This is a genomic window from Streptomyces lacaronensis, assembly GCF_047337785.1.
In the GTDB taxonomy this organism is placed as follows: Bacteria; Actinomycetota; Actinomycetes; order Streptomycetales; family Streptomycetaceae; genus Streptomyces; species Streptomyces lycopersici.
The window spans coordinates 3,872,534-3,929,074 of record NZ_JBLHDK010000003.1; the positions used below are offsets into that span (position 1 = coordinate 3,872,534).

Annotated in this window: 52 protein-coding genes, 1 pseudogene and 1 riboswitch (2 of these 54 only partly in view); of the genes and pseudogenes, 15 read left to right on the forward strand and 38 right to left on the reverse strand. The window is 71.5% G+C overall.

Going from position 1 to position 56,541, the window contains the following annotated elements; genetic code table 11:
* Window positions 1-1,980: the 5' portion of a type IV secretory system conjugative DNA transfer family protein gene (locus ACMTAK_RS16240; protein ID WP_413806898.1), read on the reverse strand. 189 nt of this gene lie to the left of the window's left edge; 1,980 of the gene's 2,169 nt are visible here — the first part of the coding sequence; the start codon lies at window positions 1,978-1,980; its stop codon lies off the left edge, out of view.
* A gap of 249 nt (window positions 1,981-2,229) precedes the next feature.
* Here ACMTAK_RS16240 and gabT point away from each other — a divergent pair, with 249 nt between their 5' ends.
* A complete protein-coding gene (gabT, locus tag ACMTAK_RS16245; protein WP_413806899.1) occupies window positions 2,230-3,579 on the forward strand; it encodes a 4-aminobutyrate--2-oxoglutarate transaminase in 1,350 nt (449 codons plus the stop codon).
* A gap of 387 nt (window positions 3,580-3,966) precedes the next feature.
* On the forward strand, window positions 3,967-4,632 hold the full coding sequence (locus ACMTAK_RS16250; RefSeq protein ID WP_413806900.1) for a phosphatase PAP2 family protein: 666 nt from the start codon (window positions 3,967-3,969) through the stop codon (window positions 4,630-4,632).
* Between the two features lie 21 nt (window positions 4,633-4,653).
* Here ACMTAK_RS16250 and ACMTAK_RS16255 read toward each other — a convergent pair whose 3' ends face one another.
* The 7 genes from ACMTAK_RS16255 to ACMTAK_RS16285 all read right to left on the reverse strand — a co-directional run bounded on the left by ACMTAK_RS16255 (window position 4,654) and on the right by ACMTAK_RS16285 (window position 12,527).
* Entirely contained in the window at window positions 4,654-6,102 is a 1,449-nt protein-coding gene (locus ACMTAK_RS16255) for an NAD(P)/FAD-dependent oxidoreductase (protein ID WP_413806901.1), read from the reverse strand.
* A 5-nt stretch (window positions 6,103-6,107) separates the two neighbouring features.
* On the reverse strand, window positions 6,108-6,905 hold the full coding sequence (locus ACMTAK_RS16260) for an ABC transporter permease (RefSeq protein ID WP_413806902.1): 798 nt from the start codon (window positions 6,903-6,905) through the stop codon (window positions 6,108-6,110).
* Window positions 6,902-7,855: an ABC transporter permease gene (locus ACMTAK_RS16265; protein WP_413806903.1), complete on the reverse strand. Its 954-nt coding sequence runs from the start codon at window positions 7,853-7,855 to the stop codon at window positions 6,902-6,904. Before ACMTAK_RS16265 ends, ACMTAK_RS16260 begins: the two co-directional genes overlap by 4 nt.
* On the reverse strand, window positions 7,852-9,003 hold the full coding sequence (locus ACMTAK_RS16270; RefSeq protein ID WP_413806904.1) for an ABC transporter ATP-binding protein: 1,152 nt from the start codon (window positions 9,001-9,003) through the stop codon (window positions 7,852-7,854). The genes ACMTAK_RS16265 and ACMTAK_RS16270 overlap by 4 nt, the downstream gene beginning before the upstream one ends.
* Window positions 9,004-9,024: 21 nt before the next feature.
* On the reverse strand, window positions 9,025-10,272 hold the full coding sequence (locus tag ACMTAK_RS16275; RefSeq protein ID WP_413806905.1) for a polyamine ABC transporter substrate-binding protein: 1,248 nt from the start codon (window positions 10,270-10,272) through the stop codon (window positions 9,025-9,027).
* Window positions 10,273-10,339: 67 nt separating this feature from the next.
* Window positions 10,340-11,860, reverse strand: coding sequence for a gamma-aminobutyraldehyde dehydrogenase (locus ACMTAK_RS16280; protein WP_413806906.1), 1,521 nt, complete (start codon window positions 11,858-11,860; stop codon window positions 10,340-10,342).
* 229 nt (window positions 11,861-12,089) lie between these two features.
* On the reverse strand, window positions 12,090-12,527 hold the full coding sequence (locus tag ACMTAK_RS16285) for a DUF4190 domain-containing protein (protein ID WP_413806907.1): 438 nt from the start codon (window positions 12,525-12,527) through the stop codon (window positions 12,090-12,092).
* A gap of 115 nt (window positions 12,528-12,642) precedes the next feature.
* Here ACMTAK_RS16285 and ACMTAK_RS16290 point away from each other — a divergent pair, with 115 nt between their 5' ends.
* Window positions 12,643-13,299 (forward strand): NADAR family protein, encoded by a 657-nt coding sequence (locus ACMTAK_RS16290; protein WP_413806908.1) that lies wholly within the window; start codon window positions 12,643-12,645, stop codon window positions 13,297-13,299.
* Here the strand turns inward: ACMTAK_RS16290 and ACMTAK_RS16295 are convergent.
* Entirely contained in the window at window positions 13,239-14,312 is a 1,074-nt protein-coding gene (locus ACMTAK_RS16295) for a DUF4190 domain-containing protein (RefSeq protein ID WP_413806909.1), read from the reverse strand. The genes ACMTAK_RS16290 and ACMTAK_RS16295 overlap by 61 nt on opposite strands.
* Before the next feature lie 111 nt (window positions 14,313-14,423).
* Here ACMTAK_RS16295 and ACMTAK_RS16300 point away from each other — a divergent pair, with 111 nt between their 5' ends.
* Complete coding sequence (locus tag ACMTAK_RS16300) at window positions 14,424-15,446, forward strand: adenosine deaminase (protein ID WP_413806910.1); 1,023 nt, start codon at window positions 14,424-14,426, stop codon at window positions 15,444-15,446.
* Window positions 15,443-16,150 (forward strand): glycerophosphodiester phosphodiesterase, encoded by a 708-nt coding sequence (locus ACMTAK_RS16305; protein WP_413806911.1) that lies wholly within the window; start codon window positions 15,443-15,445, stop codon window positions 16,148-16,150. Before ACMTAK_RS16300 ends, ACMTAK_RS16305 begins: the two co-directional genes overlap by 4 nt.
* A gap of 109 nt (window positions 16,151-16,259) precedes the next feature.
* Here the strand turns inward: ACMTAK_RS16305 and ACMTAK_RS16310 are convergent, their stop codons facing one another.
* Complete coding sequence (locus tag ACMTAK_RS16310) at window positions 16,260-17,711, reverse strand: gamma-aminobutyraldehyde dehydrogenase (protein WP_413806912.1); 1,452 nt, start codon at window positions 17,709-17,711, stop codon at window positions 16,260-16,262.
* Window positions 17,712-17,889: 178 nt separating this feature from the next.
* Between ACMTAK_RS16310 and ACMTAK_RS16315 the strand changes: the two genes are divergently transcribed.
* Window positions 17,890-18,363 carry an Lrp/AsnC family transcriptional regulator gene (locus ACMTAK_RS16315; protein ID WP_020868121.1) on the forward strand — a complete coding sequence of 158 codons (474 nt, stop codon included), beginning with the start codon at window positions 17,890-17,892 and terminating at the stop codon, window positions 18,361-18,363.
* Window positions 18,364-18,365: 2 nt separating this feature from the next.
* Window positions 18,366-19,727, forward strand: coding sequence for an aspartate aminotransferase family protein (locus ACMTAK_RS16320; RefSeq protein WP_413806913.1), 1,362 nt, complete (start codon window positions 18,366-18,368; stop codon window positions 19,725-19,727).
* 48 nt (window positions 19,728-19,775) lie between these two features.
* On the opposite strand, the gene ACMTAK_RS16325 is transcribed toward ACMTAK_RS16320, so the two are convergent.
* A complete protein-coding gene (locus tag ACMTAK_RS16325) occupies window positions 19,776-21,443 on the reverse strand; it encodes a PucR family transcriptional regulator (RefSeq protein WP_413806914.1) in 1,668 nt (555 codons plus the stop codon).
* Between the two features lie 240 nt (window positions 21,444-21,683).
* Between ACMTAK_RS16325 and ACMTAK_RS16330 the strand changes: the two genes are divergently transcribed.
* The 5 genes from ACMTAK_RS16330 (at window position 21,684) to ACMTAK_RS16350 (ending at window position 28,224) form a co-directional block, all read left to right on the forward strand.
* Window positions 21,684-23,159: a sodium:solute symporter family protein gene (locus ACMTAK_RS16330; RefSeq protein ID WP_413806915.1), complete on the forward strand. Its 1,476-nt coding sequence runs from the start codon at window positions 21,684-21,686 to the stop codon at window positions 23,157-23,159.
* 53 nt (window positions 23,160-23,212) lie between these two features.
* Complete coding sequence (locus ACMTAK_RS16335) at window positions 23,213-24,889, forward strand: thiamine pyrophosphate-binding protein (protein WP_413806916.1); 1,677 nt, start codon at window positions 23,213-23,215, stop codon at window positions 24,887-24,889.
* A 168-nt stretch (window positions 24,890-25,057) separates the two neighbouring features.
* Window positions 25,058-25,783, forward strand: a complete 726-nt coding sequence (locus ACMTAK_RS16340; protein WP_413806917.1) for an ABC transporter ATP-binding protein — start codon at window positions 25,058-25,060, stop codon at window positions 25,781-25,783.
* The gene (locus ACMTAK_RS16345) at window positions 25,765-27,021 is read left to right on the forward strand and encodes a hypothetical protein (protein WP_413806918.1); all 1,257 of its coding nucleotides are present in this window, start codon (window positions 25,765-25,767) and stop codon (window positions 27,019-27,021) included. The genes ACMTAK_RS16340 and ACMTAK_RS16345 overlap by 19 nt, the downstream gene beginning before the upstream one ends.
* A gap of 105 nt (window positions 27,022-27,126) precedes the next feature.
* Window positions 27,127-28,224, forward strand: coding sequence for an LOG family protein (locus ACMTAK_RS16350; RefSeq protein ID WP_413806919.1), 1,098 nt, complete (start codon window positions 27,127-27,129; stop codon window positions 28,222-28,224).
* A gap of 63 nt (window positions 28,225-28,287) precedes the next feature.
* On the opposite strand, the gene ACMTAK_RS16355 is transcribed toward ACMTAK_RS16350, so the two are convergent.
* The 9 genes from ACMTAK_RS16355 to rpsB form a co-directional block, all read right to left on the reverse strand.
* A complete protein-coding gene (locus ACMTAK_RS16355) occupies window positions 28,288-29,325 on the reverse strand; it encodes an ABC transporter ATP-binding protein (RefSeq protein WP_413806920.1) in 1,038 nt (345 codons plus the stop codon).
* Window positions 29,326-30,939, reverse strand: coding sequence for an ABC transporter permease (locus tag ACMTAK_RS16360; RefSeq protein ID WP_413812909.1), 1,614 nt, complete (start codon window positions 30,937-30,939; stop codon window positions 29,326-29,328).
* A gap of 95 nt (window positions 30,940-31,034) precedes the next feature.
* On the reverse strand, window positions 31,035-32,108 hold the full coding sequence (locus ACMTAK_RS16365; RefSeq protein WP_413806921.1) for a thiamine ABC transporter substrate-binding protein: 1,074 nt from the start codon (window positions 32,106-32,108) through the stop codon (window positions 31,035-31,037).
* Window positions 32,104-32,208: riboswitch (TPP riboswitch) on the reverse strand. It overlaps the preceding gene by 5 nt.
* A 73-nt stretch (window positions 32,209-32,281) precedes the next feature.
* Complete coding sequence (rlmN, locus tag ACMTAK_RS16370; protein ID WP_413806922.1) at window positions 32,282-33,388, reverse strand: dual-specificity RNA methyltransferase RlmN; 1,107 nt, start codon at window positions 33,386-33,388, stop codon at window positions 32,282-32,284.
* Window positions 33,389-33,460: 72 nt separating this feature from the next.
* On the reverse strand, window positions 33,461-34,630 hold the full coding sequence (locus ACMTAK_RS16375; RefSeq protein WP_262703918.1) for a phosphatidate cytidylyltransferase: 1,170 nt from the start codon (window positions 34,628-34,630) through the stop codon (window positions 33,461-33,463).
* Window positions 34,630-35,187 (reverse strand): ribosome recycling factor, encoded by a 558-nt coding sequence (gene frr, locus ACMTAK_RS16380; protein WP_413806923.1) that lies wholly within the window; start codon window positions 35,185-35,187, stop codon window positions 34,630-34,632. The genes ACMTAK_RS16375 and frr overlap by 1 nt, the downstream gene beginning before the upstream one ends.
* A gap of 104 nt (window positions 35,188-35,291) precedes the next feature.
* On the reverse strand, window positions 35,292-36,074 hold the full coding sequence (pyrH, locus tag ACMTAK_RS16385) for a UMP kinase (RefSeq protein ID WP_020868133.1): 783 nt from the start codon (window positions 36,072-36,074) through the stop codon (window positions 35,292-35,294).
* A gap of 155 nt (window positions 36,075-36,229) precedes the next feature.
* A complete protein-coding gene (tsf, locus tag ACMTAK_RS16390) occupies window positions 36,230-37,066 on the reverse strand; it encodes a translation elongation factor Ts (RefSeq protein WP_210946321.1) in 837 nt (278 codons plus the stop codon).
* Between the two features lie 110 nt (window positions 37,067-37,176).
* On the reverse strand, window positions 37,177-38,139 hold the full coding sequence (rpsB, locus tag ACMTAK_RS16395; RefSeq protein ID WP_413806924.1) for a 30S ribosomal protein S2: 963 nt from the start codon (window positions 38,137-38,139) through the stop codon (window positions 37,177-37,179).
* A 313-nt stretch (window positions 38,140-38,452) separates the two neighbouring features.
* Here rpsB and ACMTAK_RS16400 point away from each other — a divergent pair.
* Window positions 38,453-39,016 (forward strand): annotated as a pseudogene (locus ACMTAK_RS16400) (peptidoglycan DD-metalloendopeptidase family protein); the annotation flags it as partial.
* Window positions 39,017-39,340: 324 nt separating this feature from the next.
* Here ACMTAK_RS16400 and ACMTAK_RS16405 read toward each other — a convergent pair.
* The 18 genes from ACMTAK_RS16405 to proS form a co-directional block, all read right to left on the reverse strand.
* Window positions 39,341-39,880, reverse strand: coding sequence for a TetR/AcrR family transcriptional regulator (locus ACMTAK_RS16405; protein ID WP_413812910.1), 540 nt, complete (start codon window positions 39,878-39,880; stop codon window positions 39,341-39,343).
* A 93-nt stretch (window positions 39,881-39,973) separates the two neighbouring features.
* On the reverse strand, window positions 39,974-40,807 hold the full coding sequence (gene whiG / locus ACMTAK_RS16410) for an RNA polymerase sigma factor WhiG (RefSeq protein WP_413806925.1): 834 nt from the start codon (window positions 40,805-40,807) through the stop codon (window positions 39,974-39,976).
* A gap of 129 nt (window positions 40,808-40,936) precedes the next feature.
* A complete protein-coding gene (dprA, locus tag ACMTAK_RS16415) occupies window positions 40,937-42,346 on the reverse strand; it encodes a DNA-processing protein DprA (protein WP_413806926.1) in 1,410 nt (469 codons plus the stop codon).
* Window positions 42,346-43,959, reverse strand: a complete 1,614-nt coding sequence (locus ACMTAK_RS16420) for a YifB family Mg chelatase-like AAA ATPase (RefSeq protein WP_413806927.1) — start codon at window positions 43,957-43,959, stop codon at window positions 42,346-42,348. The genes dprA and ACMTAK_RS16420 overlap by 1 nt, the downstream gene beginning before the upstream one ends.
* Window positions 43,959-44,318, reverse strand: coding sequence for a YraN family protein (locus tag ACMTAK_RS16425; protein ID WP_413806928.1), 360 nt, complete (start codon window positions 44,316-44,318; stop codon window positions 43,959-43,961). The genes ACMTAK_RS16420 and ACMTAK_RS16425 overlap by 1 nt, the downstream gene beginning before the upstream one ends.
* A 156-nt stretch (window positions 44,319-44,474) precedes the next feature.
* Entirely contained in the window at window positions 44,475-44,783 is a 309-nt protein-coding gene (locus ACMTAK_RS16430) for a DUF2469 domain-containing protein (protein ID WP_009714730.1), read from the reverse strand.
* Between the two features lie 39 nt (window positions 44,784-44,822).
* Entirely contained in the window at window positions 44,823-45,356 is a 534-nt protein-coding gene (locus ACMTAK_RS16435; protein WP_413806929.1) for an NUDIX hydrolase, read from the reverse strand.
* A complete protein-coding gene (gene lepB / locus ACMTAK_RS16440) occupies window positions 45,349-46,119 on the reverse strand; it encodes a signal peptidase I (protein WP_413806930.1) in 771 nt (256 codons plus the stop codon). Before lepB (ACMTAK_RS16440) ends, ACMTAK_RS16435 begins: the two co-directional genes overlap by 8 nt.
* 96 nt (window positions 46,120-46,215) lie before the next feature.
* Window positions 46,216-47,016 carry a signal peptidase I gene (gene lepB, locus ACMTAK_RS16445; protein ID WP_413806931.1) on the reverse strand — a complete coding sequence of 267 codons (801 nt, stop codon included), beginning with the start codon at window positions 47,014-47,016 and terminating at the stop codon, window positions 46,216-46,218.
* 82 nt (window positions 47,017-47,098) lie between these two features.
* The gene (gene lepB / locus ACMTAK_RS16450; protein WP_413806932.1) at window positions 47,099-48,292 is read right to left on the reverse strand and encodes a signal peptidase I; all 1,194 of its coding nucleotides are present in this window, start codon (window positions 48,290-48,292) and stop codon (window positions 47,099-47,101) included.
* On the reverse strand, window positions 48,285-49,136 hold the full coding sequence (gene lepB / locus ACMTAK_RS16455; RefSeq protein WP_413806933.1) for a signal peptidase I: 852 nt from the start codon (window positions 49,134-49,136) through the stop codon (window positions 48,285-48,287). The genes lepB (ACMTAK_RS16450) and lepB (ACMTAK_RS16455) overlap by 8 nt, the downstream gene beginning before the upstream one ends.
* Window positions 49,137-49,219: 83 nt before the next feature.
* The gene (rplS, locus tag ACMTAK_RS16460) at window positions 49,220-49,570 is read right to left on the reverse strand and encodes a 50S ribosomal protein L19 (RefSeq protein WP_020868146.1); all 351 of its coding nucleotides are present in this window, start codon (window positions 49,568-49,570) and stop codon (window positions 49,220-49,222) included.
* 132 nt (window positions 49,571-49,702) lie between these two features.
* A complete protein-coding gene (gene trmD, locus ACMTAK_RS16465; RefSeq protein ID WP_413806934.1) occupies window positions 49,703-50,569 on the reverse strand; it encodes a tRNA (guanosine(37)-N1)-methyltransferase TrmD in 867 nt (288 codons plus the stop codon).
* Window positions 50,566-51,207: a ribosome maturation factor RimM gene (gene rimM / locus ACMTAK_RS16470; protein ID WP_413806935.1), complete on the reverse strand. Its 642-nt coding sequence runs from the start codon at window positions 51,205-51,207 to the stop codon at window positions 50,566-50,568. The genes trmD and rimM overlap by 4 nt, the downstream gene beginning before the upstream one ends.
* 81 nt (window positions 51,208-51,288) lie before the next feature.
* Window positions 51,289-51,528: an RNA-binding protein gene (locus tag ACMTAK_RS16475; protein ID WP_020868149.1), complete on the reverse strand. Its 240-nt coding sequence runs from the start codon at window positions 51,526-51,528 to the stop codon at window positions 51,289-51,291.
* 2 nt (window positions 51,529-51,530) lie between these two features.
* Window positions 51,531-51,974, reverse strand: coding sequence for a 30S ribosomal protein S16 (gene rpsP / locus ACMTAK_RS16480; RefSeq protein WP_037948612.1), 444 nt, complete (start codon window positions 51,972-51,974; stop codon window positions 51,531-51,533).
* Between the two features lie 155 nt (window positions 51,975-52,129).
* On the reverse strand, window positions 52,130-52,723 hold the full coding sequence (locus tag ACMTAK_RS16485) for a hypothetical protein (protein WP_020868151.1): 594 nt from the start codon (window positions 52,721-52,723) through the stop codon (window positions 52,130-52,132).
* Window positions 52,724-52,916: 193 nt separating this feature from the next.
* The gene (proS, locus tag ACMTAK_RS16490) at window positions 52,917-54,332 is read right to left on the reverse strand and encodes a proline--tRNA ligase (protein WP_413806936.1); all 1,416 of its coding nucleotides are present in this window, start codon (window positions 54,330-54,332) and stop codon (window positions 52,917-52,919) included.
* A gap of 430 nt (window positions 54,333-54,762) precedes the next feature.
* Between proS and ACMTAK_RS16495 the strand changes: the two genes are divergently transcribed.
* Entirely contained in the window at window positions 54,763-56,202 is a 1,440-nt protein-coding gene (locus ACMTAK_RS16495) for an NF041680 family putative transposase (protein WP_413812772.1), read from the forward strand.
* Window positions 56,203-56,250: 48 nt separating this feature from the next.
* Window positions 56,251-56,541 carry the beginning of a methyltransferase domain-containing protein gene (locus tag ACMTAK_RS16500; protein WP_413806937.1) on the forward strand. Its footprint extends 612 nt past the window's final position, so 291 of the gene's 903 nt are visible here — the first part of the coding sequence; its start codon is at window positions 56,251-56,253; its stop codon lies beyond the right edge, outside the window.

Genomic DNA, 56,541 nt, shown 5'->3' on the forward strand with positions numbered 1-56,541 from the left:
CAGCACCTTCGTGAGCGGCTCCTCGGCGATGATCTGCCGGTCGGTGACGTCGCGGGTCTCGACCCACTCCGTCCCCCACACCTCGGCGAACCGCGCCCCGTCCCAGGTCGTCACCCCGGCACAGGCCATCCGGCAGCCGACCGCGCCGAGCAGCGCGCTGCGCAGCGACTCGGGCACGTCGTCGAGGGTGCGGAGGGTGAGCACGGCGCCCGCGTGGGCGGAGCGGAGCCGCTGGATACCGCGCAAGGCCTCGGGCGTGATGGTGTGCGAGGCGTCGTCCAGGACCAGGCAGGCGAACAGCGAACGGTCGGCCCGGCCCACGGCGCACTCGGTGAACTGCGCCAGGACCAGCCGCGCGAGCATCCGCGACGCCTCCGCATGGCCCCGCTCGGGCAGGTCGATACGGACCCGGAGGGGGTGTTCGAGGGCGCGGAGCGAGAACGGGCGGCGGTCGCCCGTGGTGTCGAAGAAATCGGCGAACGCGGGCCGGTCGAGCAGCGCGATCCGGTCCGCGAGCAGCGCGCCCACGTCCCCGGGCGCGCCCGACTGCCGGACCCGCGCCTCCAGCTCACGGGCCTGCGCCCGCTCCCCCGCCTCGTCCAGCGCCTCACGCAGCGCGTTGACGGCCGCCTTGGAACCGTCCAGCAGCTCCCGCAGATCCGGGACGGACGGGAAGCGGCCGTGGGCCGCGCGGTAGGGGCCGAGCAGCTGGGCCAGCGCGGTGGCGGCGCGCCGGCTGTCCCCGCCGGGCAGCGAGGCCGCCATGTCGCCGATCAGGGCCTCGGCGAGGATGCCCGCGGCCTCGTCGGGGTCGGTGGTGCCGCCGTAGAGGTCGAGGTCGTAGCCGGAGTCGGGCCGGCCGATCTTCACCACGACGTCGAACGCCTCATCCGCCCCGAGCCCGGCCCCCGCCGCCCCGACCACCACGACGGCGACCTGCCCGGCGAGCGCCTGCAGACACAGCGACTCCACGACGGGCCGCACCACCCGCCCCGTCTTCCCCGAACCGGGCGGCCCGACGGCCAGCAGCGAGGTGCCGAGCACGTCGGGATCGAGGGCGAGCCCGACGCCGCGGTGCTGGTAAGGATTGCGGGGATCCTCGGCGGCGGTGCCGAGACGGACCTGATGGGCGAGGAGATCATGCCGCGCCGTCCGGACGGGCAGATCCCGCGCCCCGGACGGATGGCCGTACGAGGCGGCGCCATGGCGCAGCACGGTGTCGGTGAACGAGGCGAGCGAATTCCTCCCCGCCCGCACGGACTGCCAGGCGCGCTCGATCCGGGCGTGGTCGACGTCATTCATCGCCCCCGCCCGCGCGTCCGCCGCCAGCCGGTCAGCCGCACTGTGCCCCCCTGCGGCCCGCACATGCGGCCACTCCACCGGATCCCCCTCCGGCCGCCCCGCGGCTGCCGCCTCAGGAGCGGGCTCATCCCAGGCCCGCCGGAAGAGGGGCGCGACGTAACGGCGCCAGACCTCGGGCCAGTGGCCGACACGGCCGAAGATCACGGCGAGGACCCCTGCGAAGATGACTTGGTAGATACGCCAAGCCCAGACAAACGCCATCTTGTCGCCGCCTTCGACCCAGGACTCCGGGGTCAGCAAGTACAGCGGCCAGAGGTAGAAGCTGCCGAAGTACTCGTAATAGATCAGTGACCAGACCAGCCAGCCGCACAACCCCGAGATAAGGGCCCCGCCGAGCAGCCGCTGTCCCGGAATCCGATCCGGCTCCTCCGGAGCCTTCGGCTTGTGCTCGTACGTCCACACCCCCGGCGCCGCCTCGGACCGCGGAGCGCGCAACCAGGCGACGAAGGACGGGCGGGCCGCGGGTGCGGGGACCGGAGGCCCTCCGGGGGCCGCCGGGGGCGCGGTCGGCGGCATCGGCGGCGGGGCGGCGGGAAAGGAGGGCGGGGATTGCGGGGGCGGGGGTGGGGGCGGGTTGTGGCGTGTGCTGCGTGGGTCGAACGTGCCCTCGGTGTCCATGTGCTGCCCCTTGCCCCCTGACCGGCTGTTCCTCGGCTTTCGCGCCATCGCTCAATCTAGTGTTCCCGCGCGGGGAGTTCAGCGACCCGGGCGGGCCCGTCTCACTCGCGGGATCCGTAAGGCCGCTGTCGGGCTATGGCCGTCGCGGACAAGGAAACACGCGCAGTGCTCCCGAACGGAACATGCCTCATCCCTCGCCACACCCATAGCCTGCGACTAAAACCCCTGTTCTTTCCCCTGGAGCCCGTCATGACCGAACTGTCCGGAGGCCCGGCCCTCCCCCAGGAGCGTCGCGTCGTCACCGCCATTCCCGGCCCGAAGTCGCAGGAGCTGCTCGCCCGCAAGAACGCGGCGGTCGCCGGTGGGGTGGGGAGTGTGCTGCCGGTCTTCACCGTGCGCGCGGGCGGCGGTGTGATCGAGGACGTGGACGGCAACTCGCTGATCGACTTCGGTTCCGGTATCGCCGTGACCTCCGTCGGCTCCTCCGCGGATGCCGTCGTGCGCCGGGCGTCCGCGCAGCTGGCGGACTTCACGCACACCTGTTTCATGGTCACGCCGTACGAGGGCTATGTGGAGGTCTGCGAGGAGCTCGCCCGGCTCACGCCCGGCGACCACGCCAAGAAGTCGGCGCTGTTCAACTCGGGCGCCGAGGCGGTGGAGAACGCGGTGAAGATCGCCCGTTCGTACACCAAGCGCCAGGCAATCGTCGTCTTCGACCACGGCTACCACGGCCGGACCAACCTCACCATGGCGCTCACCGCCAAGAACATGCCGTACAAGCACGGCTTCGGCCCCTTCGCGCCGGAGGTCTACCGCGTTCCGCTCGCCTACCCGTACCGCTGGCTGACCGGCCCGGAGAACTGCGCCGAGGAGGCCGCGGCCCAGGCCATCGACATGATCAGCAAGCAGGTCGGGGCGGAGAACGTGGCCGCGATCATCATCGAGCCGATCCTCGGCGAGGGCGGCTTCATCGAGCCCGCCAAGGGCTTCCTGCCCAGGATCGCGGAGTTCGCCAAGTCCAACGGCATCGTCTTCGTCGCGGACGAGATCCAGTCCGGCTTCTGCCGCACCGGCCAGTGGTTCGCCTGTGAGGACGAGGGCATCGTCCCGGACCTGATCACCACCGCCAAGGGCATCGCGGGCGGTCTGCCGCTGGCCGCCGTCACGGGCCGCGCGGAGATCATGGACGCGGCGCACTCCGGTGGTCTCGGCGGCACCTACGGCGGAAACCCGGTGGCGTGCGCGGCGGCGCTCGGCGCGATCGAGACGATGCGCGAGCTGGACCTCAATGCCAGGGCCAGGCGGATCGAGGAGGTCATGAAGGGCCGCCTCTCCGCGATGCGGGAGAAGTACGACATCATCGGCGACCTCCGCGGCCGCGGCGCCATGATCGCCATCGAACTCGTGAAGTCCGGCACCAAGGACCCCAACCCCGAGGCCACGGCCGCCGTCGCCAAGGCGTGCCACTCGGCCGGGCTGCTGGTGCTGACCTGCGGTACCTACGGCAATGTGCTGCGTTTCCTGCCGCCGCTGGTGATCGGCGAGGACCTTCTGAACGAGGGTCTCGACATCCTCGAGAGCGCCTTCGCCGAGCTGTGACTGTGAGTGGTCGATGGGTGGCGTGAAGAAGATGTGCGGGGCCGATGACAGGTGGGTGATCGGTCTGTCGGGCGGGGCTTCGCTGCCGTACGGTCATTGCAGATGAGAGAAACACCCCGCTCGCAGGGGACTGCGGGCGATGCCGAGCCGGTGCTTCCCCAGCCCCGACCCGGCTGTGCCCTCGCGCACACCACTGGAGCCTCCGGCTCCGGATCTCCTCACCGGTCGGACGGCCGCCCGCCCCAAACCCCCCGGGGCGCGCGGCACACCGATCGCCACGGCGGCCCCGGAACCACCCCCCCTGTTCCGGGGCCGCCGACTGTTCACTCCCCTTCCGCGCCACGGGCGCCGTTTTCCGCGCTCCTCACGCCCCTCGCACTGCTCGCCTTGCTCGCGCTGTGCACCTGGCAGATCGCCGCCCACGGCCCCCTGCGCACCGACGACGAACGGCTCGGCCGCACGATCGCCGGCTCGCCGCTCCCCTCCCCCGTCGCCGAGTTCCTCGCCGACCTCGGCAATACGGCGGTGGCGGTCCCCGTCCTCGCCGTCGCCCTCGGCTGGGCGGCGTGGTGCGCCCGGCGCGCGGAAGAACCGCGCTGGTGGCTGCCGCCGCTGGCCGCCGCGGTGGCGATGGCGGCGGTTCCGGCGCTGGTGGTTCCCTTCAAGGCGCTGATCGACCGCCCCGGCCCGCCCGGGCCGCTGGCGGACGAGACCGGATTCTTTCCCTCCGGCCATGCCGCGACGGCCGCCGTCGCCTACGGCGCGGCGGCGCTGCTGCTCCACCCTCTCCTGCGCCCGCGGCTCCGGCGGCCCCTCCTGGTGGCCGTCGCCGTGCTGAACCTCGCCGTGGCCGCCGGGCTGGTCCGGCGCGGCTACCACTGGCCGCTGGACACCACCGCGAGCTGGTGTCTGTCCGGTCTACTGCTGTGGACGGTGCTCAGGGTCAGCCGTTTGAGCCACAACGGCCAGTCCAGCCCCGTCGGCCAGCGGAAAGCAGCGTCCGGCCCCCACAAACCGCAGCCACCCCGGACCGCGCCGAACGACCCGGGGTGACCACGGCGCGGGGTTCCCCCCTCAGCTGTCGAACCCCAGCCCCACCTTGTCCATCGCCTTCAGCCACAGATTGCGGCGCCCACCCTTCCCGTCGGCCCGGGTCATGGACCACTGCGTGATCCCGATGCCCGCCCACCGCACCGGTTCCGGCGGGAAGGGCAGGGGCTTGCTGCGGACCATCTCCAGACGGGTGCGTTCGGTGCGCTCACCGGCGAGCAGGTCGAGCATCACCTCGGCGCCGAACCTGGTCGCCCCGACGCCAAGGCCCGTATAGCCGAGCGCGTACGCCACCCTCCCCCCGTGCGCGCTGCCGAAGAACGCGGAGAAGCGCGAGCAGGTGTCGATGGCGCCGCCCCAGGCGTGGCTGAAGCGCACGCCCTCCAGCTGCGGGAAGCAGCGGAAGAAGTGCTGGGCGAGGGTGCGGTAGGTGGCGGGGTGGTGGTCGTATTCGGCGCGCACCCGGCCGCCGTAGCGGTAGATAACGTCGTACCCGCCCCACAGGATGCGCTGGTCGGCGGTGAGCCGGAAGTAGTGGAAGTGGTTGGCGGTGTCGCTGAGTCCCTGCCTGCCCCGCCAGCCGATCGCGTCGAGCTGCGCCCGGTCAAGCGGCTCGGTCATCAGCGCGTGATCGTAGACGGGGGTGATGTACGGGCGGACGCGGCGTACCAGTGCGGGGAAGGCGTTGGTGGCGAGCGCCACCTGGCGGGCGCGCACCCGGCCGTAGGGGGTGCGGACGGCCATCGCCGCCCCGGTGCTCGCCGGCCGTTCGGCCGGGGTGTGTTCGTAGATCCGTACGCCCAGTTCGGCGCAGGCCCGCGCCAGGCCCCAGGCGAGCTTGGCGGGGTGCAGCATGGCCACGCCGCGGCGGTCCCACAGCCCGGCCAGGAAGGTGGGCGAGTCGACCTCGGCGCGCACCGCGTCGCGGTCGAGGAACTCCTGCTCGCCGACGCCGAGTTCGGCCGCCAGCCGGGCGGCCTCGCGCAACTCCGCCACCTGGTACGGCTCGGTGGCCACATCGATCTCGCCGGTGCGCTCGAAGTCGCAGTCGATGCCGTAGCGCTCGACGGCGGACTCGATGGCGTCGAGGTTGTGGTGGCCGAGCCGTTCGAGTTCGCGCAGCTCATCGGGCCAGCGGGCGGCGCCGTTGCCGAGGCCGTGGGTGAGGGAGGCGGCGCAGAAGCCGCCGTTGCGCCCCGAGGCGGCCCAGCCGATCTCCTCGCCCTCGACCAGGACCACCTCGCGGTCGGGGTCGCGCTCCTTGGCGATCAGGGCGGTCCACAGTCCGCTGTAGCCGCCGCCGACGACGAGCAGATCGCACTGCTCCTCCCCGACGAGGGCGGGGCGGGGGCCGGGCCTGCCGGGGTCGTCCAGCCAGTACGGCCGGTAGGCGGCCCCGGCCAGGGCCTTCCAGGCGGACGGGGTGGGGGCACCCTCGCCCCCGGACGAGCGGGTCATGGCGTCCGTGGCCATGGTTCTCAGCTCCTCTTGCGGCGGGCGCCGGCCAGTTGGCCGACGAGAACGCACAACACCGCGACCGCGAACATCGCCGTTCCGATCACATTGATCTGCACGGGCGTGCCGCGCTGTGCGGATCCCCAGACGAACATGGGGAAGGTCACGGTCGAGCCGGCGTTGAAGTTGGTGATGATGAAGTCGTCGAAGGAGAGCGCGAAGGACAGCAGCGCGCCCGCGACGATCCCGGGCGCGGCGATCGGCAGGGTGACGCGCAGGAAGGTCTGCGCCGGGGAGGCGTAGAGATCCTGGGCAGCCTGCTCCAGCCGGGGGTCCATGGACATCACCCGCGCCTTGACGGCCGTCACCACGAAGCTCAGGCAGAACATGATGTGGGCGATGAGGATCGTCCAGAAACCGAAGTCCACGCCCATGTTGAGGAAGAGGGTGGCCAGCGAGGCGGCCATCACGACCTCGGGCATCGCCATGGGCAGGAAGATCAGGCTGTTGACCGCGGAGCGGGCCCGGAAGCGGTAGCGGGCCAGCGCGAAGGAGATCATCGTGCCGAGGACGGTCGCGCCGATCGTGGCCCATACCGCGATCTTCAGGCTGAGCGAGAGCGAGCCGCACAGGTCGGCGACGCCGCACGGATCGGTCCAGGCGTCGGTGGAGAACCGCTGCCATTCGTAGTTGAACCGGCCGTTGGGCTTGTTGAAGGAGAAGACCAGGACGACGACGTTGGGCAGGATCAGATACGCGAGGGTGCCGAGCCCCGCGATGATCACCAGGTTCCGCCGTATCCAGCGCGTCAGGGCCGTCACACCAGATCCTCCGTCCCGGACTTGCGGATGTAGACGGTGACCATCGTGAGGATGGCCGCCATGAGGATGAAGGACAGTGCCGCCGCCGTCGGATAGTCCAGCACCCGCAGGAACTGCGACTGGATGACGTTGCCGATCATCTTCTGGTCGGTGGAGCCCAGCAGTTCGGCGTTGATGTAGTCGCCGGCGGCGGGGATGAAGGTGAGCAGCGTGCCCGCGACGACGCCCGGCATGGACAGCGGGAAGGTCACCTTCCGGAAGATGGTGACGGGTCGGGCGTAGAGATCTCCGGCGGCCTCGTGCAGCCGGGGGTCGATGCGCTCCAGGGAGGTGTAGAGCGGAAGGATCATGAAGGGCAGGAAGTTGTACGTCAGCCCGCAGACCACCGCGAGCGGCGTGGCCAGCACCCGCTGCCCCTCGGTGATCCCCAGATAGCTGGTGACGTCCAGCATGTGCAGCGAGTTGAGCGCGCCCACCACCGGGCCGCTGTCGGCCAGGATGGTCTTCCAGGCGAGGGTGCGGATCAGGAAGCTGGTGAAGAACGGCGCGATGACCAGGATCATCACCAGGTTGCGCCAGCGGCCCGCCCGGAAGGCGATGAGGTACGCGAGCGGATAGCCGAGCAGCAGGCACAGCACGGTGGCGGTGGCGGCGTAGAGCACCGAGCGCAGGAAGTGGGGGTAGTACTCGGTGAGCGCGTCCCAGTAGGTCTGGAAGTGCCAGGTGACCTTGAAGCCCTCTTCGAGGGAGCCGGTCTGCACGGAGGTCGACGCCTGGTAGACCAGCGGCGCGGCGAAGAAGATCAGCAGCCAGAGGATGCCGGGGAGCAGCAGCCAGTAGGGCACCAGCCGCTTGCGGACGGCGGAGTTGACCAGGGGCGGCTTCCGTACGGGCTCGGGTACGGGCCCGGCGGCGTCCGGCGGGGCGTCGGGAGTCGCCGTCGCGCTCATGGGGCCTCCTCGTCCAGCTCCGTACCGGCGTCGATGTCCTGGGCCGCGTCGAGGCCGAAGGTGTGGGCGGGGTTCCAGTGCAGGACGACCTCGGCGCCGGGGACGAGCCGGGCGTCGCGCTCGATGTTCTGCTCGTAGACGGTGATCTCGGGGCAGTCCGGGGTGTTGATGAGGTACTGGGTGGAGACGCCGATGAAGCTGGAGTCGACGATCCGCCCGGTCATCCGGTTGCGCCCCTCGGGGACGGTCCCGGCGTCCTCGGAATGGGCCAGGGTGATCTTCTCGGGACGCACCCCCACCAGCAGTTTCCCACCCGTGCGGACGGGGGCGCTACATCGGTCGGCGGGCAGGGCGAGCTTGCCGCCGGCGGCGGTGAGCACGAGGTCGCCGCCGCTCTTGTCGGTGATCTCGGCCTCGATGAGGTTGGAGGTGCCGAGGAAGTTGGCGACGAAGGTGGTGCCGGGGTTCTCGTAGAGCTCGGCGGGGGCGCCGCGCTGCTCGACCCGGCCGCCGTTCATCACCGCGACCGTGTCGGCCATGGTCATGGCCTCCTCCTGGTCGTGGGTGACATGGACGAAGGTGATGCCGACCTCGGTCTGGATGCGCTTGAGCTCCAGTTGCATCTGACGGCGCAGCTTGAGGTCCAGCGCGCCCAGCGGCTCGTCGAGCAGCAGCACCCTGGGGTGGTTGATCAGGGCGCGGGCGACGGCGACGCGCTGCTGCTGGCCGCCGGAGAGCTGCTGCGGTTTGCGGCGGGCGAAGTCACCGAGCTGGACCAGCTCCAGCATCTCCTCGACCTGCTTCTTCACCGATTTGACCCCGCGCCGGCGCAGTCCGAAGGCGACGTTCTCGAAGATGTCGAGGTGCGGGAAGAGGGCGTAGCTCTGGAAGACGGTGTTGACGGGCCGCTTGTGGGGCGGGAGGACGGTGATGTCCTCGCCGGCCAGCTGGACGGTCCCGGTGGTGGGGTCCTCCAGGCCCGCGATCATGCGCAGAGTGGTGGTCTTGCCGCAGCCGGAGGCGCCGAGCAGGGCGAAGAAGGAGCCGGCGGGTACGTGCAGATCGAGCGGGTGGACGGCGGTGAAGGACCCGTAGGTCTTGCTGATCCGGTCGAGCCGGACGTCGCCGCCGGAGGTGGGCTGGGTCATGGCGGTGCGCTTCCTCGCTTGTCAGGCGCCGGTGAGCTTGGCGAACTTGTCCTCGAATGCCGCCTCTTCCTTGCTGGAGAGCGAGCGGAAGGAGTGGGACTTGGCGGCCATCTCCTCGTCCGGGAGGATCAGCGGATTGTCCGCCAGCGCCTTGTCGATCTTCGCGAGCTCCTCGCGCACCCCGTCGACCGGGCAGACGTAGTTGATGTACGCGGCGATCTTCGCGGCGACCTTGGGCTCGTAGAAGTAGTCGATGAGCCGTTCGGCGTTCCTCTTGTGGCGCGCCTTGTTGGGGACCAGGAGGTTGTCCGTGGCCGTCATATAGCCGGCGTCGGGAATGGCGAACTCGATCTCGGGGTTGTCCGACTGGAGCTGGATCAGGTCCCCAGCCCAGGCCATACAGGCGGCGATGTCGCCCTTGGTGAGGTCGCCGGTGTAGTCGTTGCCGGTGAAGCGGCGGACCTGGCCCCGGTCGGACGCCTTCTGGAGGCGGGCGATCGCGGCGTCGTAGTCGTCGGCGGTGACCGTCTCGGGGTCCTTGCCCATGTCCAGGAGGGTCAGCCCGACGGTGTCGCGCATCTCGGTCAGCAGCCCGACCCGGCCCTTGAGCTCGGGGTCCTCCAGCAACTGCGAGACCGAGGTGACCTTACGGCCGCCGGTGGCCTTCTTGTTGTACGCGATGACGGCGGGGATACCGGTCCACGGGTAGGAGTGGGCGCGGCCCGGGTCCCAGTCCGGGGTGCGAAAGGGTTTCGCCAGGTTGGTGTACGCATGGGGCAGTTGGGCGGGGTCCAGCGGCTGTATCCAGCCGAGCCGGATCATCCGGGCGGCCAGCCAGTCGGTGACGCAGATGAGGTCGCGGCCGGTGTCCTGACCCGCCGCGAGCTGCGGCTTGATCTTGCCGAAGAACTCGACGTTGTCGTTGATGTCCTCGGTGTACTTGACCTTGATGCCGGTACGGCGCCGGAACGCGTCCAGGGTCGGATGGCGGCCGCCCTTGCCGACGTCCATGTACTCGGTCCAGTTGGAGAAGGCGAGCCGCTTCTCCTCGGCCGAGTGGTCATCCGAGGCGTTGTCCACCTCGGTGCGCCCCGCGGGCGGGATACCGCAGCCACCGAGTGCCCCGAGCCCGCCGACGGCGATCGCGCCGGCGCCTCCCGCACGCAGCAGGGAGCGGCGGGTGAGCGCCATCCGGCCACTGGTCATGGAGCGCCGCATCGCGGCGATCTGTGGTGGTGACAGGCTCTCGGGCTCGTGCCGTGCTTCCATAAGCTGTGCCTTTCGAGGGTGTCGGCCGGTGGCGGCCGGCCGAGGCCACGCGGAGGTGGCCGCACATTCAGGTCTGTCGGTCACCGAAGACCGTGCGGTGCCAGTCCTTGCGGACCACCGCGGTGTTGTCGAACATCACATGCTTGACCTGCGTGTACTCCTCGAAGGAGTACGCCGACATGTCCTTGCCGAAGCCGGATGCCCGCACCCCGCCGTGCGGCATCTCGCTGATGATCGGGATGTGGTCGTTGATCCAGACGCAGCCGGCCCGGATCTCGCGGGAGGCGCGACCCGTACGGTAGACATCGCGGCTCCAGGCGGAGGCGGCGAGACCGTAAGGGGTGTCGTTGGCGAGCGCGATGCCCTCGTCGTCGCTGTCGAAGGGGAGGACGACCAGGACCGGGCCGAAGATCTCGGACTGGACGACCTCGCTGTCCTGGGGCGCCCCGGTGATGAGCGTGGGCCGGTAGTAGGCGCCCTTGGCGAGGTCGCCGCCCGGGGCCTCGCCGCCGGTGACGACGGTGGCGTAGCCGCGGGCCCGCTCCACGAAGCCCGCCACGCGGTCGCGCTGGGCGTGGGAGATCAGCGGGCCGAGGTCGGTGTGCGGATCGAAGGGATCGCCGAGCCTTACGGTCGCCATGAGATCGGCGACGGCGGCGACGAACGCGTCGTACAGCGGGCGCTGCACATAGGCCCGGGTGGCCGCGGTGCAGTCCTGTCCGGTGTTGATCAGCGCACCCGCGACGGCGCCGTGGGCGGCGGCCTCCAGGTCCGCGTCGTCGAAAACGACGAAGGGCGCCTTGCCGCCGAGTTCGAGATGGATCCGCTTGACGGTGGCCGTGGCGAGCTCCGCGACCCGCTTGCCGACCGCCGTGGAGCCGGTGAAGGAGGTCATCGCCACGCCGGGGTGGGAGACCAGGCGCTCGCCCGCCTCGCGGCCGGTGCCGCTCACCACGTTGACGACACCGTCCGGGAGGCCCGCCTCCGTGGCCGCCTGGGCGAACATCAGCGAGGTCAGGGGCGTCAGTTCGGCGGGCTTCAGCACGATGGTGTTGCCCGCGGCGATGGCCGGGAGGACCTTCCACGCCGCCATCTGGAGGGGGTAGTTCCAGGGGGCGATGGAGCCGATGACGCCAATGGGCTCGCGGCGGATGTACGAGGTGTGGTCGCCGCTGTACTCGCCGGCGGCCTTGCCCTCCAGGTGGCGGGCGGCGCCCGCGAAGAAGGCGGTGTTGTCGATGGAGCCGGGCACATCGAACTCGGTGCTGAGCTTGATGGGCTTACCGCACTGCAGCGACTCGGCGTGGGCGAGGTCGTCCGCCCGCTCGGTGAGCGCCGCGGCGAAGCGGTGCATCGCGTCGGACCGCTCGCCGGGGGTGGCGCCCGCCCACTCGGGGAAGGCGGCCTCGGCGGCGGCCACGGCGGCGTCGACATCGGCCATACCGGCGAGCCGGTAGCTGAACACCTGCTCGCCGGTGGCCGGGTCGACGACCGCGTGCGTGCCCTCGGAGCCGCCCTCGCGCGGACGGCCCGCGATGTACTGGGCACCGTCGGCGAATCGCTCCGTCACGTCGAACCGCTGATCCATCGCGCTCTCCTCCGCCGATCCGCCCATAGGGGCACGGCGTAGCTACAACCGGAATTGATGGCCGATCCTGACAGAGGAGCAGCGCTTCAACAAGGGATTCCGTTGTTGCTTTTTGGTTTCGCGACGGATTCAGTGATCAGAGTGGGCTCGGCGTCACCGTTTCCGAGCCGGACCCCGGTCCGGACCGACGGATTGAGCAGCCGGTCCGGACGGCCGGTCCGGGCGCCGTCTAGAAGACGGAGTCGATGGCGGCGTCCAGCGCGGCGAGGTAGATCGCCGGGAGCACCATGCCGATGATGCCGCAGACCAGACCGGCGGTGGCCGAGCCCCCGTTGTTCGCCTCGCCGCGGCCGACCTTCCCCTTGCCGATGGCGCCGAAGATGATCGCCAGGATGCCGAGGATGACCGCGAAGACCCACAGGAAGTAGGTGATCCCGCAGACCAGACCGACGATGCCGCAGACCAGCGCGGCCGTGCCCATGCCATTGCTCAGCTGCGTCGGCATCCCGGCCGCCCCCGGATAGAGGGGCGGCGCGGCGGGGTAGCCGGCCCCGGGGTACTGCGGCTGCTGCCCGGCCGGGGGCTGCGCCGGCGGCGGGGGCGCGGCGTAGGGATTGGCCTGTGGGTCGTACGGCCCCTGCTGTGGGCCGGGTGTGTTGCTGGACATCGTCGGTCTCCCCTCCTGGTTAACGTCCGGCAATGTTATGGGCAGGACTCATCCCTGGACAGGCCAATTGCGCAGGTCGGCGGGGCTGTCGGTGGCGGATGCGAGAATCCTGGGCATGAAGACGAACGGGGTGGGGGATTCGGTTTCGGCGGAGGGGAGTCCACCGGTTTCGGCGGACGGGGGCCCTCGGTCGGTCGAGGAGCTGGTCGAACGGGCGGCGCGCGGTGAGCGGCTGAAGTACGTCTGGTTCTGGGGGCATCGGCCCAGGCCGGACGGAAGCGTGGGCTCCGGGTGCTTCAGCCAGTGGTGGCCGTCGCCGTTCACCGTGGCCGGGGTCACCTACGCGACGGCCGAGCACTGGATGATGGCGGGCAAGGCGCGGCTGTTCGGCGACGCGGAGGCCGAGCGCTCGGCGCTCGCCGCCTCCCATCCCAAGCAGGCCAAGGACGCGGGCCGCGCGGTGCGCGGCTTCGACGAGGAGACCTGGCGGCGTCATCGCTTCGGGCTCGTGGTCGAGGGCAGTGTGCACAAGTTCGGCCACCACCCCGAGCTGCGCGACTATCTGCTGGGCACCGGGTCGCGGGTGCTGGTGGAGGCCAGCCCGGTGGACCGGGTGTGGGGCATCGGGCTGGCGGCGGACGACGAGCGGGCGGCGGACCCGGCCCGCTGGCGCGGGCTCAATCTGCTGGGGTTCGCGCTGATGGAGGCGCGTCAGCGGCTGATGTCGGCGAGCGGGGGCGGGAGCACCGCGGGGGCCGAGACGCTGGCATAGCCCGGGTCGTCATCGCTGCCCGAGTCGTCGTCCTCGGCGGCTATGTAGACGAAGATCATGACCACGCTCGCCACCACGGCGCTCACCCCGAGGATCACTCCGGCCAGCGCGGAGCCGCCGTTGGTCGCCTCGCCGCTGGCCGCCCTGGAGCGGCCGAGGACCCCGAAGATGATCGCGAGCACACCGAGGACGATACCGAGCACGATGCTCGCGAAGAGCACCAGGCCGATGATGCCGAGGACCAGGGCGGCCGTGCCATGGCCGTTGTTCGGCACATACGGCCCGCCCGGCCAGCCCTGGCCGTACGCCCCTCCGGGGTGGGCGGCGGTGCCGGGATAGCCGGTGCCGGGGTAACCCGTGCCGGGCTGGGCGGTGCCGGGGTAACCCGTGCCCGGGTAGGCGTAGCCGGGATGGCCCTGGCCCGGTGCCCCGCCGTAAGGGGACTGCTCGTACGGCGCCTGCTGCGCGTACCCGGGCTGGGCGTACCCGTTCTGGGCATACCCGTTCGGCTGGGCGTACCCGCTCTGGGCGTACCCGTTCGGCGCGTAGCCCGCGGGGCCGTACGGTCCGGCCGGGTAGGCGCTGGGCGTGCCCGGGCCGGTCGGCGCGGGTGGCGGCGGGGGCACCGCGCCCGGCGGGAGCACCTGGCCCCGTGGCCGCGCGGCGCTCGGCGGGGGCGGCGGAGGGGGCGGGGGCGTCGGGCCCGGCATGGCGGGATGTGAGGTGAGGGTCGGCTGCTCGGCCACCTTGGGCCGGGGAGCGGGGGCCGCCGGGGACCGGGGCGCGGATATGTCCTGTTCGCCCCCGCCCACCGCGCCGTCCGCCGCCTTGTCCGCCATGCCCGCACCGCCCGCGCCGCTGTCCGCCGCGCCTGTCTCCCCAGCGGCCTTGTCCATCGCGACCCGCCGCGCCGGTGGAGCCCAGGGGTCGCGGTCGAGCGGCTCGGGCTGCCTCGGCAGTCCGGGTCGCCGCTGCTCATCCGGCGGCTCGGACGGGTCGTGCTGGTCGGCCATGGAGCTCCCCACAAAGACGTCCGCCCATGCTACGGCCTGTGGCGAGCCCGTCGGCGCCACACAATACGATGACCGGAACCCGCCGTCGGCGGGCGTCTCCCGGAGGTTTTGTTGACCGATCTGACCACCTTCATTGCCGGGCTGCCCAAGGCGGAGCTCCATGTGCACCACGTGGGATCCGCCTCGCCGCGCATCGTGGCCGAGCTGGCCGCCCGCCACCCCGACTCCAAGGTGCCCACCGATCCCGAGGCCCTCGCGGAGTACTTCGTCTTCCGGGACTTCGCGCACTTCGTCGAGATCTATCTCTCCGTGGTGGACCTGATCCGCGACGCCGAGGACGTCCGGCTGCTGACCTACGAGATCGCCCGCGACATGGCCCGGCAGCACATCCGCTACGCCGAGCTGACCGTCACGCCCTACAGCTCGACCCGGCGCGGCATCCCGGACACCGCCTTCGTCGAGGCGATCGAGGACGCCCGTAAGGCCGCCGAGTCGGACTTCGGCACGGTGCTGCGCTGGTGCTTCGACATCCCCGGCGAGGCCGGTCTCGAGGCCGCGGAGGAGACCACCCGGATCGCCTGTGAGCTGAACCCCGAGGGGCTGGTCGGCTTCGGTCTCGGCGGTCCGGAGATAGGGGTGCCGCGCCCCCAGTTCAAGCCGTACTTCGACCGGGCCATCGCCGCCGGACTGCGCAGTGTGCCGCACGCGGGCGAGACCACCGGGCCGCAGACGATCTGGGACGCCCTCATCGAGCTGCGGGCGGAGCGCATCGGCCACGGCACCAGCGCCGTCCAGGACCCGAAGCTGCTCGCCCATCTCGCGGAGCACCGCATTCCGCTGGAGGTCTGCCCGACCTCCAACATCGCCACCCGCGCCGTCGCCACGCTCGGTGAGCACCCCCTGAAGCAGATGGTCGAGGCCGGGGTGTTTGTCACGATCAACAGCGACGACCCGCCGATGTTCGGCACCGACCTCAACACCGAGTACCAGGTCGCGGCCCATCTGCTCGATCTGGACGCGGCGGGCGTCGCCGCCCTCGCCAAGAACGCGGTCGAGGCGTCCTTCCTGGACGCCGAGGGCAAGGCGCGGCTCTCGGCGGAGATCGACGCCTACACGGTGGTCGCGGGCCGATGAGCCCGGCGGGGGCGGGATGCGTCCCGGTCGGCCACCGCGGCGACCCGTATGTGTGCCGTGAGAACACCCTGCCCTCGATCCGCTCCGCGGTGCGCGCGGGGGCGGGCGCGGTCGAGATCGACGTACGGCTGACCCGGGACGGTGTGCCGGTGTTGCTCCACGACGCCACGCTGAAGCGGCTGTGGGGCGAGGACCGGCCGCTGTCCGGGCTGACCGCCGAGGAGGTGCGGCAGCTGACCGGCGGGGGCGTGCCGACCCTGCGCGAGGCCCTCGCCCGCGCCGGTTCCACCCGGCTGCTGATCGACCTGCCGGACGCGTCGGCCGCGCCCGCCGCCGTCGCCCAGGTACGGGAGAGCGGGGCGGCCGACCGGGTGTACTACTGCGGCGCCCTGGCGGCCCTGCACGCCGTGCGCCGCGCGGACCCGGATGCCGAGATCGCGCTGACCTGGACCACGCTGGCCCCACCGCGTCCGGCGCTGCTGGCCGCGCTGCGCCCCCGGTGGCTCAACTACCGCTTCGGGCTGGTCTCCCGGGAACTGGTCGCCCGCCACCACGCCGACGGGCTGCTGGTCTCCGCCTGGACCGCCGACACCCGGCGGTCGATGTCCCGGCTGCTGCGGGCGGGCGTCGACGCGATCACCACCAACCGCGTCGCCGCGCTGGCGGCCCTGGTCCGGATGTCCCCCCTTGGCCATGACAGATGACCCTGCCATGACCAAGTGACGAGCCGGGCGCGGAAATCGGCCCGCCCCGCACGGAAACCACCCGCCCGGGGCGGACATCGGCCCGCCCCGCACGGGAGTCGGCCCCGCATCAGCCCAGGGACGTCATGACGTGCTTGATGCGGGTGTAGTCCTCGAAGCCGTACGCGGACAGATCCTTGCCGTAGCCGGACTTCTTGAAGCCGCCGTGCGGCATCTCGGCGACCAGCGGGATGTGGGTGTTGATCCAGACGCAGCCGAAGTCCAGGGCCTTGGACATCCGCATCGCGCGGGCGTGGTCCTTGGTCCACACCGACGAGGCCAGCGCGTACTCCACACCGTTGGCGTAGGAGATGGCCTGCTCCTCGTCCGAGAAGGTCTGCACGGTGATGACCGGGCCGAAGACCTCGTTCTGGACGATCTCGTCGTCCTGCTTGAGGCCGGAGACCACGGTGGGCGCGTAGAAGAAGCCCTTGTCGCCGACCCGGTGGCCGCCCGCCTCGACCTTGGCGTGCGCGGGGAGCCGGTCGATGAAGCCGGTGACCTGGGCCAGCTGGTTGGCGTTGTTCAACGGGCCGTACAGCACGTCCTCGTCGTCCGGCGCGCCGGTCTTGGTCTCGGCGGCGGCCTTGGCGAGCGCGCTCACGAACTCGTCGTGGATCGACTCGTGGACCAGCACCCGGGTGGCGGCCGTACAGTCCTGGCCCGCGTTGAAGAAGCCCGCGACCGAGATGTCCTCGACCGCCTTGGGGATGTCGGTGTCCTCGAAGACCACGACCGGGGCCTTGCCGCCGAGCTCCAGGTGTACCCGCTTGATGTCCTTGGAAGCGCTCTCGGCGACCTGCTTGCCTGCCCGCACCGAGCCGGTGATGGACGCCATGGCGGGCACGGAGTGCTCGACCATCAGCCGTCCGGTCTCGCGGTCGCCGCAGATCACGTTGAACACGCCCTGCGGATGACCCAGTTCCGCCAGCACCCCGCCGATGATCTCGGCGAACAGCACGGTGGAGGCGGGCGTGGTGTCCGAGGGCTTGATGACGACCGTGTTGCCCGCCGCCAGCGCCGGGGCGAACTTCCAAACGGCCATCATCATCGGGTAGTTCCACGGTGCGACCTGGGCGCACACCCCGACCGGCTCACGCCGGATGATCGAGGTGAGCCCCTCCATGTACTCACCGGCCGAGCGGCCCTCCAGCATCCGGGCCGCGCCCGCGAAGAAGCGGATCTGGTCGATCATCGGCGGGATCTCCTCGTCCCGCGTGAGACCGATCGGCTTGCCGGTGTTCTCGGACTCGGTGGCGATCAGCTCCTCCGTCCGCGCCTCGAAGGCGTCGGCGATCTTGAGCAGGGCCTTCTGCCGCTCGCCGGGCACCAGGTCGCGCCAGGCCGGGAAGGCGGCCTCGGCGGCGGCCATCGCCGCGTCCACGTCCGCGGCGCCCGACAGCGGCGCGGTGGCGTAGGGCTCGCCCGTGGCCGGGTTGACCACCTCCGTGGTCCGCCCGTCCGCGGCGTCCCGGAACTCTCCGTCGATGTAGTTGCGCAGACGACGCAGTTCGGTGGTCACGTGCCACCCCTCCTGTCAGCTGTCCGATTGGTGAGACACCCACAGTAGTCGCCGGTGCTGCGTTTTCAACATACCCGCCACGCCAGAACAACGGAATCAGTGTTTTCGAGGCCCCTTGACGACGAAATTCATCGAAGCAGGGTTGCGACACGGGCGAGGCTCGTGCACAGTGAGGGTCGTGGCCACACCTGACAAGAACGGCACGCCGACCCTCGACTCCGTATCCCTGGCGATCATCGAGCAGCTCCAGGAGGACGGTCGCCGGCCGTACGCCGCCATCGGAAAGGCCGTCGGGCTCTCCGAGGCCGCCGTACGGCAGCGTGTGCAGAAGCTGCTCGACCAGGGCGTGATGCAGATCGTCGCTGTTACCGATCCTCTCACCGTGGGGTTTCGGCGGCAGGCGATGGTCGGCATCAACGTCGAGGGCGATCTCGACCCGGTCGCGGACGCGCTGACCGCCATGGACGAGGTCGAGTACGTGGTCGTCACCGCGGGCTCCTTCGATCTCCTGATCGAGATCGTCTGCGAGGACGACGACCATCTCCTCGAAATGATCAACAAGCGGATCCGCACGCTGCCCGGTGTGCGCTCCACCGAGAGCTTCGTCTACCTCAAGCTCCGGAAGCAGACCTATACCTGGGGAACGAGATAGCAATGAGCGCCGACCTCTCCAAGACGGCGTACGACCACCTGTGGATGCACTTCACCCGCATGTCGTCGTACGAGAACTCCCCCGTGCCGACGATCGTGCGCGGTGAGGGCACGTACATCTACGACGACAAGGGCAAGCGGTACATCGACGGCCTGGCCGGCCTGTTCGTGGTCAACGCGGGCCACGGCCGGGTCGAGCTGGCGGAGACGGCCTACAAGCAGGCCCAGGAACTCGCCTTCTTCCCGGTGTGGAGCTACGCCCACCCCAAGGCCGTCGAGCTCGCCGAGCGGATCGCGGGCTACGCGCCCGGCGACCTGAACAAGGTCTTCTTCACCACCGGCGGCGGCGAGGCCGTCGAGACCGCGTGGAAGCTGGCCAAGCAGTACTTCAAGCTGACCGGCAAGCCCACCAAGCACAAGGTCATATCCCGGGCGGTGGCCTACCACGGCACCCCGCAGGGCGCCCTGTCGATCACCGGTCTGCCGGGGCTCAAGGCCCCCTTCGAACCGCTGGTCCCCGGCGCCCACAAGGTCCCCAACACCAACATCTACCGCGCCCCGATCTTCGGCGACGACCCCGAGGCGTTCGGCCGCTGGGCCGCCGACCAGATCGAGCAGCAGATCCTCTTCGAGGGCGCGGACACCGTGGCCGCGGTCTTCCTGGAGCCGGTGCAGAACGCGGGCGGCTGCTTCCCGCCGCCGCCCGGGTACTTCCAGCGGGTCCGCGAGATCTGCGACCGCCATGACGTGCTGCTCGTCTCGGACGAGGTCATCTGCGCCTTCGGGCGGCTGGGCACGATGTTCGCCTGCGACAAGTTCGGCTACGTCCCGGACATGATCACCTGCGCCAAGGGGATGACCTCCGGCTACTCCCCGATCGGCGCGTGCGTCGTCTCCGACCGGCTCGCCGAGCCCTTCTACGAGGGCGACAACACCTTCCTGCACGGCTACACCTTCGGCGGCCATCCGGTCTCGTCCGCCGTGGCCCTGGCCAACTTCGACATCTTCGAGCGCGAGGGCCTCAACCAGCATGTGCTGGACAACGAGACCGCGTTCCGCTCCACGCTGGAGCGGCTGCACGATCTGCCGATCGTCGGCGATGTCCGGGGGAATGGTTTCTTCTACGGCATCGAGCTGGTGAAGGACAAGGCCACCAAGGAGTCCTTCGACGAGGAGGAGACCGAGCGGGTCCTCTACGGCTTCCTCTCCAAGGCGCTGTTCGAGAACGGGCTGTACTGCCGCGCCGACGACCGCGGCGACCCGGTCGTCCAGCTGGCCCCGCCGCTGATCGCCGACCAGGCGGTGTTCGACGAGATCGAGCAGGTGCTGCGAACGGTGCTGACGGAGGCGTGGACCAAGCTCTGAGGCTGACGTCAGCAGCTCAGCCGCCGTCTGAGCTCGAGGCCTCGTGTTTCACGCCCACTTGAGGGCGAACCACAGCTCCATACGGACGTCCGCGTCGCCCAGGTCCACATCCAGCAGGGCCCCGGCGCGGGCGATCCGCTGACGGACCGTATTGCGGTGGACCTCCAGCGCCACCGCCGTACGGTCCCAGCTGCCGTGCAGCGACAGCCACACCCGCAGCGTCTCCAGCAGCGCCGGTGCGCCCTCGAGCGGCGCGAGCAGGGCCTGGCCGTGCGCTCCCGCCTCGGCCGGGTCCACCAGCGAGCCGACCCCGCCCGCGCGGGCCGGGCCGTCCCGCACCAGCGGCACCCGTTCGGCCACCGCCCGCCGCAGCGCGCGGGCGGCGTCGGCGCCGCCACGCGTCAGGTCCCCGGCCGGTACCGGCGCCCCGACACCCAGGGTCCAGCCGGGCTGGGGCCGTACCTCCCCCTCGCCCGGGACGAGGGCGCTCAGCGCGTCCCCGTCGAGGTCGACCAGCGGGGTCCCGAGCCCGGCCGCGAGCGCCGCCGTGGCCAGCAGCCCGTCGTCCCGGCCACGGCCACGCCGCCGCCCGTGCACCACGGTCCACAGCCCGCCGTCCTCCGGAGGCTCAGGGGACGTCCCCGGCTGCCCGGACTGTGCGGGCTGCCCCGGCTGCCCCAACTGCCCCGACTCTCCCGGCTGCCCCGGCTGCCCCGGCTGCCCCGGCTGCCCCGGCTGCCCCGGCTGCCCCGGCTGTCCCGGCTGTCCCGGCGAGGGACTCAGCAGCCCCGCCACCCGCGCCGGTTCGGCGCCGAGCATCAGCCGCACCAGCGCCGATGTGCGCTCGGCCTCGGCCCCGACCACCCGGCGCGCCGTCAGCAGCGACAGCAGCACCACGGCCACCCCCACGATCGCCCCGTCCGCCCCGTCCCGCCGGGGTGCGCAGACGCCGAGCGCGAGCCGGTCCTCCGGCCCCGCCGGGCCGCCCAGCCCGTACGCGGTCAGCAGCAGTTCCTCACCGGCCGCGCCGGTCGCCCTGCCCGCCGCCGAGGACGGGCCCGAGCGCAGCCGCGCCGCGAGCGCGCCGAGCGCCTTACGGGCCTCGCGCGGCGGCCGCGGCCCGGCGGCCGCCAGCTCCGCGCCGTCCGGGGCGTCCGGACCGGCCGGGCCGTAGAGCACCGTCCAGGCCCCGAGGTGCTGGCCGAGCTGGCGCAGCACGGCCGGTACGGGGTGCGGGCGCGCCGCGGCCGTCGCCAGCGACTGCTGCGCCTCGGTGAGGCTGCGCAGCTCATGGTGGCGGCGCTCGGCCATCGCGTCCCATACGGCGCTCGCCACGGCCGTGAAGGTCGTCTGCCGGGGCACCTCCACCAGCGGCAGCCCGTGCCGGTCGCACGCCTCGGCCAGCGCGCGGGGCACCGTGTCGTGCACCGGCGCGATGCCGAAGCCGAGCGCCGCCGCGCCCGCCTGGACCGTACGGGCCACATAGCGGTCCCAGTAGGTGCCCGCGCCCGCCGCCTCCGGGCAGTGCACCCCCGCGCTGAGCAGCAGCTCTCCGCCCAGCAGATACGGGACGGGATCCTCCATCTCGCTGGTGTGGACGAAGTAGACGGGCGTGTCCGTCTCGCGCCCGCCCGCGACCTGCCGCAGCCCCAGGGCGGGGTGGCGAAGGAGGGTGGAGAGCGGGACGGGGGCCGTCGGGGGGACGCGGTCGTTCATCACGGCGGACCTCGCGAGGGGATGGTTCGTACATCCCGGGGATCGGGAGTGGAGGAAACGTACACTTCCCGGACGCTTCGGCGACACCTAGGGTCTCCGTCACTCCCCACATTCCCCACACCTCCCCGGGGCTCGATCCCCGCGGATCGCCGGGACCTCCCGATCCCATGCGTCCCCGCCCGCCCGACGTCCCGACCTCCCGAACGCCAGCCGACCCCCGCCGGACCGAGGAGCACCCCCATGACCGCTGTCGACTACACCGTGATCGTCGTCTATCTCGCGGGCATGCTCGCGCTCGGCTGGTGGGGGATGCGCCGCACCAGCTCCACCAGTGACTTCCTGGTCGCGGGGCGGCGGCTGGGGCCGCTGATGTACTCCGGGACGATGGCCGCGATCGTGCTCGGCGGCGCGTCCACCATCGGCGGCGTCGGGCTCGGCTATCAGTACGGGCTCTCGGGGGCCTGGATGGTCATCGCCATCGGTCTCGGGCTGCTGGCGCTGTCGGTCTTCTTCTCGGCGCGCATCGCCCGGCTCAAGGTCTACACGGTCAGCCAGATGCTGGACCTGCGCTACGGCGGCTCCTCCGGGCTGATCTCGGGCATCGTGATGTGGGCCTACACCCTGATGCTGGCGGTCACCTCGACCATCGCCTACGCCACCATCTTCGACGTGATCTTCGGGCTGGACCGGGTCGTCGCCATCGTGCTCGGCGGGGCGATCGTGGTCTGTTACTCGACGCTCGGCGGCATGTGGTCGATCACCCTCACCGACATGGTGCAGTTCGTCGTCAAGACGGTGGGCGTGCTGCTCCTGCTGCTGCCGATCGCGGTGGTGAAGGCGGGCGGCTTCGACGCGATGAAGGCCGAACTCCCCCACGGCTACTTCTCCCCCATGGGCATCGGCGGCCAGACCGTCTTCACCTATGTGCTGATCTACTCCTTCGGCATGCTGATCGGCCAGGACATCTGGCAGCGGGTCTTCACCGCCCGCGATGACCGGGTCGCCCGCCTCGGCGGCACCGCGGCCGGTACGTACTGCCTGGCCTACGCGGTCGCGGGCGCGATCATCGGTACGGCGGCCAGGGTGCTGTACCCCAAGCTGGGCGCCCCGGACGACGCGTTCGCGACCATCGTCAAGGACGCCCTCCCGGTGGGCGTGAAGGGGCTGGTGCTGGCCGCCGCGCTGTCCGCGGTGATGTCCACCTCCTCGGGCGCGCTGATCGCCTGCGCGACGGTGGCCAACAACGACATCTGGGCCCGGCTGCGCGGCCGTACGCTCCGTACGGCCGGTGCCTCCCATGACGAGATCGGCGGCAACCGCGTCTTCATCCTCATCATGGGCGTCGCCGTGATCGGCATCTCCGTGGCGCTCAACGATGTCGTGGAGGCGCTGACCGTCGCCTACAACATGCTGGTCGGCGGGTTGCTGATGCCGATCCTGGGCGGGCTGCTGTGGAAGCGCGGCACGGGCGCGGGCGCACTGGCCTCGGTCGGTGTCGGCGGCCTCACGGTCATCGCGCTGATGGGGTGGAAGGGCATCCTCGCCAACGAACCCATCTACTTCGGGCTGCTGGCCTCGCTGGTGGCGTATGTGGCGGTCAGCCTCGCCACCAAGCCGACGGACGCGGCGATCCTGGACGTCTGGCGGCGACGGCTGGCCGGTGAGCCCGCCGCCCCCGTCTCGGAGACCACCAGTCCGGCCACCGCAGGCGCCTGACACGGCGTCACGCTCGCTCTCTTCGATACACATCGTCAGAAAGGCACCAACCCATGCCCACCGCACAGCGCGCGCGTCACGGCGGCGATCTCGTCGTGGAGTCCCTCACCGCGCTCGGGGCGAGCACCGTGTTCGGGCTTCCCGGACAGCACGCTCTGGGGGCGTTCGACGCGCTGCGGCGGTCCCGGCTCACCTATGTGGGGCTGCGGGTGGAGAACAACGCCGGGTTCGCCGCCGACGCCTTCGCGCGTGTCACCGGCACGGTGGCGCCGCTGCTGGTGTCCACCGGGCCGGGGGCGCTGATGACGCTCGCCGCGCTGCAGGAGTCGGCGGCGGCGTCCGCGCCGGTCCTCGCCATCGGCAGCCAGGTGCCGACAGCGGGGCTGGGCGGCGGGCGCAAGGGCTATCTGCATGAACTCGTGGACCAGAAGGCGTCGTTCCGCGACGTGGTGAAGTCCGTCCACACCGTCCGTACCGCCTCCCAGATCCCCTCTGCGGTCGCCGCCGCCTGGGCGTCCGCGCTGGAGGCCCCCGCCGGGCCGGTGTGGCTGGAGATCCCGCAGGACGTGCTGCTCGCACCGGTCTCCGTGCCGCCGGTGACCTCGCTGCGGGCCGAGCCCCGGCCGCTGCCGCCCCGGCCCGAGCTGACGGCGGAGGCGGCGAGGCTGCTGAACGCCGCCGAGCGTCCGGTGATCCTCGCCGGGGGCGGGGTGGTGCGCGCCGGGGCGCGGCAGGAGCTGCGGGCACTGGCCGAGGCGCTGGACGCTCCCGTGGCGACGACCTTCGGCGGCAAGGGAGCGTTTCCATGGGGTCATCCGCTCTCGCTCCAGTCCTGGCTGGAGGACGCGCACACCACCGAGTTCCTGGAGGACGCCGACGTCCTGCTGGTCGTCGGCTCCGGACTCGGCGAACTCTCCTCCAACTACCACACGTTCAGCCCGCGAGGCCGTCTCGTACAGATCGAGGCCGACCTCGGCAAGCTGGAGTCCAACCATCCGGCGCTCGGCATCCACGCCGACGCCCGCGAGGCACTGGCCGCCCTCACCGAGGCCGTGACGCCCCGCCCGCCGGGCACGGCGGCCAAGGCCGCGGCCGGGCTGCTCACCCGGGTGCGGGAGCGGATCGACGCACAGGGCCTGGAGCTGGAGCGGCGGGTGCTGGACGCGGTGCGGGACGCGCTGCCCGATGACTCCCCCAGCTTCTGGGACATGACGATCCTCGCCTACTGGGCCTGGTCCGCCTTCGATCCCCGTGCGGGCGCCCTGCACTCGGCGCAGGGCGCGGGCGGCCTCGGCTACGGCTTCCCGGCCGCCCTCGGGGCCGCCGCCGCGGACCGCGGACGGCCGGTGCTGGCCGTGTCGGGCGACGGCGGCGCCATGTACTCGATCGCCGAACTCGCGACCGCCCATCAGTACCAACTCCCCATCACCTGGCTGATCGTGGACGACGGCGGCTACGGCATCCTGCGCGAGTACATGACGGACACATTCGGCGAGGCGACCGCCACCGAACTGTCCCGCCCGGACTTCGTCGCGCTGACCGAGTCCTTCGGCGTCCCGGCGGTCCGTACCACACCCGAGCGGCTGCGCGCGGACCTCGCCGACGCCCTCGCGGCCCCCGGGCCGTCGGTCGTGGTACTGCCCGCGCTGCTGCGGATGTTCGCGCCCACCCACCTCGACCGGCTCACCGACGGCGGTCCCGATGGCGGCCCCGGTCCCGATCAGGGCTGATCGGAGCCCGACCCGATCAGGGCTGATCGGAGGAAATGGGGGCCACCCGCGCCGAGCCTGGGCCCGGGCCCCCACCGGAGTCCTTACCGTGCCAGTGACCCATTGGCTCCGCGCTCGTTCCCCCAACCGGGGGAACGAGACGGTCGCAGGTAAGGCGAGGTGCTCGGGATGGTGGCTCCGCCGGACGACGACATGCTCGCGGCACACACCGTGTCGTACGCCTACGGCGGCTCGCCCGCCCTCATCGGGGTCTCCCTCGGCGCCCGGAAGGGCGAGATCGTCGCCGTCACCGGTCCGCGCGGCTGTGGCAAGACCACTCTCCTCGCCTGTCTGGCGGGCCAACTCGTCCCGGACAGCGGGGAGGTGTGGTTCAAGGGCGTGCCCGTGCACAGCCTCCCTCCACTCGGCCTCGAACGGCTGCGGCGCGAGCACTTCGGCTGGATCGGCACCGAACCCCAGCTCGTCCCCGAGCTCACCGCCTGGGAGAACGCGGCGCTCGCCCTGATGCTGCGCGGCACCGGGCGGCGCGCCGCGAAGAGCGCCGCGTGCGAGTGGCTGGACCGGCTCGACATCGGCGAGTTCGCCCGGGCGCGGCCCGCCGCACTGCTGCAGTCGCAGCGCCAGCGGGTCGCGCTCGCCCGCGCGCTGGCCGCCGGACCCGGTGTGCTCTTCGCCGACGAGCCCACCGCCCCGCTGCACCAGGCCGACCGCGCCCAGATGCTGCGCACCCTCACCTCGGCGGCCCGCTCCCACGGCATCACCGTGGTCCTCGCGACGCACGACCAGGAGGTGGCCACCCTCGCCGACCACACCGTCGCCCTGCTCGACGGGCGCCGGATGGGCTCGGACCCCTCCGAGGCGGAAGGCAGGGCCGCATGCTCAGCCTCCGCCTAGCCCGCGGCGCCCGCCCGTCGGTACTGCTGCGGCGGTCGCTGGTCACCGTCGCGGCGGCGGGCGCGAGCTTTCTGCTGCTGAGCGCCCTCGGGTTCGCCTCGGGCCATCCGGACGACTCGCGGGGAGCGGTGGGGCGGCTGCTGTGGTGCCTCGTACCGCTGGCCGCGACCGTCCAGCTGGCCATCGCCGTAGGCCGCGCCGACCCCAGCACCGGCCCTGGCCCCGGTTTCGCGGCGGCCGGAGTCGGCCCGGCCCGGGCGGCGCTGCTCGCGGCGGTCTCGATGGCGGCCGCCTGCGCGCTCGGCGGGGCGCTGGCACTGCTGGTCTTCCTGCATCTGCGCGGCGATCTCGGGGACTCCTGGCTGGACTGGGCCGGAAGCGGGACGGCCGGCCGGCAGTTGGGCGGCGGCTGGCCGTTGCCCTTGGCCGGTACGGTCACGCTGCTCGCCGTCGTCCCCGCGGTGGTGGGCGCGGCGTGTGCGGCAGAGCTGTGGCCCCGGCAGCCGAGGGCGGTGCACCAGCCGGTCCGCGGGCCACGGGGCGCCCGCCGCCCGGCGGCCCCGGCCCGGCCCACCGTTGTGACGGGGCCGGTCGCGCCCCGGCCCCACCAGGCCACCTCCGGACTTCCCTGGGGCATCGCCCTGACCGCGGCCGGACTCGCCCTGCAGGCGTACGCGAGCGGTGACGCACCCCCGCTCCCCGACGCCCTGCTCGCCGTGCCGGGCCGGCTCGGCGGCAACCCGCCCGGTGTGGTGGGCGGCTGGGCGCTGGCGGCGCTCGGGCTGGTGCTGGCCGGGCCCGGCCTCACCCATCTGTGCGGCAGGCTGCTGGCCGTCGGCCGGCCTGGCGTGCTGCGGCTGCTGGCCGGACGGATGCTCCAGCAGGAGGCCGGGCTGATCGGACGCCCGGTCGGCGCGCTGTGTGCTCTGGCCGCCGCCGGATTCACCGTCCTCGAACTGTATGGAAGGGCCTCCGGGCCGTCCGGCGCCCATGCCTTCGGCCCGCTCACCGGCCTGGGCGCGGCCCTGGTCACGCTGTGCGCCGCGGCCACGACCCTGACCGCGGTCGTGGAAGCGAGGAGCGCGCGCGAGCGCACGACGGCCGCCCTGGTCCGCCTCGGCGCCCCGGCCCGGCTGCTCCGCGGGGCGGCCGCGCTGCGCGCGTCGGCACTGCTGGCGCTCCTGGTGCCGCTGGTGTGGGTGGTGGCGCATCTCACGGCGATGCCGTTCCACCGCTGAAAATCCCGGGTGTCGGTGTTCATGTCTGGATTGTGCGGCGAAGCGGCCCGGTCACGATTGCCCCAATCCACAGCCCCCTGCCTCCGGTGTGATTAGCATGTCGGCGTGCAGGAACCAGACCGGGAAATAGAGTCCATCGAGGAGTTCGACCAGGTCGTCGCCCGCGGCACCCTGGCCGGGTTCCGGGTCCAGTCCGTGGACCTGACAGGCCGTACGGCCGCGCTCCTCTCCACCGACACCAGCGAGGCCGTCTTCCTCGGCTGCCCGATGGAGACCGAGGCGGCGGCCAAGGTCCGGGCCGGGGGCGCGCTGGTGTTCCCGCCGGTGCCGGATCTGCCGTTCGACCCGTACCGCGGCACCCTCTACTCCCCCGCGGAGCTCTTCGAGGGCCTCGCCGAACACGGTTACGTGCGGACGCCGGACGCGCTCGCCTACGCCTGGTTCCAGCGGACCAAGACCGACGGCGACATCTTCGCCTCGATGCTGCGCTCCATCCACGACGACGCGGTCTCCGACGCGCTCGACGAATTCCTCGTCGGGACGCGGGTGGTGGGCGTCATGGGCGGTCACGCGCTGGAGCGCGGCTCCGACGGATTCGCGGGCGCCGCACGGCTCGGCCGTGCCCTGGCGCGGACCGGCCTCACGGTCGCGACGGGCGGCGGGCCGGGCGCGATGGAGGCCGCGAACCTCGGCGCCTACGCGGCCCCGCACGAGGACGCGGTGCTGGACGAGGCGCTCGAACTGCTCGGCAAGACGCCCTCCTTCCGGCCGTCCATCGGGGCCTGGGCCGAGGCCGCCTTCGCGGTGCGCGAGCGCTGGCCGGACGGCGGGGCGTCGGTCGGCATCCCCACCTGGTTCTACGGGCATGAGCCGCCGAACGCGTTCGCCTCGCACATCGCCAAGTACTTCGCCAACGCCACCCGTGAGGACGGCCTGCTGGCGCGCTCGACCGCGGGCGTGGTCTTCCTGCCCGGCGCCGCCGGGACCGTCCAGGAGATCTTCGACAACGCGACGCCGAACTACTACGAGTCGCGCGGTGAGCCGACCCCGATGGTGCTGGTGGACCGGGACCACTGGACCCGGCGGCTGCCGACCTGGCCGCTGCTCGAAGCGCTCGCGGAGGGACGGTCCATGAAGGCCCGTATCGCCCTGGTGGACTCGGTGGACGAGGCACCCGCGGCGCTGCTGTCGATGCTGGCCTGAGCGGCGGCGAGGAAGCGCTGAGTACCAGGGGAGGCGTACCAGCGGAGGCAAGGGGCCCCGGCGTCAGGGCTCGGGGTCCAGGAGCACCACGTCGCCCGGATCGATGACCGCCCCGACCCGGGCCCCCGCCTCCGGGGCGTCCCGCAGGGCGCAGGACGCCTCCAGACGCGGCGCGGCCGGGTCCGACAGCCGCAGGATGAGCGCCACATGGTCACCGCGGAAGGTGCGCGCCGCCACGGTGCACGCCAGCCCCTCCCCGGGGTCCGTCAGCCGCACCCCGGCGGGGCGGACCAGCAGCCTGCCGGGGCCCGGCCGGGAACCGGGCGGCACGGGCAGCTTGCCCCATACGGTGTCGGCGACGTCGCGGTGCACGATCGCCTCGACCACATTGTCGAAGCCGAGAAACCGGGCGACGAACTCGGTGGCGGGCCGCTGCCACACCTCCAGCGGGGTGCCCGTCTGGGCGATCCGGCCGTTCTCCATCACCACCACCCGGTCCGCGAGCGCGAACGCCTCCCCCTGGTCGTGGGTGACCGCGAGAACGGTGGTGCCCAGCCGTTCGAAGAGCTCGCGCAGCTCCACCACCAGCCGCTCCCGCAGCCCCCGGTCGAGCTGACCCAGCGGCTCGTCCAGCATCAGCAGCTTGGGCCGCGGGGCAAGCGCGCGGGCGAGCGCCACCCGCTGCTGCTCACCGCCGGAGAGCGAGTCGACGGGGCGGCGCTGGGCGCCCGGCAGCCCCACCAGCTCCAGCAGTTCGGCGACCCGGCGATCCGCCTCCGCACGGCCCACCTTGCGCATCCGCAGCCCGAAGGCGACATTGCCGCCCACGTCCCGCTGCGGGAACAGCTGGTGGTCCTGGAACATCAACCCCACGCCGCGCCGGTGCGTAGGCACCCCGCTCTGGTCGCGTCCGGCGAGCCACACCCGGCCGGTGTCGGGTCGCCGCAGCCCGGCCACCACGCGCAGCATGGTGGACTTGCCGCTTCCGCTCGGCCCCAGCACACAGACCGTCTCGTGCTCGGCGACCTCCAGGTCCACGGCGTCCAGCGCGTCGCGCCGGCCGAACCTCACGGTCACCTCGTCCAGTCGCAGCAGCGTCATTCAGAACTCTCCGGAACGGTCGGTGCGGATGCGCTCGAGCGCCAGCAGCGATCCGGCGCAGACCAGCATCAGGATCGTGCTCAGGGCCATCGCCTGCCCGTAGGTGAGCTGTCCGGCCCGGCCCAGGAAGCGGGCGATGGCCACCGGGAGGGTCGGATGGTCGGGGCGCGCGATGAAGACGGTCGCCCCGAACTCGCCCAGGGAGACGGCGAACGCGAAGCCCGCCGCGACCGCCACGGCCCGTCCGACCAGCGGCATGTCCACCTCCCGCCAGACCCGCCACGGGGACGCCCCGAGCACGGCCGCCGCCTCCCGGAGCCGGTGGTCCACCGCCCGCAGCACCGGCAGCATGGTCCGTACGACGAAGGGCACGCCCACCAGGGCCTGGGCGAGCGGCACCAGGACCCAGGAGGCGCGCAGATCCAGCGGGGGCTCGTCCAGGGCGATCAGGAAGCCGAACCCCACGGTGACGGCCGAGGTGCCCAGCGGCAGCATCAGCAGCGCGTCGAAGCCCCGCACCAGCCTGCCCGCCTTACGGGTGAGCGCCGCGGCGGCGAGACCGCCCACGACGAGGGCGAAGACGGTGGCGACCGCCGCGTACCACAGGGAGTTCCCGACGGCCTCCATGGGAGCCACGAAGAAGGTGCCCCCGCTGTCCGCGGCCGACCGCAGCGCCTCGTAGTAGGTGAACCCGTAGCCGTCCGGTCCGTTCAGCGAGCGCTCCACCAGCACCGCGAGCGGTGTCACGATCAGCAGCGCGACCACCGCCAGCACGCCCCACAGCAGCGCCCACTGGGCCGGGCCCTTCGGGCGGCGCGCGGTGCGGCCCGGGTCGACGAGCCGCAGGGCGCTCTCGCGGCGCCTCACTGTCCACGCGTGCAGGGCCAATACGGCCGCCACCGCGGCGAACTGGAGGAGGGTCAGCACCGCGGCCGAGGGGAGGTCGAGCAGTTGCGCGGTCTCCCGGTAGATCGCCACCTCCAGGGTGGCGTAGCGGGGGCCGCCGAGGATCTGGATCACACCGAAGGAGGTGAAGGTGAACAGGAACACCATCAGCGCGGCCGCGGCCACGGCCGGGGCCAGGGCGGGCAGCGTCACCCGGCGCCAGGCCGACAGCCGGCTCGCGCCGAGTACTCGCGCGGCCTCCTCCTGGCGCGGGTCGAGCTGGGCCCACAGCCCGCCCACGGTCCTGACGACGACCGCGTAGTTGAAGAAGACGTGGGCCAGGAGGATCGCCCAGACGGAGGTGTCCAGCCGCACCCCCCACAGCTCGTCCAGCAGCCCGCCCCGGCCGAGCAGGGCCAGGACGGCCGATCCGGCGACGACGGTCGGCAGGACGAACGGCACGGTCACCACGGCCCGCAGCAGCCCCTTGCCGGGGAAGTCGAAGCGGGCGAAGACATACGCGCCGGGCAGCGCCACCGCGAGCGTGAGGGCGGTCGACGCGACCGCCTGCCAACAGGTGAACCACAGGACGTCCAGCGTCGCCGGATCGGTCACCACCTCGGCGATCCGGCCGAACCGCCACCGACCGCCGACACGCAGCCCCCGGGTGACGATGGCGGCCACGGGATAGGCGAAGAAGACCGCGAAGAAAGCGAGCGGCACCGCCATCAGGGCGAGCCGGAGGGCGATCGCGCGACGGCCGCCGCCCTCGCCCCTATCGGCCTTACGGTGGTCATTGGCCTTCTTACGGTTCTCGCGGGGCTCTACAGGACCAGCGAGGACCATGTCTTGACCCACGGCTCACGATTCTTGGCGATCTTCTGCGGCGCCAGGGTGGCCGAGTCGGCGATCCTGACCCCGTATCGGGTGAACAGCTCCGGCAGCTTGGCGTCCTCGCGCGCCGGGTTGACGTACATGTTCAGCGGGACGTCCTCCTGGAACCGCTTGCTCAGCAGGAAGTCCAGCAGCGCCTTGCCGCCCTTGGTGTTGCCCGCGCCGTTCAGCAGTCCGGCGAACTCCACCTGCCGGAAGCAGGTGCCCGTCGCCACCCCGGTGGGGGCCTTCGCGGGCTTGCTCTTGGCGTCGGCCACCTCGGCGGGCGGGCTGGAGGCGTAGGAGACGACGAGCGGCCGGTCGCCCTTGCCGCCGCCCGCCGAGCCGGAGAACCGGTCGTAATACGCCTGCTCCCAGCCGTCGACGACCTCGACGCCGTTGGCCCGCAGCTTCTTCCAGTAGCCCTTCCAGCCGTCGTCGCCGTACTTCGCGGCCGTGGCGAGGAGGAAGCCGAGACCGGGGGACGAGGTGGCCGCGTTCTCAGTGACCAGGAGGTTCTTGTAAGCGGGCTTGGTCAGATCGTCCAGCGTCCGGGGCGGCGTCAGCTTCTTGTCGGCGAAGTACTTCCGGTCGTAGTTGACGCAGATGTCGCCGAAGTCGACGGGGGTGACGCGGTGCTCGGCCCGGTCGAGCTGAAGGGCCGCCGGGACCTTGTCGAGGCCCTTCGCCGGGTAGGGGGTGAACAGGTCGTTGTCGAGCGCACGGGAGAGGAGCGTGTTGTCGACACCGAAGAACACATCGCCCTGGGGATGGCCCTTGGACAGGATCGCCTGGTTGACGGCGGCTCCGGCGTCGCCCCCGGCCTGCACGCGCACCTTGTAGCCGGTCTCCTTGGTGAACTCCTTGAGGACCGCCTTGGAGGCCGCGAACGAGTCATGCGTGACCAGGGTGACCGTCTTGGAGTCCGAGCCGCTCTTGGTGTCCTCGCCGCAGCCGACGAGCGCGCCCAGGGCCAGTGAGGCGAAGAGGGCGGCCGAGATGGCACGCCGAAGCTGACTGTTCATGGTGATGCTGACTCCCTACGCCGGTATGACCCGGATCAGGTCCGAGGGTCTGCGGCCGTGCCGCACTCTCAGCGCTCTGAGCGCTCCCCTGTCGGAATGTTCACTTGTACGGATGTTCGCTTCTATGACGATCGCATGATGCAACGATGCCCAGGCACCGTATCAGCCGGTGCTCAGCGCTCCGAAGCGGCCAGCTGCCCGCAGGCCCCGTCGATCTCCTGGCCCCGGGTGTCCCGGACGGTCACCGGCACCCCGTGGGCCTCCAGGGCCGCCACGAACGCCTTCTCGTCCTCGGGCCGCGACGCCGTCCACTTGGAACCGGGCGTCGGATTGAGCGGGATGAGGTTCACATGCACCCGGTGGCTCTTGAGCAGCCGGCCGAGCAGATCGGCGCGCCAGGCCTGGTCGTTGATGTCCTTGATCAGCGCGTACTCGATGGAGATCCGGCGGCCGGACTTCTCCGCGTACTGCCATGCGGCGTCCAGGACCTCGCGCACCTTCCAGCGGGTGTTGACCGGCACGAGGGTGTCGCGCAGCTCGTCGTCGGGCGCGTGCAGCGACACCGCGAGCCGGCACTTGAAGCCCTCGTCCGCGAACCGCAGCATCGCCGGGACGAGGCCGACGGTGGAGACGGTGATACCGCGCTGCGACAGACCGAGCCCGTCGGGCTCGGGGTCGGTGAGTCGGCGGATGGCGCCGACGACACGGTTGTAGTTGGCCAGCGGCTCGCCCATGCCCATGAAGACGATGTTGGACAGCCGGGCCGGGCCACCGGGGATCTCCCCGTCCCGGAGGGCCCGCATCCCGTCGACGATCTGGTGCACGATCTCGGCGGTGGACAGATTCCGGTCCAGCCCCGCCTGCCCGGTGGCGCAGAACGGGCAGTTCATCCCGCAGCCCGCCTGTGAGCTGATGCACATGGTGACCCGGTCCGGGTAGCGCATCAGGACGGACTCCACGAGCGTGCCGTCGAACAGCCGCCACAGCGTCTTGCGCGTGGTGTCGTCGTCACAGCTGATGTGCCGCACCACGCTCATCAGATCCGGCAGCAGCCCGGCGGCCAGCTTCTCGCGCGCGGCGGCCGGGATGTCGGTCCACTGAGCGGGGTCGTCGGCATAGCGCGCGAAGTAGTGACGCGACACCTGACCTGCCCGGAAGGGCTTTTCCCCGAGGGCGGCGACGGCCTCCCGGCGCTCGGCGGGCGTGAGGTCGGCAAGATGCCGCGGGGGCTTCTTGGCCCCACGCGGCGCGACGAAGGTGAGTTCTCCGGGCTTAGGCATGGTTCACCCAGTGTCGCAGACATACGAACGGCCCCGCGCCGGGAGTGGCGCGGGGCCCGTGGGCGGGCGTGGTCAGCCGCCACCCACGAAGATCACCAGCAGCAGCCACACCACCGGCGCGGTGGGCAGCAGCGAGTCGAGCCGGTCCATGATCCCGCCATGGCCGGGCAGCAGCTTGCCCATGTCCTTGATGCCGAGGTCGCGCTTGATCATGGACTCGCCGAGGTCGCCGAGGGTCGCGCTGACCGCGGCGGCGAGGCCGAGCAGCAGGCCCTGCCACCAGACGCCGTCGTCGATGAGGTACTGCATGCACAGGGCGCCCGCGACCATCGCGAAGGCCACCGCGCCCAGCAGCCCCTCGCGGGTCTTGCCGGGGCTGATGCGCGGGGCCAGCGGATGCTTGCCGAAACGCCAGCCCACCGCGTACGCCCCCGTGTCGCTGACCACGGTCAGCAGCAGGAAGGTCAGGACCCGCCACGGGCCGTCGTCGGTGTCGAGCATCAGCGCCACGAAAGTGGCCAGAAACGGCACGTAGAAGGCGGCGAAAACGCCTGCGGTGACATCCCTGAGGTAGTTGTCGGGCGGCTCGGTCATCCGCCAGACCAGCACCGCGAGCGCAGTGAGGGCGACCGCCACCACCGCGCCCTGGGCACCGCGCACATAGCCGGCGACGACCATGGCGACCCCGCCGACGGCGAGCGGCACCAGGGGGACCCGGATGTCCTTGCGCTCGGCCAGCCGCGAGGTCAGCTCCCAGAGCCCGACCACCACCGCGACCGCCACCACGCCGACGAACACGGGCTTGTAGATGAAGAGCGAGGCCAAGATGATCACACCGAGGCCGATGCCCACCCCTATCGCGGCGCGCAGGTTCCGGCCCGCGCTCTTCTTGCCCTGCCCGGTGCCGGGCGCGCCGTCGGCGGAGGCCGGGTCGGGCGCGGGCTCGGGGGGCGTCGGCCGGCGCCCGGCGGGCTGCCGGGGGCCGGGCTGCGGCTCCCGCTCGTCGCGGAAGAGGGGGCCGCTCAGCCGAGCGGCCCCCCGGTCACGGTCGGCGGCCTCGCCGGAGTCGCCGCCTGCGTGGGGCACGGTGGGCATGGGGCGAGTTTGCGCCGCCTCACCCACCTCGTGCGCGGGACCCGCCGAAGAAGTGGGCACCTCCCAGCCGTAGCCGGGGGAGGTGCCCTGACGGCCCGGTCCCCGGAGTCCGGCGCTTGGTGGGGCCCCCCAGGAAGAGTCGTTCATCAGACCTCGAGCAGCTCGGCTTCCTTGTGCTTGAGCAGCTCATCCACCTGCGCGACATACTTCGCCGTGGTGTCGTCGAGCTCCTTCTCCGCGCGGCGCCCCTCGTCCTCGCCGACCTCGCCGTCCTTGATCAGCTTGTCGATGGACTCCTTGGCCTTGCGGCGGACGCTGCGGATCGAGATCTTCGCGTCCTCGCCCTTGGCCTTGGCGACCTTGATGAACTCCTTACGGCGCTGCTCGGTGAGCTCGGGGAACACCACACGGATGATGTTGCCGTCATTGCTCGGGTTGACGCCCAGATCGGAGTCCCGGATCGCCTGCTCGATGTTGCGGAGCGCGGTCTTGTCGAACGGCGTGACCACGGCCATCCGCGGCTCCGGCACCGAGAACGACGCCAGCTGATTGATCGGCGTCAGCGCACCGTAGTAGTCCGCCACGATCTTGTTGAACATCGCCGGGTGCGCACGCCCGGTGCGGATCGCGGCGAAGTCCTCCTTGGCGACCACAACGGCCTTCTCCATCTTCTCCTCGGCCTCGAGGAGGATCTCTTCGATCACCACTTGCTCCTGGTGTTATCAGTAAGCAGAGCCTCGCCCCTGCGTGCGTCTTCTCCTGCACGGTGTCCGACCGGCAGGCCGTTGTCCATCCCCCGTTCGAGCCGTCAGGCCCGGGAGCCCTGGTCGCTCACCAGCGTGCCGATCTTCTCACCCTTCACCGCACGCGCGATGTTTCCTTCGGCCAGGAGCTCGAAGACGAGGATGGGCAGCTTGTTGTCCCGGCAGAGCGTGATCGCGGTGGCATCTGCGACCTTGAGATCCCGGGTGATCACCTCGCCGTACTCCAGGGCGTCGAACTTCACCGCGTCGGGGTTGCGGGCGGGGTCGGAGTCATAGACCCCGTCCACGCCGTTCTTGCCCATGAGCAGGGCCTGCGCGTCGATCTCCAGCGCTCGCTGGGCCGCGGTGGTGTCCGTGGAGAAGTACGGCATACCCATACCCGCGCCGAAGATGACCACACGCCCCTTCTCCAGATGGCGCACCGCACGCAGCGGAATGTACGGCTCCGCGACCTGGCCCATGGTGATGGCGGTCTGGACGCGGGAGTCGATGCCCTCCTTTTCCAGGAAGTCCTGGAGGGCGAGACAGTTCATGACGGTTCCGAGCATGCCCATGTAGTCCGAGCGGGCCCGGTCCATACCGCGCTGCTGCAGTTCCGCACCGCGGAAGAAGTTTCCGCCGCCGATGACGATGGCGATTTCGGCACCGTCCCTGACCACGGCGGCGACCTCGCGGGCGATGGCGTGCACGACATCGGGGTCGACACCGAGTCCCCCGCCTCCGGCGAACGCCTCGCCGGACAGCTTCAGCAGGAAGCGACCGTGTGGGGCCGCGCCGTGCGCCTTCTTGTCATCGGCGGCCTGTTTGGCGTCCGCGCCGTGATTCATTGGAGATCTCCTCGTGCACATACGAAGGAGGCCACTGCCGGACGGGTCCTGTTACGACCTCTGCGGCAATGGCCTCCTCGTCACATCTGCGGCCGACCGGTCGACGGTTGGCTGCCTACGACCCTATCGGGGTCGCCGGTCATTCGCTGCTCGGCTCAGACGCCGACGCGGAAACGGGCGAAGCGCTTGAGCGAGACACCGGCCTCGTCCAGGATCTTCTGGACGGACTTCTTGTTGTCCTTGGCGAACGGCTGGTCCACCAGCACGTTCTCCTTGAAGAAGCCGGTGACGCGACCCTCGATGATCTTCGGCAGGGCGCCCTCGGGCTTGCCCTCCTCGCGGGCGGTGGCCTCGGCGACCCGGCGCTCGTTCTCGACCGTCTCGGCCGGGATCTCGTCGCGGGTGAGGAACTTCGGGGCGAAGGCGGCGATGTGCTGCGCGACGTCCTTGGCGACCGTGGCGTCTTCCTTGTCCAGCTCGACCAGGACGCCGACCTGCGGCGGCAGGTCCGGGCTGGTGCGGTGCATGTACGCCGCGACGAAGCCGCCGGAGAACTGCGCGAAGCGGTCCAGGACGATCTTCTCGCCGAGGGTCGCGTTGGCCTCGTCGACGAACGCCTGAACGGTCTTGCCCGCCTCGATCTCGGAGGCCAGCAGGGCCTCCAGGTCGGCCGGGGAGGTCTTGGCGACGTGGGCGGCGATGGCGTCGGCGACGGCCACGAACTTGTCGCCCTTGGCCACGAAGTCGGTCTCGCACTTCAGCTCGACCAGCACGCCGGAGGACTTGTCGTCCGCGATGAGTGAGACGACGGCACCGTTCTCGGCGCTGCGCCCCTCACGCTTGGCCACGCCCTTCTGGCCCTTGACGCGCAGGATCTCGACGGCCTTGTCGACGATGCCCTCGGCCTCGTCCAGCGCCTTCTTGCAGTCCATCATGCCGGCGCCGGTCAGCTCACGGAGCTTCTTGACGTCAGCGGCGGTGAAGTTCGCCATGATCTGTGAATCTCTTCTCGAAAGTCGAAAGCTCTACGGGTGAACGGCGGGGGCGGCGCCACCGGCACCGTCCCCCGCCGTCATACACCGTCTGAGTGACGTCTGAGTGGTCAGCCCTGCTCGGTGCCCGCGGCGGGGGTCTCGACGGGCTTGACGTCCTCGGCGGGCTTGGCGTCCTCGGCAGGCTTGTCCGCGGCGGCCTCGACGGCCTCAACGGCCTCGGCGGGCTTGGCGGCGTCCTCGGCGGGCTTGTCCGCGGCGGCCTCGGCCGGCTTGGCCTCGCCCTCGTCGGCCTTCTTCTCGCCCTCGAGCAGGTCGCGCTCCCACTCGGCGAGCGGCTCGCCCGCGGCCTTGTCGGCCTTCTCGTCACCGGTGGCTACACCGGAACGGGCGATGAGGCCCTCGGCGACGGCGTCGGCGATCACCCGGGTGAGCAGGGTGACGGAGCGGATCGCGTCGTCGTTGCCCGGGATCTTGTAGTCGACCTCGTCCGGGTCGCAGTTGGTGTCGAGGATCGCGACGACCGGGATCCGGAGCTTGCGCGCCTCACCGACGGCGATGTGCTCCTTCTTGGTGTCCACGATCCAGACGGCGCTCGGCACCTTCTGCATCTCGCGGATACCGCCGAGGGTCTTCTCCAGCTTGGCCTTCTCGCGGGAGAGGACCAGGAGCTCCTTCTTGGTGAGGCCGGAGGCGGCCACATCCTCGAAGTCGATCTGCTCGAGCTCCTTCAGGCGCTGCAGGCGCTTGTAGACGGTCGAGAAGTTGGTGAGCATGCCGCCCAGCCAGCGCTGGTTGACGTACGGCATGCCGACGCGGGTCGCCTGCTCGGCGATGGCCTCCTGCGCCTGCTTCTTGGTGCCGACGAACATGATGGAGCCGCCGTGGGCGACGGTCTCCTTGACGAACTCGTAGGCGCGGTCGATGTACGACAGCGACTGGAGCAGGTCGATGATGTAGATGCCGTTGCGCTCGGTGAAGATGAAGCGCTTCATCTTCGGGTTCCAGCGGCGGGTCTGGTGCCCGAAGTGGACGCCGCTCTCCAGCAGCTCCCGCATCGTGACGACGGCCATGGCCGTACTCCTTGAGGTACTCGGTTCCACGGCGGCCGGGCGGCCGCCGCTCCTGACGTCCCGGCGCGCCTGCCACGGACGGGGCCCTTTCGGGGGTCGTCCGAGGACCGAGGGGCGCGGCCACCGAGCTGACCGATGCGCGATCGGAGCACCGGTGGCGGGGCGTGCGAAGTCGATCCGGTGACCCGGATCGCCATAAGAAGTGTACGGGACCGGTGCGGTGCCGGGTGACGGCGTTATCCACAACGCGTGAGTAGTCCCCCGATTCCGTCCATGATCCGCCCGTTCCGGGCCGCCCGGCCATCGTGGGGGTATGCGAAGGCTTGTGGTGGGGCGGGCTCTTGCCCTGGTGATTCTTGTGCTGTCGGTGCTGTCGGTGCTGTCGGTGCTGTCGGTGTCTCCGGCCTCTCTTCCGGTGTTGTCTCCTTCCGCGGTACGGGCCGCGGCGGCGGATCCGCGCGCGGCGCCTGCTTCGCGCGCGGCGCCGGATCCGGGGACGAGGCCGGGCGGGGGACGATCGACGGCGGGCAGGGAGCGGTCGAGGCCGGGCGGGGAGCGGTCGTGGCCGGTCGACGGTGCGCCGGGGGCGGTGCGGCCTGCCGTGCTGAGGGGCTGGCGGCCGCCTCCGGCGCCCTGGGCGGCGGGGCACCGCGGGGTCGACCTCGCGGCGCGTCCGGGCGAGCGGGTCCGGGCGGCGGGCCCGGGGCGGGTGAGCTTCGTGGGCCCGGTCGCGGGCCGAGGTGTACTGGTGATCGAGGTGTCCGGGACCGGCTCCCCTCCCCTGCGGACCACCTACGAGCCGGTGCGCGCCACAGTGGCCAAGGGGGAGCGGGTGGCCGCCGGGCAGGTGGTCGGCGTGGTGGCGCCGGGCCCCTTCCACTGCCGGTCGGGCTGTCTGCACTGGGGGCTGCGGCGCGTGGACCGCTATCTCGATCCGCTGTCGCTGCTGCCGCCGTCGATGCTGCGGGGCGGGCCGTCCCGGCTGCTCCCGGTGTTCGGGGTGCGCGACGCGCCCACGCTCTCCGGGCTCGCCTCCCCCGCCGGGGACACCCGGCTGCCGACGGCCGCGGCGCTGATGGCGGCATCCCTCTGGGCCCGGATCCGGCTGGGTCGCCCGAGCCGGTCCGGACCGGGCGGGATCGCCCGGTCGTCCGGGCCGCGCCCCGCGCGCGCCCGCGGGGCCAGTGGAAGGGCCGCGCGGTCAGCCCCGGACGCCGCGCAGGACCATGACGACGGCCGCCTCGGTGATCCGCTCAGGATCCTCGGCCGCGCCGAGCTCGATGCGCCGGACCGCGGCGTCCACGACGCCCTGGAGCAGCACGGCCGAAAGCCGGGGCTGCTCATGCCCGAGGCTCGCGAGAGCCTCGACCACCATGGCGATCAGCCCGCCATGGGCGGCCCGGATCTTCTCCCGCGCGCCCGCGTCCAGCTCACCGGCGGAGATCGCCACCACCGCGCGGTGCCGGCGGTCGCCGACGAGCGCGAGCTGCCGGCGGACATATGCCTCGATCTTCGCCTCGGGCCCGTCGGCCCGCTCCATCGCGGCCTCGACCTCGGCGGCCCAGACCGGGAAGTCCACGGCGCACAGCTCCTCGACCACGGCGGCGCGGGAGCGGAAGTACTCATAGACGGAGGACCGTGCGAGTCCCGTGCGCTCGGCGAGGGCGGGGAAGGTCAGCGCCTCCGTACCGCCCTCGGACAGCAGGGTGCGGGCGGCCTCCAGCAGGGCCGCGCGCTGCATCGTCCGGTGCTCGGCCACTGAGGCCGCTCGAATCCTGGGCACCCGACCACTCTACGGAAGAGGCCGCCCGGAGGGCGATGCCGGAGGGACGATTCAGCGCCCGACGTCGGCGAGTTTCGCCCGCAGCTGGAGCACCGACTTGGTGTGGATCTGGCTGACCCGACTCTCGGTGACGCCGAGCACCTGGCCGATCTCGGCGAGCGTGAGCCCCTCGTAGTAGTAGAGCGTGACCACGGTCTTCTCCCGCTCCGGGAGGGTGTTGATCGCCCGGGCGAGCAGCCGCCGCAGCTCCCGGTCCTCGGCCACCTCGACGGGGTTGTCCGCGGCGGTGTCCTCAAGGGTGTCCATGAGGCTGAGCCGGTCACCGCCCTCGCCGCCGACGTGCAGCAGCTCCTCCAGGGCGACCACATTGGCGAGTGACAACTGGCTGAAGACGCCGTGCAGTTCCTCGAGGCTGATGCTCATCTCGGTGGCCACCTCGGTCTCCGAGGGAGTGCGGCGCAGCTGGGCCTCCAGCGTCGCGTACGCCCGCTCCACGGCCCGGGCCTTCTGGCGGACCGACCGCGGGATCCAGTCCAACGCCCGCAGCTCGTCGATCATCGCGCCGCGGATCCGGGTGATCGCGTAGGTCTCGAACTTGATGGCGCGCTCGGGGTCGAACTTCTCGATGGCGTCGATGAGTCCGAAGACCCCGGACGAGACGAAGTCCGCCTGCTCGACATTGGAGGGCAGCCCGACGCTGACCCGGCCGGCCACATATTTCACCAGCGGCGAGTAGTGCAGGATCAGCTGCTCCCGCAGCCGGCCGTCGCCCGTGGTCTTGTACGACCGCCACAGCTCGTCGAGTGATGAGGGCGCGGCAGGGTGCACCGCGCCGCGGGCCGCGGGCGGCGCCGCGCTGTCAGACCCGGAGATGTGCTGGGGCATTCGTCGCCTTGAGCCGTTCTGCCATGACATGGGTGAGGACGTACGCTTCCGCCGGAAACCTTGTGAGCGTAGCGTGACTAAGGCGTCGCGGTATGCGAAGGGCGTCGGCTCGGCGGTGTGCGGATACGGTCATCGCCTCAACCCTTTCACCCGATTGCCCCGATTCGGGGGATCGCCTCGCCGTGCGCCGTCGCTCCGGCGCGCGGGCGGAACCAACTCCCATCGATCGCCATGACGTTCGACAAAGCCCAGGGCGAGCAGTTCATGGAGCCGGCCCAGGGCCTCGTCGCATCCGGTCCCGGACTCCCGGGCCACATCCCGCAGGTGGTTGCCGCCCCGTGCCGACAACGCTTCCAGCACCCGTGCCGTCACGGGATCGAGCAGGTCCCGCTCGACCAGCGGCCCCCGCCGCTCCGGGGCGAGGTCTCCGATGCCGCCGATGAGCTCGGCCACTTCGGCGGCGTCGGTGACCAGGACGGCCTCGCCGCGCAGCAGTTCATGCACACCGGCCGAGAGGGCGCTGGTCACCGGTCCGGGCACCCCCATGGTGGACCGCCCGAGCTGTTGTGCCCGGCGCGCGGTGACCAGCGATCCGCTGCGGTACTGGGCCTCGACCACGACCGTGCCGCGGGTGAGGGCGGCGATGACCCGGTTGCGGAGCACGAATCTGGGGCGCGTCGGATGCGCTCCGGGTGGCAACTCGGCCAGCACCAGGCCCTGTTCCGCGATGCGCTCGATCAACTCGGCGTGCGCTCGCGGATAGGGGACGTCCACACCGGAAGCGAGCACCGCGATGGTGGCCCCACCCGCGGCGAGCGCCCCTCGGTGAGCCGCGCCGTCCACACCGTGGGCCGCCCCGGAGACCAGCACCCAGCCCCGCTCGGCGAGCCCTGTGCCGAGGCACGCCGCGACATGCGCGCCGTAGTCGCTGCAGGCCCGCGCGCCCACCACGGCGACCGAGCGCAGCGCCCACATCCGCAAGTCGGCCCGACCGCGCACCCATAACCCGACCGGGCGAGCGTCACCGAGATCGTCGAGCTGACCGGGCCAGTCCAGATCCCCGGGGCAGATGAACCGTCCGCCGCACCGGGCGATCAGCGCCAGGTCGGCGACCGGGTCCACCCCGGCCGCCCGGAGGGCACATCCGGCCAGCCGCTCCCCGGTGGCCCCGGGCGGGGGCTTGCCCTTCCCGGTGAGCGCCCGCCACAGCGCCACGGGCCCCATACGGCGCAGCCAGCGCCCCACGGTCTCGTCCCCGGGCTCCACGAGCCGGGTGAGCGCCGCCCGCGCCAGCCGCTCCGCGTCCGGGACGCCCCGGCGCTCAGCGAGCTCCGGCCCGTCGTCCGGGGTGGCCCGTTCCTCGAGGAGCTCCTGCCCCTGCTCCGGGACGCCCCGCCCCTCGGGCAGCCCCTTTCTCTCATCCGGGACGCCCCGCCCGTCCGGGAGCGCCCGCCCCTCGTACCAGCCACCCTGCCCCTGCCCGGGCTCGGAGAACAGGGCGGGAACGGCGCCGCGACCGCCCGTCGAAGAAGCCGACATCAGCACTCCCCCGCCGGGACCGGGACCCCACGGCTGATCCCGGTCCGCAGTTGCAGCGCCTGGGCGATGTCCGGCGCCAGGGGCCGGTCGTGCCCGGCCAGGTCGGCGACGGTCCAGGCGACCCTCAGCACCCGGTCGAGCCCCCGGGCGGTGAGCAGCCCGCGCTCCATATCGCGCTCGGCCTCGCGCAGCGCACCGGGGGACGGCTGCCAGCGGGTGCGCAGCTCATGGCCCGGCACCTCGCTGTTCAGCCGCCAGGGGGTGCCGTGGAGTCGGGCGGCGGACCGCTCCCGGGCCTCCTGGACCCGAGCCGCGACGGACGCGCTGCTCTCCGCCCCGGCGCGTGCCCCGGTGAGCTCGGTCCGGCTCACCGCCTCAACGCGGACCCGCAGGTCCACCCGGTCCAGTAGCGGTCCGGACAGCCGTGCCTGATAGCGCCGGACCGTGGCGGGTGAGCACTCGCAGACGTCGCCCATCAGACCGTGGCGCCCGCAAGGGCAGGGGTTGGCCGCCAGCATCAGCAGGAAGCGTGCCGGCATCCGCATCATCCCGGCGGACCGGGCGACCACCACATGCCCCGATTCCAGGGGCTGCCGCAGGGCGTCCAGCGCCTTCCCGCTGAACTCGGGAGCCTCGTCCAGGAAGAGCACTCCACGGTGGGCGAGCGAGACCGCGCCGGGTCTCGGCAGCCCGTTGCCCCCGCCGACGAGCGCGGCCATGGTCGCCGAGTGGTGCGGGGCGCAGTACGGCGGGGTCTCCACCAGGGGCTGCCCCGGCGGGAGGACCCCGGCGACCGAGTGGACCGCGGTGACCTCCAGGGCCTCCTGCTGGGTGAGCGGCGGCAGCAGTCCGGGCAGCCGCTCGGCCAGCATGGTCTTCCCGGCGCCTGGAGGCCCGTTCAGGAAGAGGTGGTGCCCGCCCGCGGCCGCGACCTCCAAGGCGGTGCGCGCGGCCCGCTGCCCTGCGACCTCGGCCAGATCGGGCCGCCCCGCCCCGGGCACCGCGGCCACACCGGTGCCCATACCGGCGCCGGGCACGGTGAGCCCCGCCAGCATCGGATCGGGACGGCCCAGCTCCTGGGGCTCCTCCTCGGGCACCGGCTCGTCCGTCAGCACCGCGATCAACTGGCGCAGGCTCCGCACACCCAGCACCGAGACGCCCGGCACCAGGGCCGCCTCCGCCGCCGTCTGCTCGGGGACCACGACCTGGCGGTAGCCCGCCTCGGAGGCGGCGAGCACGGCGGGCAGCACCCCGCGGACCGGCCGCACCCGGCCGTCAAGACCCAGCTCCCCGATCATCATCAGATCGGCGATCTCCCGTGGGTCCACCCGCTCGGCCGCGCCGAGCACCGCACAGGCCACGGCCAGGTCGAAGCCGCTGCCGCCCTTGGGGACGGATGCCGGGCTGAGTCCGACCGTGAGCTTCTTCTGCGGCCAATCACCGCCGGAATTGACCACGGCCGCGCGGACCCGGTCCCGGCTCTCCACCAGGCTCTTGTCGGGCAAACCGACCAGGGCGAAGGCGGCCACTCCCGGCTCCAGATCGGCCTGGACCTCCACCACCACGCCCTCGACCCCGACCAGCGCCACCGAGCAGGTGCGGGCGAACCCCATCAGGCCACCCCTCGCACATGCTCGACCACGGGCGCGCCCCGGCGGGGCAGCACCACCCCCACCACATCGATCCGCACTCCGCCCGGCGGCGGGCCGCCGTGCCGCTCCAGCCAGCGCTCCGCCAGCCACCGCAGCCGATCGGTCTTGTCCGGTCCCACGGCCGCCATCGGATGCTCATAACCACCCTCACGGCGCGTCTTGACCTCGCACACCACCAGCGCCCCGGCGTCGAGCGCGACGATGTCGATCTCGCCGTCCCGGCATCGCCAATTGCGCTCCAGGACGGTCATCCCGGCTTCCGCCAATGTGCGGACCGCCACACCCTCGCCGTAGCGGCCCAGCGCTCCTCGGGCGTTCATTCGGCACCACCTCCGGCACCGACTGTGACGCCCCCGCGCCCCGCTCAGGGATCTTGGAGCATTCCTGTGGACAGCCGCCCGGCTGTGGAAAACTCAGCCACCCGGAAGGCTGAGTCAGCGGCCCGGAAGATGGGGCCAGTTGCCCGGAAGGCCGAGTCAGCCGCCCGGAAGGTCGAGGTCGCTCTTGTTCAGCTCCTCGATATTCACGTCCTTGAACGTGAGGACCCGTACCTGCTTCACAAAACGGGCCGGGCGGTACATGTCCCAGACCCAGGCGTCGGCCATCGACACCTCGAAGAAGACCTCACCCTGGACCGAGTGCACCTGCATCTCGTAGTCGTTGGTGAGATAGAAGCGGCGCTCGGTCTCGATCACATATTTGAACAGACCGACGACATCGCGGTACTCCCGGTAGAGCTTCAGCTCCATCTCGGTCTCGTACTTCTCGAGGTCCTCGGCGCTCATGGCATGTTCCCCTTCAGCCGTGCGTCCCCCCATTGTGCGTCAGACGCGCTCAGTCTCCAGGATCACCGGTGCACCCGGGGGTCCCTCGACGAGCAGCGTACGCAACAGCTCCGCCAGCCGTGTCGGGTACACCGGCTCGGTGGCCGTGGCCAGCTCATCCGCCGTCCACCAGCGCAGACCGGCCACGCTCCGCCGCTCCAGCTCCGTCAACCCGCCGCCGGCACGCGCCGGAGTCTGTTGGGTACGACACAGGTAGTACCACTCGTCCTGGTCCCAGCGCCGCCCGGCGAACGGGAAGGAGCAGATCCGACGCCACAGCAGCGGGCCGAGCCGCACATCGGTGATCCCGGTCTCCTCCGCGAGTTCGCGGAGCGCGGCCTCCTCGCGGCTCTCCTCGCCCTCCAGGCCGCCTCCCGGGGTGAACCACCAGGTGGACGACGGATCGTCCGGTTCGAAGCCGTGCAGCAGCAGGATCCGGTCCTGCGGATCCAGCAGCACCACCCGGGCGACCTTGCGCAGCCGCCGCTCGTCCGTGCCGGTCGTCCGCTCGGCTCCGTCGGGCCCGTCAGCCACTCGCGGCCACCCTCCCCTTCGCCGCCTGGTCCCGTCGGGTGCCGCCGCCCGCCCTGCGCCGGGCGATCGGCCCATGGGCCGCGCCCACCAGGATCAGCACCGCGCCCACGATGACCGCGATCAGGAGCGGCCCCAGCGGCCCCGGCTGCGAGATCCCGCCCGGCAGCGCCTTGAAGGCGTCGGGCCGCCCCACGGTCCCCCAGGACCCCAGCGGCCAGGCGGTGGCGTCCACCCGGGCGTCCACCGCGCCGCGCTCCACGGCGCCGCCCGCCTCGTCGGTGAGGTGCACCCGCGAGTCCAGGGAGTCGCTGCGATGGTCGCCCATCAGGAACAGCCGGTTCTTGGGCACGGTGGTGGAGAAGGCCGAGGAGGACGCCTGCTCCCCCGAGCGCAGATACGGTTCCTCGAGGATCTTGCCGTTCACTCGCAGCCGGCCCTGCTTGTCACAGCACTCGACCCGGTCGCCGCCGACCCCGATGACCCGCTTCACCATGGGCAGGTCGCCCCACACCTGGTCGCGGAAGACCACCACATCGCCGCGGCGCACGTCGCCGCCGTCGACCCGCTCCGCCAGCACCCGGGCGCCCTTGCCGATCGTCGGCGTCATGGAGTCGGTGGGTACCGTATACGGCTTGTAGAGCACCGCGCCCCAGACGAAGCCTCCAAGGAACAGCACACAGCCGACGGCCACCGCCAGCCCGGACAGCACGCTGCCGGGCGTGCGCCGCGGCTTGCCGCCCCCCACCCCTCGGGCTCCGCTCATTCCAGTGCTCCCGCCGTACGCAACAGACGTAGAAGATCAGGTTCCGTGTGCCCCGGGGCACACGGAACCGCACCTTACCCGGCGGTACGGGCCCCGTCAGCAGTCGGCGGCGGTCAACCGCTCCGGCCGGCTCCCGGCCTCCGTACGGACCTTGGCGATCAGCCGGCGGCGGCGCCACAGCACAATCGGCAGCGCACCCGCGAACCCCAGGGCGGACGGGGCCATCGCGGCGGCCGCGCTCAGACCCGGCTGGTCGAAGGTGCTCGGCACCGGCAGGGTGGTCCAGCGGTTGATCGGCCAGGCGATGACGATCGCGCGCCCGACGACATCGTCCACCGAGACCGTGCCGTTGTTCAGGTTCTGGTGATAGCGGGAGTCCAGCGAGTCCTGTCGGTGGTCGCCCATCACCCAGATCCTGCCCTCGGGCACCTTGATCGGGCCGAACGGCTTCTCGTCACAGGGCGTGTTCCCGGGGAAGATGTACGGCTCGTCCAGCGGCTTGCCGTTGACCATCACCTTGCCGCCGCGCTTGCAGGAGACGGTGTCCCCGCCGACCGCGATGACCCGCTTGATCAGATCCTTCTCCTCCGCCGACGGCATCAGCCCGATAAAGCTGAGCGCCTTCTGGATGCCCTCGGCGACCGGGCCGGAGCTCTTGGTCTGCGACTCGCCGAGCCAGCCGCCCGGATCGTGGAAGACGACCACCTCGCCGCGCTCCGGCTCGGAGCCGAACCACGGGGTGAGCTTGTCCACCAGCACCCGGTCGCCCCGCTGCAGGGTGTCCTGCATCGAGTCGGACGGGATCGAGAACGCCTGCACCAGGAAGGTCTTGATCAGCAGCGCCAGAGCCAGCGCGATGATGACCAGGATCGGCAGCTCCTTCCAGAAGGAGCGCACCTTCTTGGGCTTGCCGAGCTTCCCGGGCCCGCCGGGCTTCCCGGGGCCCGGCGTCGACGCCCCGTCCCCGGGCCCGGACGGATCAGCCGCGCCGGGACCGTCCTGGGGATCGGAGGGTTCCGGTCCGCCATCGGCTCCGTGTGGGTCCGACGCCCTGGGTGCGGCAGCCGCCCCGTTCGTGGGTGCACCGGCTTCGGGCGCCTCGTCCGCCCCGTCCGTGGGCTGCTCCGCCCCCGTCCCGGGCTGCCTCTCGGGCTCTTCGTGACCGGATCGTGCGCCGACCGCCAAATCCCCCACATCCACTCCTCACGCCTGACTGCCGCCTGCCCCACGAACGGCGCAGGATCACCACTCCCATAACGAGCGGGAGTTCCGCAGGGGTCGGGAGCTGGACCATTCCTTGCTGATCCATGGGGGACAGCCTATGTGCCGCGCCCTCGGCCTGTGTCGCCCCACTCGGCGCGTCCTTCACCGAGGCGTAGGTGCCCGGTTCTTCGAGCCGCCGCATGTGCCCGAACGGCCAAGCGATCACCACGGCGCGGCCGACCACCATGTTGTCCGGCACCGTGCCCTGGTACGGCTCGTCCAGATGGACCCGGGAGTCCGCCGAGTTGGACCGGTGATCGCCCATCACGAACATCCGCCCCTGAGGAACCGTCACCTTGAACTGCTTCTGCGACGGCGGGTTGCCCGGGTGCAGATACGGTTCGTTCAGCGGCGTTCCGTTGACGGTGACCTTACCGTTCGTATCGCAGCACTCCACCGTGTCGCCGCCCACCGCGACCACCCGCTTGATCAGGTCCTGCTCGTCGGAGGACGGCAGCAGCCCGATGAAGGTCAGGAACTCCTTGCCCTGCTTGATGACCGGCGGGTCGTCCTTGGGCGGCTTCCGCTCGTCGTCCAGCCACCCCCCGGGGTCCTTGAACACCACCACATCGCCGCGCTCCGGCTTCGAGCCGAACCACGGGGTGAACTTGTCCACCAGCACCCGGTCGCCGATCCGGATGGTCTGCTCCATCGAGCCGGACGGAATGACGAACGCCTGCACCAGGAAGGTCTTCAGGACGAGCGCGATCACCAGCGCCACGCCCACCAGGATCGGGATCTCCTTGACGGCCGAACGGCGCCGCCTGCGCTTGATACGGCGCTGGATCTTGCGCCGCTCCGCACGGCCGCCCACCCGGCGCTCGCCCGGCGGACGGGGGGTGCCCAGGTCGACGCCGACGGGCGGAGCGGTCTGGCGCGCCCTGGCACGAGGACGCCCGCGCTTACCCATGGGCACCACCGGGGGCAGCGGACGGTATGCGGCCGGGCGCCGCGGGCACGCTCGTGAAGGCGTCCGTCCGGGGTACGCCGGACCAGCGGCCGAACGGCCAGCCGATCCATTCGGCGCGGCCGATCACCTTGTCGACGGGGACCGTGCCCCCGCCAGGGGCGCCCAGATAGTCGCGCGAGTCCCGGGAGGCGTCGCGGTGGTCGCCCATCACCCACAGCCGTCCTTCGGGCACGGCGATGTCGAAGCGCACCCGCGAGGGGCTGTCCCCGGGGTGCAGATAGTGCTCGTCCACCGGCTGACCGTTCACCTCGATCCTCCCCCGCTCGTCGCAGCAGGTGACCCGGTCACCACCGATGCCCACCACGCGCTTGACGTAGTCGGACTCGGCCGGTTCGGCCAGACCGACCGCCGCGGCGGCCTTGCGCAGCAGACCCGTCACCGGATTCCCGGACGGCTCCTCCTCGCCGAAGGAACCGGCTCCGTCGAACACGACAACGTCGCCGCGGCGCGGATCGTCCCCGAAACGGTAGGCGAGCTTGTTCACAAGCACCCGGTCCCCGGGGCGGAGGGTGCTCTCCATGGAACCGCTGGGGATCAGGAACGGCTGCATCACAAAGCCGCTCACCAGCAGCACGAACGCGGCACACGCGGTCGCGAGCAGCGCCGCCCGCCGCCAGCGCCCGCCGCCGGTCAGCCAGCCCCAGGCCCGCCTGTGCGGCAGCCGCCCGGCGGACGGGGGCTCCGCGGTCCGCGCGGAGGCATGCGAAGAGCGCGACCGCGCCTCGCGCTCCTTCTCGGAGCCCGGGGAGCGGTCGCGCTCCGCGAGCTGTCCTTCGGTGTTCATCGGGCCAGAGCCTATCCGGCCCGGCCGGATGATCCGGCGGTAGCTCAGTAGTCGCGCAAAATCGCCGCGATCCAGCCGCGAGCTCAGCTCTCGCGCTTCTCCTTGATCTTGGCGGCCTTGCCGCGGAGGTCGCGCAGGTAGTACAGCTTCGCCCGGCGCACATCACCGCGGGTGACGACCTCGATCTTCTCGACGATCGGGGTGTGCACCGGGAAGGTGCGCTCCACGCCGACGCTGAAGCTCACCTTGCGGACGGTGAAGGTCTCGCGGACACCGGAGCCCTGGCGGCGGATGACGACGCCCTTGAACTGCTGGACACGGGAGCGATTGCCCTCGATGACGCGGACGTGGACGTTGACCGTGTCGCCGGGGCGGAAGGTCGGGATGTCGCTGCGCAGCGACGCGGAGTCGACGGTGTCGAGCAGGTGAGACATGATCGTCTGCTTTCCTCGCTGATGCCACAGGTCATCAGCGGCATATCGGATGATGATTCGGAGTGCCGCCCTCATCGGGTGGGCGTCGGTCCCCCTGTGGCAGGGGCGCACACCCGGACGTACGGCAGCGGCCTATTCTTCCACGGTCCGGTCCGGCCGCCCAAATCGGGCCCCACGGGTCGCCCCACTGGTAGCCCCGCTGGACGTACCGCCCGTCCCGGGCAACTCCTCCCAGCCCAGTTCGGCCAGGAGTGCGCGGTCGTGCTTGTCGAGCGTCGCCGGGTCGCAGCGCTCGATCAGATCGGGGCGGTTCTCGCTGGTGCGGCGGAACGCCTCGTCCCGGCGCCAGCGGGCGATCCTGCCGTGGTGACCGCTGATCAGCACCTCGGGGATGGAGCGGCCGCGCCACTCGGGGGGCTTGGTGTAGACGGGCCCCTCCAGGAGGCCGGCCATCGCGCCGGGGGCGAAGGAGTCGTCGCGGTGCGACTCGGCGTTGCCCAGCACGCCGGGCAGCAGCCGGGCCACCGCCTCGGTGATCACCAGCACCGCGGCCTCGCCGCCGGCCAGGACGTAGTCGCCGATCGAGACCTCGTGGACCTCCAGCCGCTCGCCGTACTCCTCGATCACCCGGCGGTCGATGCCCTCGTAGCGGGCGGGCGCGAACACCAGCCAGGGGCGCTCGGCGAGCTCGACGGCGAGGGCCTGGGTGAACGGACGGCCGCTCGGGGTCGGCACGATCAGCGTGGGCTTGACCAGCCCCTCGGCCTCGCCCGACGCCATGATCGAGTCAAGCGCCTCGCCCCAGGGCTCGGGCTTCATCACCATGCCGGGGCCGCCGCCGTACGGGGTGTCGTCGACCGTGTTGTGCCGGTCGTGCGTCCAGGCGCGCAGATCGTGGACGCGCACGTCGAGCCGGCCGCGGGCGCGGGCCTTGCCGACCAGCGAGACGTTGAGCGGCTCCAGATACTCGGGGAAGATCGTGACGACGTCGAGCCTCATGACGACCCATCCTCACGGCCGCCCGCGGTGTCGCCCTTACGGTCCTTCTCGGTCGCACCGCTGTCGGCGGTGTCGCCCTTACGGTCGTTCTCGGGCTCCTCGTTACGGCTGCCCGCGATCTCCGCCTCGGCCTCGTCGAGCAGCCCCGGCGGCGGGTCGATCACGGCGCGCTGCGCCTCCAGATCGACCTCCGGAACCACCTCGGAGACGAACGGGATCAGCACCTCACCCCCGTCGGGGCGCTTCACGACCAGCAGATCCTGGTACGGCAGATGGGAGATCTCGGAGATCCGCCCGACCTCCGTGCCGTCCACGGTGACCACATCGAGGTCGATCAGCTGATGGTCGTAGAACTCCTCGGGGTCCTCGGGGAGTTCCTCCGGGTCGACCTCCGCGATCAGCAGGGTGTTGCGCAGCGCCTCCGCGGCGTCGCGGTCGCGTACGCCGTCGAAGCGCAGCAGCAGCCGGCCGCTGTGCACCCGGCCGGACTCGATGGTCAGCGGCCCGGCCGAGGCGGGCTCGGTGGCCAGCACGGCGCCGGGGCCGAGCCGCAGCTCCGGCTCGTCCGTCCGCACCTCGACGGTGACCTCGCCCTTGATGCCATGGGCACGGCCGATCCGCGCGACAACCAACTGCACGATGCGATGTCCCTTCACACACACGGGCCGGGGACGGCCCAAGGCCCTCCCCGGCCCGTGCCGGTGCTCTTCTTGATCGCCTCAGCGGACCTGATCGACGTCGACGAGGTCGACGCGGATCCCACGGCCGCCGATGGCGCCCACGACGGTGCGCAGGGCACGTGCGGTGCGGCCGTTGCGGCCGATCACCTTGCCGAGGTCATCGGGGTGCACCCGGACCTCCAGCACCCGCCCGCGCCGCAGGTTGCGCGAGGCCACCTGCACCTCGTCGGGGTTGTCGACGATGCCCTTCACCAGGTGCTCGAGGGCCTCCTCGAGCATCCTCAGGCCTCAGTCGACGCGGTGGACTCAGCGGACTCGGCCGCCTCGTCCGACTTCTTGTCGGCCTTCTTCGCCTTCGGGGTGATCGCCTCACCCTTCGGCTCGTCACCGGCGTCCTTGGCGGCCGCCTCGAACAGCGCGCGCTTGTCGGCCTTCGGCTCGGCGACCTTCATCGGAGCCGGGGCGGGCAGACCCTTGAACTTCTGCCAGTCGCCGGTGACCTTCAGGATGGCCAGCACCGGCTCGGTCGGCTGCGCGCCGACCTTCAGCCAGTGCTGCACACGCTCCGAGTCGACCTCGATGCGCGACGGGTTCTGCACCGGGTGGTACAGACCGATCTCCTCGATCGCCCGGCCGTCACGGCGGGTGCGGGAGTCGGCGACGACGATGCGGTAGTGGGGCGACCGGATCTTGCCCAGACGCTTCAGCTTGATCTTGACTGCCACGGAAGTGGTGTCTCCTGGTCTTGACGTGGTTGAGCACTGCGAAGTGCCGCGTGGGGTTGCGGTACCCGAGTGCCCGATGGACGCGTCAGTCGGAGGAGAGAGGGGTCCTGGTCGACTGTCGAGTACAGCAGACCATTCTGCCACACCGTGACAGGTCAGCCGACCGCGGCCACCGGCTCCGGAATGCGGAACGGCTTCCCGCATCCACCGCACATGATCGGCGCCTGGGCCAGCACCGATGGGACGACGCGGACATTGCGCCCGCAGTCGCACACCGCCTTGACCCGGACCCCGCCACCGGACGAGCCGTGGCGCGCGGCGGGCCCGCGGAAGGTGCGGGAGGTCTCGGCGGTGGTCGCGACGGTGTGCGCTTTGAGTGCGCGCTGAAGGCGTTCGATCGTCGTCCGGTACCGCTTTCTCGCCTCCGGGCTGAGGGTGACCAGCGAGAAGCCGCTGCTGGGGTGCGGCTCCTCGGGATGGTCCAGCCCCAGATCCTCGGCGATCGCCAGGAACCGGCGGTTGTGGTAGCGGCCGGCGCGTGAGGTGTCACGGACACCGCGGGCAGCGGCGATCCCATGCACTGCCTCATGCAGCAGCCGTTCGAAGGAGAGCTCGGCGCCACATGCGGACGACGATTCTCCGATCAGCGATTCGGGCGCGGCTAGATCCGGCAGCTCGGGGTGGTGCCGTTGAATGTCGGCCCACGCCTGCGCCAGCTCTGCGGCGAGAACAGGTGGTGTCGTGCTCACGTCGTGCTAACGAGCGGGACCGGTCCGGTGTTCCGATTCCGGGGCATCCCAAATAATTTGCACGTACCAGTCAGTTCACGGTGATGTACGACGACGAGGGGCGGGTGCGTAAATGTATGGATGAGCCACGCACCGCGTACCAAGCCGGTACGTACCGGTTCAGTAGGCCCTCGCGACGTCAGTTCCCGCGACGTCAGTAGGCCCTCGCGACGAACGCGACGTTACCGGGAGCGTCGTCGGCGTCCGGCACCGCCCCGTCCTCGGTGACCAGACACCGGACGGACACGGACCGCTCGGCGAGCGCCGCCTCGCCCTCCGGCCCCAGGTCCGCCCATCGGATGCGGGCCCAGCCGCCCGCGGCCGCGGCCTCGGCGGCCTCCTCCATGGTCGTCACGTCCGTGGTGCGCGCCTTACGGCGCTCACGGGCCTGCCGCAGCAGCAGCGCCTGGTCCTCCTCCAGGACCTTGGGCAGCAGCTCCGGCAGCAGCTCGGCGCGGACCGGCTCCTTGCCGCCGGGGATCCGCCTGACCACCATCGCGGTGCCGCCCTCCAGGTCGCGCGGGCCGACCTCGACCCGGACCGGCACGCCCTTGAGCTCCCAGTCGACCGCGCGCCGCCCGAAGGGGGTGTCCGTACGGTCGTCGACATGGACCCGCACGCCCGCCGCGGCGAGCAGCTCGCCGATCTCGCGGACCTTGGCGAGCACCGCGTCGTCGCCCTTGATCGCCAGCACCACGACCTGGATCGGGGCCAGCCTCGGCGGGATACGCAGGCCGTTGTCGTCACCGTGCATCATCACCAGCGCCCCGACCATCCGGGTCGTGCTGCCCCAGGAGGTCTGCCAGACCAGCTCCTGCTCGCCGTCCTTGGACAGATAGCTGGTGTGGAAGGCCCGGGCGAAGTTCTGGCCGAGCTCATGGCTGGTGCCCAGCTGGAGCGCCTTGCCGTCGCCCATCATCCCTTCGAGGGTGAGGGTGTTGAGGGCACCGGCGAACCGCTCCCTGGCGGTCTTGCGGCCCAGGACCACGTCCATCGCCAGGACGTCCTCCATGAACCGGGCGTAGACCTCGCGGTGGATCCGGGCGGCGAAGGCCCGGGCGTCCTCGTACGACGCGTGCGCGGTGTGGCCCTCCTGCCACAGGAACTCGGTCGTCCGCAGGAACAGCCGCGGCCGCAGCTCCCAACGCACCACATTGGCCCACTGGTTGATCAGCAGCGGCAGATCGCGGTAGCTCTGCACCCACTTGGAGAAGTACTCGTTGACGATCGTCTCGGAGGTGGGCCGGACGACGACCGGCTCCTCGAGCTCCTTACCGCCGCCATGGGTGACGACCGCGAGCTCCGGCGCGAACCCCTCGACGTGATCGGCCTCCTTGGCCAGATACGACTGCGGGATGAAGAGCGGGAAGTACGCGTTCTGGACGCCGACCGCCTTGATGCGGGCGTCCATGTCCTGCTGCATCCGCTCCCACAGCCCGTACCCGTACGGTCGGATCACCATGGTGCCGCGCACCGGGCCGTTGTCGGCCAGTTCGGCCTTGTTGATCACGTCCTGGTACCAGCGGGGGAAGTCCTCCGCCTGGGGGGTGAGCACGGGAGCCTTAGCCATGGCGCCGATCGTACGGCCCGGGGGTACCGAACCGTGAATCGGACCAAAACGAGCCGATCAGTGCTGGCCACCGCCCGCGCCGCGCCCACGGCCGTCCGGCGGCCCGGCGGAGGTCGGGGGGGCGGCTCGGGGAGCGAGACGTACGCACAGGTGTACGGGGGCGCACAAAGGGGGCACGCAAGCACGGCCGTGAAACCTCTGGACGCGGGGACGGATGCGGAGTTCCCTGGCATTTGGGGGTGGGACGTCACAACGCACCACGGGGGAAGCGCACCACGGGGGATGTGACACCGAATCTGACCTTGATCCTTAACCTCGGGCCCGATTCGTGTGGTCACTCTTTGGAGTGATTGCAGGGTATGAGGGCGGCCTTCCTCATGATCCTGAACTCTGCGATGAGATGCGGGAGTTCACAAGGAAGGCCGTAATGATGAGTGTGCTGGTGCCAGCCGGCGGGCGGGATGCGTTCGCGGAACTGTCACGCTTTCGGACGGTCTTCTACGGGTGTCTGTCCAGGCGGGCGGACGCATTCTTCGAACTGGCCGACGCGCTGCTGTGCGCGGACGGCCCGACGCGGACACCGGTCGAGCTCTCCCTGCTCGCCGAGCACCGCCGGGGCTACGGCTCGCTGTACGGTGCGTTGAACCACGGCCGCCTGGACGTGGACCGGCTGCGGGATCTCCTGGCGTCAGTGCCACTGCCGCGTTTCGGCGGGCGGATCGTGCTCGCCGTGGATGTCTCCCCGTGGCTGCGCTCGGACGCCGCGTGCTCGCCGGAGCGGCTGTTCTGCCACGTCCATGGCCGTTCCAAGGCGGACGCGCAGATCATTCCGGGCTGGCCGTACTCCTTCGTCGCCGCGCTGACACCGGACCGCACCTCGTGGACCGCGGTGCTGGACGCGGTCCGCCTCGGGCCCGCCGACGACGCGGCGGCCGTCACGGCCGACCAGCTCCGGCAGGTGGCCGAGCGGCTGATCGCGGCCGGGCAGTGGCGACCCGGAGACCGGGACATGCTGATCGTGATGGACGCCGGCTACGACGTGATGCGCCTGGCCTGGCTGCTGCGGGACCTGCCCCTCGAACTGGTGGGGCGCCTGCGTTCGGACCGTGCCCTGCGGCTTCCGGCCCCACCCCGCGTCTACCGGCCCAAGGGTGGTCGGCCGCCCAAGCACGGCAAGGAGTTCAGTCTCGCGAGGCCGCAGACCTGGACAGAGCCGTCGGTGGTGACGGTCAACGACACGCCTCGCTACGGCAAGGCAGAGGCCCGTGCATGGGACCGGCTCCACCCGGAACTCCAGCAGCGTTCCGCCTGGATCGACCACGACGGCGAACTCCCCATCATCGAGGGCACGTTGATCCGCCTCAAGGTGGATCATTTGCCCGGCGACCGCGACGCGCCACCGGTCTGGCTGTGGTCCTCGGCCACCGGCGTCGACCCGGCCGATGTCGACTTCGTCTGGTCCTGCTACCTGCGAAGATTCGACTTGGAACACACGTTTCGCCTATTCAAACAGTCCCTGGGCTGGACCCGGCCGCGGCTACGTGAACCGCAGGCGGCAGACCACTGGACCTGGCTGGTGATCACTGCGCACACGCAGCTCCGCCTCGCCGCCCCGCTCGCCATCGACCAGCGCAAGCCCTGGGAGAAGACCACCCGCCCCGGCGTCGCTCTCACCCCGACCCGCGTCCGACGCGGGTTCCGACACCTCCGACCCAACTTGCCATGCCCGGCCCGCGTGCCCAAACGCAGCCATCCCGGCCCCGGACGCCCGCCCGGCTCCAAGAACCGGCACCCCGCCATCCGTCGTGACGTGGGCAAAACCGTCAAACGCCCGAGCACCCTCTACGAACGAGACCAAGCCAGACGTTAAGGATCAAGCTGACGACGGCACAGCTCTTCGCTGATTGGGGCCCTTTCGATGACATCTACGCTCGTACGGCGGCACCGCCCGCGCCCCTCCTCGTCGTGGACGACGGACGCGCACGCTCGCACCCGGGACTGGGCGGAGATCCAGGAGCGGATGCTGGTCCCGCTGTACGAGGCCGTGTACGGACGGCTGGACGTCGGCGCCGGAACGCGTCTGCTGGGCCTGGGCTGCGGCTCCGGGCTCGCCCTCCTCATCGCGGCCGCGCGCGGCGCCGCGGTGTGCGGGGTGGACACGGACGAGCGGCGCCTGGACCTCGCGCGGGAGCGGCTGACCGCCGCGGGC

Coding starts and splice junctions, on each gene's coding strand:
- gabT (WP_413806899.1), top strand. CDS start 2,230: ATGACCGAACTGTCCGGAGGCCCGGCCCTCCCCCAGGAGCGTCGCGTC.
- ACMTAK_RS16255 (WP_413806901.1), bottom strand. CDS start 6,102: ATGGCCACGGACGCCATGACCCGCTCGTCCGGGGGCGAGGGTGCCCCC.
- ACMTAK_RS16265 (WP_413806903.1), bottom strand. CDS start 7,855: ATGAGCGCGACGGCGACTCCCGACGCCCCGCCGGACGCCGCCGGGCCC.
- ACMTAK_RS16270 (WP_413806904.1), bottom strand. CDS start 9,003: ATGACCCAGCCCACCTCCGGCGGCGACGTCCGGCTCGACCGGATCAGC.
- ACMTAK_RS16275 (WP_413806905.1), bottom strand. CDS start 10,272: ATGGAAGCACGGCACGAGCCCGAGAGCCTGTCACCACCACAGATCGCC.
- ACMTAK_RS16280 (WP_413806906.1), bottom strand. CDS start 11,860: ATGGATCAGCGGTTCGACGTGACGGAGCGATTCGCCGACGGTGCCCAG.
- ACMTAK_RS16285 (WP_413806907.1), bottom strand. CDS start 12,527: ATGTCCAGCAACACACCCGGCCCACAGCAGGGGCCGTACGACCCACAG.
- ACMTAK_RS16290 (WP_413806908.1), top strand. CDS start 12,643: ATGAAGACGAACGGGGTGGGGGATTCGGTTTCGGCGGAGGGGAGTCCA.
- ACMTAK_RS16295 (WP_413806909.1), bottom strand. CDS start 14,312: ATGGCCGACCAGCACGACCCGTCCGAGCCGCCGGATGAGCAGCGGCGA.
- ACMTAK_RS16305 (WP_413806911.1), top strand. CDS start 15,443: ATGAGCCCGGCGGGGGCGGGATGCGTCCCGGTCGGCCACCGCGGCGAC.
- ACMTAK_RS16320 (WP_413806913.1), top strand. CDS start 18,366: ATGAGCGCCGACCTCTCCAAGACGGCGTACGACCACCTGTGGATGCAC.
- ACMTAK_RS16325 (WP_413806914.1), bottom strand. CDS start 21,443: ATGAACGACCGCGTCCCCCCGACGGCCCCCGTCCCGCTCTCCACCCTC.
- ACMTAK_RS16330 (WP_413806915.1), top strand. CDS start 21,684: ATGACCGCTGTCGACTACACCGTGATCGTCGTCTATCTCGCGGGCATG.
- ACMTAK_RS16335 (WP_413806916.1), top strand. CDS start 23,213: ATGCCCACCGCACAGCGCGCGCGTCACGGCGGCGATCTCGTCGTGGAG.
- ACMTAK_RS16340 (WP_413806917.1), top strand. CDS start 25,058: ATGGTGGCTCCGCCGGACGACGACATGCTCGCGGCACACACCGTGTCG.
- ACMTAK_RS16345 (WP_413806918.1), top strand. CDS start 25,765: ATGCTCAGCCTCCGCCTAGCCCGCGGCGCCCGCCCGTCGGTACTGCTG.
- ACMTAK_RS16355 (WP_413806920.1), bottom strand. CDS start 29,325: ATGACGCTGCTGCGACTGGACGAGGTGACCGTGAGGTTCGGCCGGCGC.
- ACMTAK_RS16360 (WP_413812909.1), bottom strand. CDS start 30,939: ATGGCGGTGCCGCTCGCTTTCTTCGCGGTCTTCTTCGCCTATCCCGTG.
- ACMTAK_RS16365 (WP_413806921.1), bottom strand. CDS start 32,108: ATGAACAGTCAGCTTCGGCGTGCCATCTCGGCCGCCCTCTTCGCCTCA.
- rlmN (WP_413806922.1), bottom strand. CDS start 33,388: ATGCCTAAGCCCGGAGAACTCACCTTCGTCGCGCCGCGTGGGGCCAAG.
- ACMTAK_RS16375 (WP_262703918.1), bottom strand. CDS start 34,630: ATGAACGACTCTTCCTGGGGGGCCCCACCAAGCGCCGGACTCCGGGGA.
- pyrH (WP_020868133.1), bottom strand. CDS start 36,074: ATGAATCACGGCGCGGACGCCAAACAGGCCGCCGATGACAAGAAGGCG.
- tsf (WP_210946321.1), bottom strand. CDS start 37,066: ATGGCGAACTTCACCGCCGCTGACGTCAAGAAGCTCCGTGAGCTGACC.
- rpsB (WP_413806924.1), bottom strand. CDS start 38,139: ATGGCCGTCGTCACGATGCGGGAGCTGCTGGAGAGCGGCGTCCACTTC.
- ACMTAK_RS16405 (WP_413812910.1), bottom strand. CDS start 39,880: ATGCAGCGCGCGGCCCTGCTGGAGGCCGCCCGCACCCTGCTGTCCGAG.
- whiG (WP_413806925.1), bottom strand. CDS start 40,807: ATGCCCCAGCACATCTCCGGGTCTGACAGCGCGGCGCCGCCCGCGGCC.
- dprA (WP_413806926.1), bottom strand. CDS start 42,346: ATGTCGGCTTCTTCGACGGGCGGTCGCGGCGCCGTTCCCGCCCTGTTC.
- ACMTAK_RS16420 (WP_413806927.1), bottom strand. CDS start 43,959: ATGGGGTTCGCCCGCACCTGCTCGGTGGCGCTGGTCGGGGTCGAGGGC.
- ACMTAK_RS16425 (WP_413806928.1), bottom strand. CDS start 44,318: ATGAACGCCCGAGGAGCGCTGGGCCGCTACGGCGAGGGTGTGGCGGTC.
- ACMTAK_RS16430 (WP_009714730.1), bottom strand. CDS start 44,783: ATGAGCGCCGAGGACCTCGAGAAGTACGAGACCGAGATGGAGCTGAAG.
- lepB (WP_413806930.1), bottom strand. CDS start 46,119: ATGAGCGGAGCCCGAGGGGTGGGGGGCGGCAAGCCGCGGCGCACGCCC.
- lepB (WP_413806932.1), bottom strand. CDS start 48,292: ATGGGTAAGCGCGGGCGTCCTCGTGCCAGGGCGCGCCAGACCGCTCCG.
- lepB (WP_413806933.1), bottom strand. CDS start 49,136: ATGAACACCGAAGGACAGCTCGCGGAGCGCGACCGCTCCCCGGGCTCC.
- rplS (WP_020868146.1), bottom strand. CDS start 49,570: ATGTCTCACCTGCTCGACACCGTCGACTCCGCGTCGCTGCGCAGCGAC.
- trmD (WP_413806934.1), bottom strand. CDS start 50,569: ATGAGGCTCGACGTCGTCACGATCTTCCCCGAGTATCTGGAGCCGCTC.
- ACMTAK_RS16475 (WP_020868149.1), bottom strand. CDS start 51,528: ATGCTCGAGGAGGCCCTCGAGCACCTGGTGAAGGGCATCGTCGACAAC.
- proS (WP_413806936.1), bottom strand. CDS start 54,332: ATGGCTAAGGCTCCCGTGCTCACCCCCCAGGCGGAGGACTTCCCCCGC.
- ACMTAK_RS16495 (WP_413812772.1), top strand. CDS start 54,763: ATGAGTGTGCTGGTGCCAGCCGGCGGGCGGGATGCGTTCGCGGAACTG.